This is a genomic window from Streptomyces sp. NPDC001568, assembly GCF_042893755.1.
Classification (GTDB): domain Bacteria; phylum Actinomycetota; class Actinomycetes; order Streptomycetales; family Streptomycetaceae; genus Streptomyces.
Map to the genome: position 1 here is coordinate 1 of NZ_JBIAVF010000017.1, position 57,671 is coordinate 57,671.

Genomic DNA, 57,671 nt, shown 5'->3' on the forward strand with positions numbered 1-57,671 from the left:
CCACCCCACCCGGATAACGGCAACCCACCCCCACGATCACCACCGGATCACCCACATCAACCACCGAAACCACCCCGGCCCCCACACCGACCGGATCAACACCCCCACCCACACCCAACAACCCACACACAAATTCCGCCAACACACCCACCGACGGATAATCGAAAACCACCGTCGCCGAAAGCCGCACCCCGAACAACACACCCAACCGATTCCGCAACTCAACCGCAGTCAGCGAATCAAAACCCATCTCCCGAAACGCCAAACCCACCGGCACATCCACCACAGAACCAAAACCAAGAACCGACGCCACCTCCCCGCGTACCGCCTCTGCCACGGCTTTGGCCCTCTGGGCCTCCGAGAGACCGGCCAGCCGTTCCAGCAGGCCGTGGGCGGCCGGGGGGCGGGAGCGGGTCGTCCCGCGTCCACCGCCCAGCAGTCCGCGCAGCATCGCCGGAACGATCTCGGCGTCGCGCCAGACCCTCATGTCCCAGCGCGCCGCCACGAGCAGGGCATCGGGCAGCTGCCACGCGGTCCCCAGGAGCCCGAGTCCTTCGGAGGCGGACAGTCCGGTCATTCCGCCGCGGGACATCCGGGCCACGTCGCGCTCGCTCAGTCCGCCGGCCAGGCCCTCGGTCACGTCCCACAGGCCCCAGGCCACCGACTGGCCGACCAGTCCGCGCGCCCGTCGCGCCTGCATCAGCGCGTCGACGAAGCCGTTCGCCGCCGCGTAGTTCGCCTGCCCCGCGGAACCCAGGACACCTGCCACCGACGAGAACGTCACGAAGAACGACAAGTCGGCTTGCTGCGTCAGTGTGTGCAGCCACCAGGCGCCGCCCGCCTTGCCACCCATCACCGCACCCACCTGCTCGGACGACAGCGACCCCACCACACCGTCGTCCACGACCCCCGCCGCGTGCACCACACCCGTCAACGGATGCTCCACCCCAACCGCCGCAAGAGCCTCCTCCACACCGGCCCGCGACGACACATCCGCCGCCACCACCCGAACCTCGGCACCCAGCCCACGCAACCGCCCCACCAGCTCCACCGCGGAACCCGAACCCGCGACACCACGACGCCCCACCAACACCAGATGCCGCACACCACACGCCGACACCAACCACTCCGCCACCAACCCACCCAGCACACCCGTACCACCGGTCACCAACACCGACCCCTCCGGATCGATCGGGCGCTCCTCGGCGGGGACGACCGGGGCGGGGGCGAGGGAGGGGGTGTGCAGGGAGCCGCCCCGGATGGCGAGTTCGTCGTCGTCGGTGGCGAGGGCCGCGCGCAGCAGCGCGGGGGCCACCTCGGTGTCATCGACGTCCAACAGCATGAACCGGGACGGGTGTTCGGACTGGGCGGACCGCACCAGGCCCCACATCGCGGCACGGGTCAGGTCGGTGACGCCCTCGCCCGGCAGCACCTCGACGGCGCCACGGGTGACCAGGACCAGCCGGGATCGCGCGAGCCGCTCGTCGGCGATCCAGTCCTGGAGCAGGCGCAGCGTGCGGACGACCGCGGCGCGGGCCGCCTCCGCGGCGTCACCGCCCGGGTCCGTCGGCTCCGTGACGCACGGCAGGACGACGTCCGCCGGCGCGGGGTCGGGCAGCGTGTCCCAGGGGGATCGCTGTTCCTCGGGACCGGGGAGCGGGGGCAGCCGGTCGGTGGTGGGCCAGCCGGTGAGGTCGTCGCCGAGTACGACCGCTCGGCCGTGCGGGGGGTGATCCGACGGTCGGGGGCGTACGGACCATTCGACCCGGCACAGCATTCCTCCGGAGGTACGGGGGGAGGTGGCGGTGCGGATGAGTTCCGGCGTGACGGGGCGCAGTGCCAGGGAGCCGACCGTCAGGACCGGCGTGTCGGTCGCGTCGGTGGCGTGCAGGGCGATGGTGTTCGTCCCTTCGGCCGGGGAGATCCGCACGCGCAGCCGGTCCGTGCCCGGCCGGTGCAGTTGGACGTCGTTCCAGGAGAACGGCAGCAAGCCGCCGTTGTCCGTTCCGTCCGTGAGGGAGCCGAGGCCGAGGGTGTGCAGGGCGCTGTCGAGCAGCGCGGGGTGCAGGCCGAACCGGTCGGCCTCCGTCTCGTGCTCGGCGGGCAACCGCACCTCGGCGAAGAGGTCCTGGCCGTGCCGCCATGCGGCGGTGAGCCCGCGGAAGGCCTCGCCGTAGTGGAAGTCGGCTTCTGCCAGGCGTGCGTAGAGGTCGTCGATGGGGAGGGGGGTGGCCCCCGGCGGCGGCCAGGCGCTGGGGGCCGCGAGGGCCGCGGGCGCGTCGGTACCGGTGGTGGTGCCGGTGCCGGCGCCGGTGGTGAGGAGACCGCGGGCATGGCGCTGCCAGGGCGCGTCGTCCGGGGCGTCCCCGGCGCGGGAGTGGACGGTCACCGGGTGTCCACCGCCGTCGTCCGGCCGATGCACCAGGACCTGTACCTCGACCGCTCCTTCGTCGGGGACGATCAGCGGCGATTCGAGAGTGAGTTCGGTGACGTCGCCCGCGCCGGTGAGTCGGGCGGCGTGGGTCGCCACCTCCAGCAGGGCTGTTCCCGGTACCAGTACCGCGCCGTGGATGCGGTGGTCGGCCAGCCAGGGGTGCGAGTCCAGGGCGAGTCGCCCGGTCAGGAGCAGTCCGTCGGCGGCGGCTACGGTCACGGCCGCGCCCAGCAGCGGGTGCTCGGCGCTGTGCAGTCCCGCGGCGGTCAGGCCGTGGCCGGCGCCCGGTGTCGAGGTGAGCCAGTGGCGTCGGCGCTCGAAGGGGTAGGTCGGCAGCTCGACGCGGGCGCCGTCGGCTCCCGGCAGGGCGGCCCAGTCCACCGGCACGCCGTGCGCGTGGGCCTCCGCCAGGCTGGTGAGGAACCGGCGCCGGCCGCCGTCGTCGCGGCGCAGCGATCCGACGGCGGCGGCGGGCACCTCGGCCGCGGCGGCCGTGTCGGCCACCGCGGCGAGCAGGGCCGGGTGCGGGCTGCACTCGACGAACTGGCGGTGATCGTGGTCGAGGAGCAGGCGGACGGTCTCGTCGAAGCGGACGGTCTGCCGCAGGTTCCGGTACCAGTAGGCCGCGTCCAGTGCGGCGGTGTCGATCACCTCGGCGGTGACCGTGGAGTAGAACGGGATGGTGCCCGGGCGGGCGGTGACGTCGGCGAGGGTGTCGAGGAGATCCTGGTGGATCTCCTCGATCTGCGCGGAGTGGGAGGCGTAGTCGACGGGAAGGCGGCGGGTCTGGAAGCCCTCCGCGCCGGCCCGGTCGAGGAAGCTGTCGACGGCGTCGGGGGTCCCGGCGACGACTGTGGCGGCGGGTCCGTTGACGGCCGCGACGGACAGGTTGCCGTCGCTGCCGTCGATGCGTCGGACCGCTTCGTCAACGGGCATGGAGACGACGGCCATCGCGCCCCGACCGGACAGGGCGCGCAGCGCCCGGCTGCGCAGCGCGACGATGCGTGCGGCGTCGTCCAGGGAGAGGGCCCCCGCGACGTACGCCGCGGCGATCTCGCCCTGGCTGTGGCCGATGACGGCGGCCGGCTGCACGCCCAGGGAGCGCCACAGGTGCGCCAGCGACACCATCACGGCGAAGAGGGCGGGCTGGACGACGTCGACGCGGTCCAGCGGGGGTGCGTCGGGTTCGCCGCGCAGCACCGGCAGCAGTGACCAGTCCACGTACGGGTCCAGCGCTTCTGCGCACGCCCGCAGGTGTTCGGCGAAGGCGGGGTGGCTCTCGTACAGGTCGAGGCCCATGCCGATCCACTGGGAGCCCTGGCCGGGGAAGACGAAGACGGCGTCGCCGCGGACGGCGCGTCCGGTCACCACGTGCGGGGAGCGCTCGTCGTGCGCGAGGGCGGCCAGCGCGCGTGCCCGCGTTTCGCGGTCGTCGCCGGTGATCACGGCGCGGTGGTCGAAGGGGGTTCGGCCGGTGCGCAGGGAGAGTTCGATGTCGGCGTCGCGCAGTGCGGGGCGGGCGGAGAGGAGGTCGTGGAGCCGCTGGGCCTGTCCGCGCAGTGCGGCAGGGGTTCGGGCGGCCAGCAGCCAGGGGCGGGGCGTCCCGGCTGACGTCACGGTCCCGCCGGAGCCGGCTGCGTCGGTGGACGAGGTTCCGTCGGTGGACGAGGTTCCGTCGTGGGTGTCCGGGGCTTCGATGATGATGTGCGCGTTGGTGCCGCTGACCCCGAATGAGGAGACGGCGGCGCGGGCCGGCCGGTCGCGGGCAGGCCAGGGCAGTTGCTCGGTGAGCAGGGCCATGGCGTCCGGGGACCAGTCGATCGCGGTGGTGGCCGTCTCGGCGTGCAGGGTGCGCGGTAAGGTCCGGTGCCGCATCGCCATGATCATTTTGATCATGCCGCCGACCCCGGCCGCCGCCTGGGTGTGCCCGACGTTCGACTTGAGCGAACCGATCCGTACGGGGTCGCCCGCCGGTCGGCCCGTTCCGTAGGTGGCCAGCAGCGACTGTGCCTCGATGAGGTCGCCGAGTCGGGTGCCGGTCCCGTGCGCCTCCACCGCGTCCACGTCGGCGGCGGTGAGCCCGGCCGCCGTCAACGCCTGACGGATCACCGCCTCCTGGGCGGGGCCGCTGGGCGCGGTCAGTCCGTTGCTGGCGCCGTCCTGGTTGACCGCGCTACCCCGGATCACGGCCAGGACGGGGTGCCCGTCGCGTCGCGCGTCCGACAGCTTCTGCAGCAGCAGGACCCCGGACCCCTCGCCCCAGCCCGTGCCGTCCGCGTCGGCCGAGAACGCCTTGCAGCGACCGTCCGGGGCCAGGCCGCGCTGGCGCGAGAACTCCACGAAGGTGTCCGGGGTGGACATCACGGTGACCCCGCCGGCCAGCGCCATGGAACACTCCCCGCGGCGCAGGGCGTGCGCGGCCAGGTGCACGGCCACCAGCGAGGAGGAGCAGGCGGTGTCGATGGTGATCGCGGGACCTTCGAGGCCGAGCGCGTAGGCGACCCGTCCGGAGGCGACGCTCGCGGTGTTGCCCGTGCCGAGGTAGCCCTCGACCTCCGGCGGGACGTCCGACAGGCGCCAGGCGTACCCCTGGCCCATCAGTCCGGAGAAGACGCCTACCTTGCCCCCGCGCAGCGATGCCGGGTCGATGCCCGCGCCCTCGACGGCCTCCCAGCTGCTCTCGAGGAGCAGCCGCTGCTGGGGGTCCATCGCCAGCGCCTCGCGCGGGCTGATGCCGAAGAACTCGGCGTCGAAGTCCGCGGCGTCGTGCAGGAATCCGCCGTGCTGGACGTAGGAGGTGCCTGCCTCGTCGGCGTCGGCGCCGCGCAGCTCGTCGAGGCTCCAGCCGCGGTCGCGGGGGAACGGGGTGATCGCGTCGCCGCCCCGCCCGACCAGCTGCCACAGCTCCGCCGGTGAGGTCACGCCGCCGGGGTAGCGGCACGCCATGCCGACGACGGCGATCGGTTCGCGCGCGGTCGTGGCCAGCTCGCGGTGTTCCCGCCGGAGCCGGTCGTTGTCCTTCAGCGCCGCGCGCAGCGCCTGGACGAGCTGGTCGGCCGAGGATTGCATGGTCGTCACTCCTGGAGGCGTCAGTCTTCGAACGTGTCGAGGGCGATGCGGACCAAATCGTCCGCATCCATGGCGTCGATCTCATCGGGCCGTTCCTCCGGCCCGGCCGACGGATCGCCGTCGCCGCGGGCGAGCCGCAGCAGCGGGCCGGTGAGACCGGCCTCGCGGAGGGTCCGGAACGGGATGGTGGCCAGCATCCGGCGGAAGTCGGCCTCGGTGAGGTCGTCCTCGGACGCTTCGGCGCCGCCGCCGGTGGTGGCCGGTGCCACGGTCCCGGCGGTGACCTGCCGGTCGAGGTGCTCGGCGAGCAGTTGCGGTGTCGGGTGGTCGAACACGAGGGTGGGCCGCAGTGAAACCCCGGTGGCGGCATTCAGCCGGTTGCGCAGCTCGATGCCGGTCAACGAGTCGAACCCCAGGTCCTTGAAGGCGCGTCCGTCCTCCACCGTCACGACGGAGGGAAGGCCCAGGGCCGCGGCGGCATGCTCGCGGACCAGACCGAGGAGCACTCGGCGCCGCTCGCCCGCCGGCAGCGTGGCCAGCCGCTCGCGGGCTTCGGTCTGCCCGACGGCGCCCGCCTCGCGCGCCCGCGGGGCGGGCCCGGGCGCGGCCGGATCGACCAGCAGCGGATGGGTGCGGCGGTGGCGCGGGTTCAGCTGGAGCAGCACCAGGTGGGGCCGGTCCGTCCGTTCCCCTGCCCGATCCCACAGGCGCAGGCCGGTCTCGCTGTCCAGCGGCACCATCCCGGAGGCGGTGATGCGCGCCAGGTCACTCTCGGTGAGGTGCCCGCTGATCCCGCTGCGCTGCGCCCACAGGCCCCACGAGTGCGATTGCGCGGGCAGACCACGGGCCCGGCGGTGTTCGGCGAGCGCGTCGAGGAAGGTGTTCGCCGCCGCGTAGTTGCCCTGGCCCGCCGCGCCGAGAACGCCCGCGGCCGAGGAGAGCAGGGTGAACATCGCCAGGTCGGCCCCACGGGTCAGTTCGTGCAGGTGCCAGGCCGAGTCGGCCTTGGCGGCGAGCACGGCGCCGAGCCGCTGAGGGGTGAGCGACCCCACGACCGCGTCGTCGACGACCCCGGCGGCGTGCAGTACGCCGGTCAGCGGGTGGTCGGGGTCAACACCCTTGAGGAGAGCGGCGACCTCGTCCCGGCGGGACACGTCACAAGCCACGACGTGCGCCTCGGCGCCCAACTGAGCCAGTTCCGCGACTAGTTCGGCGGCACCTGGTGCCGCCGGCCCCTGCCGGCCGGCCAGCAGCAGGTGTCGCACGCCGTACTCGGCGACCAGGTGCCGGCTGAGCAGAGCACCGAGGGTACCGGTGCCACCCGTGACGAGCACGGTGCCCGCGGGGTCAAGCGGTGCGGGCACCGTCAGGACCAGCTTGCCGGTGTGCTTGGCCTGTCCGAGGTGGCGGAACGCGGCCGGCGCCTGCCGGACGTCCCAGGTCGTGATCGGCAACAGGTCCAGCGCCCCCCGCCGGAGCAGGCCGAGCACCTCGGACAGCATGGCTCCGATCCGCTCGGGCTCCGGGTCGGCGAGGTCGAACGTCCGGTACGTCACACCGGCCGGGACCTCGTCCTCGGTACGGACGTCGGTCTTGCCCATTTCGACGAACCGTCCGCCGTGCGGCAGCAGTTGCAGCGAGGCGTCCACGAACTCACCGGCCAGCGAGTTCAGTACGACGTCGACGCCGTGCCCCTCGGTCACCGCGGCGAACCGGGCCCGGAAGTCGAGGTCACGGGAGGAGGCCATGTGGTCGGCGGCCACGCCGAGTGCCCGCAGGGTTCCCCACTTGGCGGGATGGGCCGTGGCGAACACCTCGGCGCCGAGATGGCGCGCGAGCTGGATCGCCGCCATGCCCACGCCACCCGCACCCGCGTGGATCAGAACCCGCTCACCGGGGCGCAGATCCGCAAGGTCGCGCAGCGCGTACCAGGCCGTCAGGAACACGATCGGCACGGACGCGGCCTCCGTGAACGACCAGTCATCCGGTACTGCGGCGAGCGTGCGGGCGTCGGCCACCGCACTCGGTCCGAAACACTCCGGCATGAGGCCGAACACCCTGTCCCCGACGGCCGTTCCGGTCACTCCCGGGCCCACCTCGGTCACCACTCCGGCGCCCTCCGCGCCCAGTGCGGCGCGTCCCGGGTACATGCCGAGAGCGACCATCACGTCACGGAAGTTCAGTCCGGCGGCGCGCACAGCCACCCGAACCTGCCCCGGCGCAAGTGCTTGCGGAGCGGACGGATCGGCGACCAGGGCCAGGCCGTCGAGCGTCTGCCCACCGGGGACCAGCCGCCGGCCGGGCCCGTCCGGGACGGCGAGCGCGTCATCCTCCAGCTCCACCAGCCTCGGGGCGAGCAACGCGTTCTTTCGGAGCGCCACTTGCTCACGGCCCGCTGCGTGGACCGCGGCCAGCAGATCCCCGAGAGGCACTTGGCCAGTCCCGGTGTCGGTGTCGGTGTCGGTGTCGGTCTCGGTGTCGGTGTCGAGCAGATGAATCCGGCCCGGGTTCTCCGCGCCGGCCGACCGCGCCAGGCCCCAGACCGCGGCGACGGCCGGGTCCACGTCCGCATCGCCAGGACCGGTGATGACCGCTCCCGTGGTACGGATCATCATCCGCGCATCCGCGAGCGCGGGCGCGGCCAGGAACTCCTGCACCTGGAGCAGCACCCACTCCGTCGCGGCGCGGGCCCGCTCCGGCACCGGCCCGTCGGCGCCGCACGGCAGGTCCAGGACCACCCAGGCGGGGGCGGCCGAGCCGTCGTCCACGGCACGCGTCACGTCCGCCACGCCGATGTGGTGGCCCGCCGACACCAGGGCGAAGTCCCCGGGAGCGAACGCCGGCCCGTCAGGGACGACGGCGACCTGATCCCAGCGGATCCGCAGCGGGATGTCCTGCGCCGAACGAAGTGACGCTTCACTGACCGGCCGGAAGGCGAGGGCCTCGACGGTGACGACGGGCCGTCCGGTCGGGTCGAAGGCCTCGACGGCGACACCATCAGCACCCCGACGCAGCCGGGCCCGCAGAACCCTTGCTCCGGTGCGATGAACGGTGACACCACTGAACGCGAACGGAAGCCCGCCGTCACCAACGCCAACGCCAACGCCCGAAGTCGCGGCGAGGGCGTGGAGCGCGGCGTCCAGCAAGGCCGGGTGAAGCGCGAAGCCGGTCGGATCGTCGGGCAGCACGACCTCCGCGTAGACGTCCTCACCGTCCCGCCAGACCTGCCTCAGCCCCCGGAACACCGGCCCGTAATCGAACCCCGCCTCCGACAGACCGGCATGGATGTCCTCCGCCGGGACCCGGACTCCCGCAGGGGGCCAGGTCCAAGCCGTATCGGGAGTTTCGAGCGCCTCCGCGAGAACACCGGTGCCGTGCCGGGTCCACTCGCCGGCTTCGGTGTCGGGGCGGGAGTGGATGTCGACCGTCCGCTGTCCGTGCTCGTCGGGGGCGGCGACCACGACCTGGACCGTCACCCCGGGCCCGCCCTCGGGCACCAGCAGTGGCGCCTGAAGAGTCAACTCCCGCACCTGACGGCACCCCATCTGCTGGCCCGCGTACGCCATGAAGTCGACGAACGCGGTCCCGGGCAGCAGGACCACGCCTGTCACGGCGTGATCCGCCAGCCAGGGTTGCGTGGAGGTCGACAGCCGCCCCGTGAACACAGCGCCACCATCGGCCAGCGACACCCGTGCGCCCAACAGCCGATGACCCGCGACCGCCAACCCCACCCCGGAGAGCGACCCCCCAGCCACCCCCGAAGACCCCGCGACCCAATACCGAGAACGCTGGAAGGCATACGTCGGCAACTCCACAGACTGCCCCGCACCGGAAACCCACCGGTCCCACTCCACGCCAACCCCATGGACGTGGAGCCGGGCCAAGCCCATCAGCAGGCTGGTGGCCTGGTCACGATCACGCCGCATGAAACTCGCGACCGCCTCACCCCCACGCTCCTCCATCACAGTGGACAGAGCAGGCTGCGGACCGACCTCCGCCCAGACCCGAACCCCCAACTCACGAGCCTTCGCGACTGCCTCGGCGAACCGAACAGGCTGTCGCACGTGCTCCACCCAATAGGCAGGGCTACCGAAGTCGGCGCCCGTAAGCTCCCCACTCACTGTCGACACGACCGGAATCTCGGCAGGCCCGAAGGACAGATCCGCGATCACGGCGGCGAAATCCTCCAACATCGGAGCCATCAGCGGCGTGTGGAAGGCATGACTCGCCGACAGCCACCGGGTCCGCAACCCCTCGGCGTCCAGCTTCTCGACCACACCCCGTACCGCATCCCCCTCACCGGCCAACACGACCGAATCCGGCGCGTTCACCGCAGCCACCCACACCCCGGCCAGCCCCGCGATCCGATCCGCGATCTCCGCCGCAGGCCCGGCAACCGAGACCATCACGCCACCGGCGTCCATCCCCTGCATCAACCGGCCACGCACACACACCAACCGCACCGCATCAGACAGGCTCAGCACACCCGCGGCGACCGCCGCGCCGATCTCACCGACCGAATGCCCCACCAACACATCCGCCCGAACACCACACTCCACCAGGACACGCCACAGCCCCACCTCCAACGCAAGCAGCCCCACCTGCGCAAACACCGTCTCATCGATCAGGTCACCACGACCACCCTCACCGAAGAGCACCGGACGCAACGGCCCCGGCAACAACCCATCCGCCACCGAACACACTTCATCCACCACGCCGGCGAACACCTCGAACCGCTCGTACAACCGCGCACCCATCCCCGCGAACTGCGAGCCCTGCCCCGTGAACAACACCGCCGTCTTCCCCACCAACGGCGAACCCGTCACCAGCGCATCAAAAGATCCGCCCTCAGCCAATGCGTCCAGCCCCGCAAGCAATTCCTCGACAGAGGAACCCACCACAACAGACCGGTCCTCCAACACCGCACGGTTCCTCAACCCCGCAGCCACACCGACAACGTCGACAACCCCGGTGTCCCGGACGAACTCGGCCAACCCGGCCGCCTGACCCCGCAGACCCCCATCACCCCGACCCGACACCACCCACGGCACCGGACCCGACGGCTCCGCCGATGAGGGTGCAGCCACAGCCACCCCAGGCACCTCCATCGCGGGCGGCTCCTCAAGAACCACATGCGCGTTCGTGCCACTCACACCGAACGAGGACACCCCCGCCCGCCGCACCCGCCCCTCCCCGGACCACAGAACCGGCTCGGTCAGCAGACGCACCTCACCCGCCGACCAATCCACATGCGGCGACGGCTCGTCCACGTGCAGCGTCTCGGGCAGGTGCCCGTGACGCATCGCCATCACCATCTTGATCACACCAGCCACACCCGCAGCCGCCTGCGTATGACCGATGTTCGACTTCACCGAACCCAGCCACAGAGGACGACCCTCCGACCGGTCCTGCCCGTACGTCGCCAGCAACGCCTGCGCCTCGATCGGATCACCCAGTGTCGTACCGGTGCCGTGCGCCTCCACCACATCCACATCACCGGCGGACAGACCCGCGTTCGCCAGCGCCTGCCGGATCACCCGCTGCTGCGACGGACCGTTCGGCGCCGTCAGACCATTCGACGCACCATCCTGATTGACGGCCGAACCCCGCAGCACCGCCAGCACCCGATGGCCGTGGCGACGTGCGTCGGACAGCCGCTCCAAGAGCACGACGCCGACGCCCTCCGCCCAGCCCGTACCGTCCGCGCCCGCCGCGAACGGCTTGCACCGGCCATCGGGGGACAGACCGCGCTGGCGACTGAACTCCACGAACGCACCCGGCGTCGACATCACCGTCACACCGCCCGCCAGAGCCAGAGAACACTCACCGGAACGCAACGCCTGCGCCGCCAAGTGCATCGCCACCAACGACGACGAACACGCCGTGTCCACCGTCACCGCCGGACCCTCAAGACCGAACACGTACGCCAGCCGCCCCGACACCACGCTCGCCGCGTTCCCGGTCAGGAAGTAGCCCTCGCTGCTCGGGTCGCCAGGCAGGGACATGTAGTCCTGGCCGCTGGTGCCGACGAAGACGCCGGTCGGGCTGGTGCGCAGTGAGTCCGGAGCGATGTGCGCGCGTTCCAGCGCCTCCCAGGTCACCTCCAGCAGCAGCCGCTGCTGCGGATCCATCGCCAGCGCCTCACGCGGGTTGATCCCGAAGAAGCCGGCGTCGAACTCGCCCGCGTCGTGCAGGAATCCGCCCTCGCGGGCGTAGGACGTGCCGCTGCGCTCGGGGTCCGGGTCGTACAGCGCGTCCAGATCCCACCCCCGGTCCGTCGGGAAGTCCGAGATGGCGTCGCCGCCGGCGGCGACCAGGTCCCACAGCGCCTCCGGGGACGCCACGCGGCCGGGGAAGCGGCAGCTCATCCCGACGATGACGACCGGGTCGTCGTCGGCAGCGGATCGCACCGGGCTGTCCTGCACCCGTTCCGGCCGCAGCCCGAGCAGCGTGTCGCGCAGGTGCCCGGCGAGGGCGAGGGGGCTGGGGTGGTCGAATACGAGGGTGGCGGGCAGCGTCGATCCGATCGCGACGGCCAGCCGGTCCCGCAACTGGATCGAGGAGAGCGAGTCGAAGCCGTGGCTGCGGAAGGCGCGGCCCGGGTCGACCTCGTCCGGGTCGGCATGTCCGAGGACCGCAGCGGCTTCGGCGCGTACGAGATCCAGCAGCAGTTGGATGCCGTCGGCCTCCGACAGGGAGGCCATCCGGTGGCCGAGGTCGCCCGGCTCGGACGCGGGGTCGCCGCCCGAGTCCACCAACTGGTCTTCGGCTTGCTGGAGTTCCGCGAGGAGCGGACTCGGGCGGGCGCCGGTGAAGAGGGGGACGAACCGGTCCCAGTCCACGTCGGCGACGGTGACGTGCGGCTCGTCCTCGGCGATGGCCTGGCTCAGGGCGACGAAGGCGCGGTCCGGGTCCATCACGTTGATCCCGCGCTGCCGGAGTTGCTCGGCCGCGTCGCCGACCGTGGCCATGCCGATGCCCGCCCAGGCGCCCCAGGCCACGGAGGTGGCCGGGAGTCCCTGGGTGCGGCGGTGTTCGGCGAGGGCGTCCAGGTAGGCGTTGGCCGCCGCGTACGCCGCCTGGCCGCCGCTGCCCCAGATGCCCGCGATGGACGAGAAGAGCACGAACGCGTCCAGTTCCGTGTCGGCGAACACCTCGTGCAGTACTGCGGCGCCGGCGGTCTTCGCGCGGAGGGTGTCCGCGATCTCGTCCGGCGTGGTGTCCACGAGGGACGCGTGGCGGCTGATGCCGGCGGCGTGCAGCACGGCGCGGATCGGGTGGCCGTCGGCGGACATGCGGGCGACGAGGTCGGCCACCGCGTGACGGTCGGTGACGTCGCAGGCGACGATGGTCACCCGCGTTCCCAACTCGGCCGAAAGCGCTGCCGCTTCGGGGCTGTTCGCTCCGGAACGACTCAGCAGCACCAGGTGGTTCGCACCGCCGCGGGCCAACCGGCGGGCCACGTGCGCGCCGATCCCCCCGGTGCCACCGGTGATGAGGACCGTCCCGCGGGGCTGCCAGCCGCGGGCGGTCGAGGCGGCGGCCCGGGTCAGCCTGCGCACGAGGATGCCGGCGGGCCTGATCGCGACCTGGTCCTCCTCGCCCCCGCCGCCGGTGACGATGGCGCAGAGCCGGTCGTACGCCGTTTCGTCGGGCTCGGCGGGCAGGTCGGCGAGCCCGCCCCACTGCCTCGGGTGTTCCAGGGCCGCGACCCGGCCGAGGCCCCAGACCTGGGCCTGGGCGGGGTCGATGACGGTCGCGTCACGGTCGACGGCGACCGCGCCGCGCGTAACGCACCACAGCCTGGCCCCGCTCTTCGCCTCCGCCTCCGACTCGGCCTCGGTGAGCGCCTGGATCAGCCGCACGGTTCCGACCAGGCCCGCGGTCAGTTCGGGATGGTGGGGGTGTGGTCGCCGGTCGAGGGCGAGCAGGGACAGGACGCCGACCGGCGGGGCGTCCGCCGCGCCGAACGCGTCACGCAGTGCCGTACCGAAGTCGGTGTCGCCGTCCGGGTCGACGGTGAGCAGCTGGGCCCGTGCGCCGCAGCGGGCCAGCGCGGCGAGCACGCCGGTCGTTTCCACCGCGGCCTCCGGCGCCGAGGGCGGGACGACGATCCACGTGCCGGTGGGGCGGGACACGGGCATGGTGGTCGGTCGACGCCAGCGGATCCGGTATCGCCAGTCCTGGACGGCGGATTCGGTGTGGCGGCGCTCGCGCCACGCGGTCAGCGCGGGCAGCAGCTCGGGTAGCGCCGCCGTCTCGGAAACGCCCAGCTCACCTGTCAGCGAAGCGATGTCGTGCCGTTCCACCGCGGTCCAGAAGCGGGCGTCCACCGGATCTGCCGCGGCCACGGCGACCGGGATCGGGGCGGCCTCCGGCCAGTGGCGTCGCCGCCGGAACGGGTAGGTGGGCAGGGGCACGGGCCGTCCGCCCCAACCCGCCGCGATGGCCGGCCAGTCCAACGGGATTCCACGGGTGTGCAGTTCACCCAGTGCGGCGGTGACGGCGCGCGGCTCGGGCCAGGAGCGGCGCAGCGTCGGGACGAACGTCACGTCGTCCACGGCGTCGGGGAGGCATCCGGCGCCCATCGCGGACAGGGCTCCGTCCGGACCGAGTTCGACGAAGACGGTGACACCGCGGGAGTGCAGCCAGCGGATGCCGTCGTGGAAGCGAACGGTCTCCCGGACGTGTCGTACCCAGTAGTCCGGCGTGGTGGCCTCGTCGGCGGTGAGGGCGACGCCGGTCACGTTGGAGACGATCGGGATCCGTGCGGGAGCGAGGTCCAGCTCGTTCACCAGGTCACCGAAGGCGGTGAGCATGCCGTCCATGTGACCGGAGTGGAAGGCGTGGCTGACGTTCAACCGCCGCTGCTTGATGCCCTGTTCGCCGCACAGACGGGCGATGGCCCGGACCGCGTCCTCATCACCGGAGAGCACGGTGGAGGCGGGTCCGTTCACCGCCGCGACATCGATGCGGTGCTGGTACCCGTCGAGCAGCGGCGCCAGGTCCTCGGGGGCCACGGCCACGGCGATCATCGCGCCGCCGTCCGGCAACGCCTCCATGAGGCGGCCGCGGGCCGCGACGAGCCTCGCGGCCTCGGGCATGGTGAGCACCCCGGCGACGTGCGCCGCGACCAGCTCGCCGATGGAGTGGCCGAGCAGGTAGTCGGGGCGCAGGCCCCACCCTTCCAGCAGGCGGTAGAGCGCCACTTCAACGGCGAACAGGGCGGGTTGGGTGTAGCGGGTCCTGTCCAGCAGGTCGGCCTCGGTGGTGCCGGGCTCGGCGTGCAGTACGTCGAGCAGGGGCCGCTCCAGTTCCGGGGCGAACGCCGCGCACACCTCGTCCAGGCAGGCGGCGAAGGTGGGGTACCTGCCGTACAGCGCGCGTCCCATGCCGATGCTCTGGCTGCCCTGGCCGGGGAAGAGCACGGCGATCCGGCCCTCGTCCGCCACGCCGCGCAGGACTGCGGGTGCCGGGGCGCCATCCGCCATCGCGGTGAGCGTGCCGAGCAGTTCGTCCCGGTCCTGGGCCAGGACCACGGCCCGGTGTTCCAGGGCGGCGCGGGAGGTGGCCAGCGCGTGAGCGACGTCGGGCAGCGTCAGGGTCGGGTGGGCCGTGAGGTGCTCGCGCAGCCGGGCGGCCTGGGCCGCCACGGTGGCGTCATCACGGGCGGACAGCAGGAACGGCAGCGCCTCCCGCGGCAGCGCCTGACCCGGCTGCGTCTTCCCCGCCCGCACTTCCCGGGGCACGTCCTCGGGTTCCGTTGTCCCGGGGTGCGGCTCGGAGGCGGCGGCTTGGGGGGCCTCCTCGATGATGACGTGCGCGTTGGTGCCGCTCACACCGAACGAGGAGACGCCGGCCCGGCGCGGGCGGTCGTCACGGTCCCACGGCACCGCCTCGGTCAGCAGCGACACCTCACCGGCTGACCAGTCGACGTACGCGGACGCCTCTTGCGCGTGCAGGGTCCGCGGCAGCAGCCCGTGCTGCAGTGCGAGCACCATCTTGATCACACCGGCGGCGCCCGCGGCGGCCTGGGTGTGCCCGATGTTCGACTTGATCGAACCGATCCTCAGCGGACGGTCGGCGGGCCGGTCTCCGTACGCGGCGATCAGGGCCTGTGCCTCGATCGGGTCGCCCAGCACGGTGCCCGTGCCGTGGGCCTCGACCGCGTCGACGTCCGCCGGCGTCAGCGCGCCGTCGGCGAGCGCCGACCGGATCACCCGCTGCTGCGAGGGACCGTTCGGCGCCGTCAACCCGTTCGACGCGCCGTCCTGGTTGACCGCCGAGCCGCGGACCACGGCGAGGACGGGATGGCCGTGCCGACGCGCGTCGGAGAGCCGTTCCAGCAGCAGGACGGCCACGCCCTCGCCCCACGCGGTGCCGTCGGCCCGCGCCGAGAACGGCTTGCAACGGCCGTCCGGTGCCAGACCGCGCTGGCGGCTGAAGCTGACGAACGCGTTGGGCGTGCTCATCACGGTGACGCCGCCCGCCAGGGCGAGCGAGCACTCCTGGCGCCGCAGCGCCTGACCGGCCAGGTGGATGCCGACCAGCGAGGCGGAGCAGGCGGTGTCCACGGTCACGGCGGGGCCTTCCAGCCCCAGTGCGTACGCCACCCGCCCGGACAGGACGCTCGCGGCGTTGCCGGTGGCAGCGAAGTCCTCGGCGTCCGGCACATCGGTGAGCAGGCCCGCGTAGTCCTGGCCGTTGGTTCCGGCGAACACACCGGTGCGGCTGCCGCGCAGTGACGTGGGGTCGATCCCCGCGCGTTCGAGGACCTCCCACGACGTTTCGAGGAGCAGCCGCTGCTGCGGGTCCATCGTCAGGGCTTCGCGCGGGCCGATCCCGAAGAAGCCGGCGTCGAACTCGGCCGCGCCGGACAGGAATCCGCCGTGCCGGACGTACGAGGTGCCCGGCCCGTCCGTCTCGGGGGCGGACAGCCGGGAGAGGTCCCAACCGCGGTCGGTGGGGAACTCGCTGATCGCGTCGACACCGTCCGCCAACAGCGTCCACAGGTCCTCGGGCGAGCGCACCCCTCCGGGCAGCCGGCAGGCGACGGCCACGATCGCGATCGGCTCGTCGGCATCCGCTGCGGGAGCCGCCGGCACGGGCCCGTCCGCCCGCGCCGGGGGCGCGTCGGCGGCCCCGCCCAGTTCGGCGTCGAGACGTGCGGTCAGTTGGCCGACCGTGGGGTGGTCGAAGACCAGCGTGGCCGGCAGCGTCAGTCCGGTGCCCGCGGTGAGCCGGTTGCGCAGGTCGAGGCCGGTCAGCGAGTCGAAGCCCAGGTCCCGGAAGAGGCGTTCGGATCCGACGGCGCTCGGATCGGCGTGCCCCAGGACCGCGGCGACCTGGTCGCGTACGAGGTCGAGCACTGCCGCACGCCGTTCGGTGCCGGTCAGGGCGGCCAGCCGGCGGGCCGTCTCCTGCACGGCGGGACTCGTGCGGTCGGCGGTGTGGGCGCCGTCCGGGACGAGGGCGCCGCGCGCGTCGGGCAGGTCGGCCAGCAGCATGCTGGGGCGCACGGCGGTGAACGCGGGCGTGAACCGGGACCAGTCGACGTCTGCCACCATGACGTTCGTCCCGCCGGTCCCCAGCGCTCCTACCATGGCGGCGAGGGCGAGTTCGGGCGCCATCGGCCGGGCACCGGTACGCCGCAGCCGCAGCACGGTGGCCGCGGACCGTGCGGCCATGCCGTCACCCGCCCAGGCACCCCAGGCGATCGCGGTGGCCGGCAATCCGGCGGCCCGGCGCTGCTCGGCCAGCGCGTCCAGGACGGCGTTGGCCGCGGCGTAGTTGCCCTGCCCGGCGCTGCCGAGCACCCCGCCGAACGCGGAGAACAGCACGAAGGAGGTGGGCGGCAGGTCACGCGTCAACTCGTCCAGGTGCCGGGCGGAGGTCGCCTTGGCGTCCAGTACGGCGGACAGCCGCTCGGGGGTCAGCGCCGAAAGCGGGGCGTCGTCCAGTACGGCAGCGGCGTGCACCACCGTGGTGAGGGGGTACGTGGCAGGCACGGCGGCGATGGCCTCGGCCAGCTCGGCGCGCCGGCTGATGTCGCAGGCACGAAGGGTGACCCGCGTTCCGAGTGCCTCCAGCTCCCGACGGAGGTCGTCGGCTCCGGGGGCGTCCGGGCCCTGTCGGCTGAGCAGCACGATGTGCTCGGCTCCGCGCTCGGCCAGCCGGCGGGCGACGTGGCCGCCGAGGGCACCGGTGCCGCCGGTGATCAGGGCACTGCCGCCCGGTGACCACTCCGGCTCGCCGTGCGTGGGGGTCGTGTCGCGGCGCAGCCGGCAGCCGAGGATCCTCGTCGCGCGGACGGCGACCTGGTCCTCACCGGTGGCACCGGTCAGCACGAGCCCCAGGCGCTGGTACGCCACCGCGTCCGGGTCGGCGGGCAGGTCGATCAGTCCGCCCCAACGCTCGGGGTGTTCCAGGGCCGCGACCCGGCCCAGACCCCATATCGCGGCGGCCTCGGGAGCACGCACCGGCTCATCGCCGTCCGTGCCGACCGCGCCACTGGTGAGGGCCCACAGCGGCGCGGTCACCCCGGCGTCGCCCAGCGCCTGTACGAGCGCCAGGCTGTCGCCCGCCGCACCCCACTCGCCGACGGCGGCGCCGCCCGGGAGGGCGAGGGCGGACAGCACTCCCGAAGGGGCCGCGGCGTTCCCGGACACCGCGCGCAGCCGGTCGGCGAGCGCGGCCCGACCGGTGCCGGGCGCCACGGTCAGGAGTTCCGCCTGAGCCCCACAGGTGTCGAGCATCGCGGCCAGCGGCGCCAGCGTGCCCTCGTCCTGTCCGACGACCAGCCAGGTGCCGGTCAGGGTGGTGGGCGTGACGGGTTCCGGTACGGGCTTCCACGCGACCCGGTAGCGCCAGTCGGCAAGCGTCCGCCGCTCCTGATGACCCTGCCGCCACGCCGTCAGAGCCGGAAGCACGGCAGCGGACGGCGTGTCTTCGCCCAACCCCAGCGCTTCCAGATCGTTGCGCTCGACCGCTGCCCAGAACTCCTCCGTCACAGAGTCGACGGACGGTCCTGACACGGAAGAGGCCGACGCCTCCAGCCAATACCGGCGACGCTGGAAGGCATACGTCGGCAACTCCACAGACTGCCCCGCACCGGAAACCCACCGGTCCCACTCCACGCCAACCCCATGCACGTGCAGGCGGGCCAAGCCCATCAGCAGGCTGGTGGCCTGATCACGATCACGCCGCATGAAACTCGCGACCGCCTCACCCCCACGCTCCTCCATCACAGCGGACAGAGCAGGCTGCGGACCGACCTCCGCCCAGACCCGAACCCCCAACTCGCGTGCCTTCTCGACTGCTTCGGCGAACCGGACGGGCTGACGCACATGCCCCACCCAATAGGCAGGGCTACCGAAGTCGGTGCCGGCCAGATCCCCGGACACCGTCGAGACAATCGGAATCTCAGGCGCCGCGAACTCCACATCGGCGATCGCAGCGGCAAAATCCTCCAACATCGGAGCCATCAAAGGCGTATGGAAGGCATGCCCAACCGGCAGCCACCGAGTCCGCAACCCCTCGGCCTCCAGCTCCGCGACCACACCCCGTACCGCATCCCCCTCACCGGCCAACACGACCGACTCCGACGCGTTCACCGCAGCCACCCACACCCCGGGGACCGCACGGACTCGTTCCCGCATCACCTCGCCCGGAGCGGCGACCGAGACCATCACGCCACCGGCGTCCATCCCCTGCATCAACCGGCCACGCACACAAGCCAACCGAGCCGCATCACTCAAACTCAACACACCCGCGGCGACCGCCGCGCCGATCTCACCGACCGAATGCCCCACCAACACATCTGCCCGAACACCACACTCCACCAGGACACGCCACAGCCCCACCTCCAACGCAAGCAGCCCCACCTGCGCAAACACCGTCTCATCGATCAGGTCACCACGACCACCCTCACCGAAGAGCACCGGACGCAACGGCCCCGGCAACAACCCATCCGCCACGGCGCAGACTTCGTCCACCGCGCCGGCGAACGATTCGAACCGCTCGTACAACCGGGCACCCATCCCCGCGAACTGCGAGCCCTGCCCCGTGAACAACACCGCCGTCTTCCCCACCAACGGCGAACCCGTCACCAGCGCATCAATCGAAGCGCCCCCGGCCAAAGCCTCGAGCCCCTCAACCAGATCAGCCACATCGGCACCCACCACCACCGCACGGTCCTCCAACACCGCACGGTTGCTCAACGCCGCAGCCACACCGGCAACGTCGACATCTCCGTGGTCCCGGACGAACTCGGCCAACCCGGCCGCCTGACCCCGCAGACCCGCATCACCCCGACCCGACACCACCCACGGCACCGGACCCGACGGCTCCGCCGATGAGGGTGCAGCCACAGCCACCCCAGGCACCTCCATCGCGGGCGGCTCCTCAAGAACCACATGCGCGTTCGTGCCACTCACACCGAACGAGGACACCCCCGCCCGCCGCACCCGCCCCTCCCCGGACCACAGGACCGGCTCGGTCAGCAGACGCACCTCACCCGCCGACCAATCCACGTGCGGTGACGGCTCGTCCACGTGCAGCGTCTCGGGCAGGTGCCCGTGCCGCATCGCCATCACCATCTTGATCACACCAGCCACACCCGCCGCCGCCTGCGTATGACCAATGTTCGACTTCACCGAACCCAGCCACAGAGGACGACCCTCCGACCGGTCCTGCCCATACGTCGCCAGCAACGCCTGCGCCTCGATCGGATCACCCAGCGTCGTACCCGTGCCGTGCGCCTCCACCACATCCACATCACCGGCGGACAGACCCGCGTTCGCCAGCGCCTGCCGGATCACCCGCTGCTGCGACGGACCGTTCGGCGCCGTCAGACCATTCGACGCACCATCCTGATTCACCGCGGAGCCCCGCAGCACCGCCAACACCCGATGGCCGTTCGCCAGCGCGTCCGACAACCGCTCCAGCAGCACCAGACCGACACCCTCACCCCAGCCCGTACCATCCGCACCCGCCGCGAACGCCTTGCACCGGCCATCGGGGGACAGACCGCGCTGCCGGCTGAACTCCACGAACGTCCGCGGCGTCGACATCACGGAGACACCACCGGCCAGCGCCATGGAGCACTCGCCGGAACGCAATGCCTGCGCCGCGAGGTGCATCGCGACCAGCGACGACGAACACGCCGTGTCCACCGTCACCGCCGGACCCTCAAGGCCGAACACGTAGGACACCCGGCCCGACGCCACACTCGCCGCGTTCCCGGTCAGGTGGTGACCCTCCGCCGCCTCCGGGACCAGGGGGGACCGGTGTGCGTAGTCCTGACCGTTCGTGCCGACGAACACGCCGACCCGGCTGCCGGCCAGACCGTGCGGATCGAGGCCCGCGCGCTCGAACAGCTGCCACGACGTCTCCAGCAGCAGCCGCTGCTGCGGGTCCATGCTCAGCGCCTCACGTGGGCTGATGCCGAACAGCTCGGCGTCGAACTCACCCGCGTCGGGGAGGAATCCGCCCTCGCGGACGTAGGACGTGCCGCTGCGCTCGGGGTCCGGGTCGTACAGCGCGTCCAGGTCCCACCCCCGGTCCGTCGGGAAGTCCGAGATCGCGTCGCCGCCGGCGGCGACCAGGTCCCACAAGTCCTCGGGCGACTCGACACCGCCGGGGAAGCGGCAGCTCATGGCCACGATCGCCAGCGGCTCACGCCCGCGCCCCTCGGCCTCACGCAACTGCCGTCGCGTCTGGCGCAGTTCCGCTGTGGTGCGCTTGAGGTAGTCAAGGAGCTTCGCGTCCTCGGTCACCGTGCACTACCTTCCTGCGGCCCGGAGGGTGCCTCCGAGTCGTCGAATTCCTGATCGAGAATCGCGAACATCTCGTCCGCGGTGGCGGCCTCGATGTCGCTGTCGTCGCCGGTTTCCGGCTCCGGTTGCCGGTCTCGCTCCGGTTGCCGGTCTTGGTGCGCCGCGCTGTCGGTCAGCACGGCCACCAGCCCTTGGAGCCGGGTGATCAATCTGTCGCGGACCGCTTCGTCCGTCTCCAGGGACGACAGGGTGGTGTGCAGTTCGGCCACGCGTGCGAACACCGGATCCGTGATGACCGAGCCGAGCAGTTCGGTGCGCAGGTGCGCGGCAAGGGCCCGCGGAGTGGGGAAGTCGAAGACCAGCGACGGCGACAGCCTGCGCTCGATGGCGGCGGCCAGCCGGTTCCTCAGTTGCACCGCGGTCAGCGAGTCGAAGCCGAGTTCCTTGAACGCGCGGTCCGGGTCGACGCGTTCGGCGTCGGCATGCGTGAGAACGTCGGCCACCGTACGCCGGACCAGGGTGAGGACGGTTTCCTCCCGCTCCCGCTCCGGCGAACGGGCCAGTCGCTGGGCGAACGGCTCGGATTCCGGGGTCTCTCCGGGGGCCGTTCGCCGCGCGGCGGCGTTCTGCTCCCACAGCACGGGAGGCAGGTCCGCGCCCGCCCGGCGGGTCGTGTCGACGCCTGCCACCGTGAAGGGCAGGTCGGAGGCGAGGGCGGCGTCGAACAGTGCGAGGCCCTCCGCGCTGGACATCTCGGCGGCCCCCTCGCGGAGAATGCGGTGTACGTGGTCATCACCCAAGTGCCGTGTCATGTCGCTGCGTTCCGCCCACAGGCCCCAGGCGATCGAGGTGGCGGGAAGGCCCTCGGCACGGCGCCGATGGGCCAGCCCGTCGAGGAACGCGTTCGCGGCGGCGTAGTTGCCCTGGCCGGCGGAGCCGAGCGTGGACGCCGCCGAGGAGAACAGCACGAAGGTCCGCAGCGCGGACTGGTCGCGGGTCAGCTCGTGCAGGTGCCAGGCGGCGTCGACCTTGGGGCGGAATACGCCGGTGATCCTGTCGCCGGTCAACGAGGTGACCATCCCGTCGTCGAGCACTCCGGCGGTGTGGATCACCGCGGTGAGCGGATGCCGAGCGGGCACCGTGCCGAGCACCGCGGCCAGTGCGTCCCGGTCACCGACGTCGCAGCTCTCCACGGTCACGTCCGCCCCGGCCCCGGTCAGTTCGGCGACCAGCTCGGTCATGCCGGGGGCGGTGGCGCCCCGGCGGCCGACGAGCAGCAGCCGGCGGACCCCGTGCTCACGGACCAGATGGCGCGCCACGAGGCCACCGAGGGTGCCGGTGGCGCCGGTGACGAGCACGGTTCCGCAGTGGTCCGGCAGCGGGGCCGCGTCGGTCCCGCGGCGCGGTACGGGTCGCAGCCGGGGTACGAAGAGCGCACCGAGCCGAAGTGCCGCCTGCGGCTGACCGGTGGCGAGCACGGCGGGCAGTGCGCGCAGCGACTCGTCCCGGTCGTCCATGTCCACCAGGACCAGTCGGCCCGGGTGCTCGGCCTGCACCGATCGGGCCAGGCCCCAGACGGCGGCTCCGGCGAGGTCCGCCACGTCACCGCCGTCGGTGGCCACCGCGGACCGGGTCACCAGCACCAGGCGGCCGTTCGCGAAGCGTTCGTCCGCCAGCCATGCCCGGACGGTCGGTAGGAGGCCGGCCACCGCCGCGTGTGCCTGGCCGGGCGCGGGCGCACCGACCGGTCCGGCGGGTCCGATCGGGACGAGTACGGTGTCCGCGCCGGTCGCCTCGGCCGGCTCCGCGTACGGGCGGACGTCGACGCCCTGGCGCCTCAGCCCGTCGAAGAGCTGGTCCCCTGCCCCGCCCAGCACGGCGTAGCGACCGGGTACGGACGGCTGGGACGGCGCGTTGAGCGCTTCCCAGACCAGGCGGTGCAGGGGTCGGAGCGTCCCCCGTCGCCAGGCACGCGCCTGTGCGGTGGTCGGAGGCCGCAGAGTCAGCTCGCCGACGTCGGCCACCGGCGCGCCGTCGGTGGCCGTCAGGCGCAGCGAAAGCGTGTCGGGCCCGGTCGAGGTCACTCGTGCACGGAGGTCTCCGGTGAAACCGGGAACCGCCGTGACATCGCGCCAGCGGGTGGCCAGCCGTGGTTCGGGGCCGGCTTCCATCGTCAACGCGGCGACGGCTTGCAGCAGCGCGTGTGTGAACCGCTCGGCGGCGAACTCCTCGCCCGCCGCTGTCCGCCCTTCGGCCAGCACCCCGTCACCGGTCCGCCAGAGCCGACCCAGTCGGGCGAGGACGTGCTCGGTGTCGTGTCCCCCCTCGGTGAGGGCCCGGCGTACGGTGTCTTCGGCGATCGGCTGTGCGTCGGCCGGGGGCCAGGGCGTGAGCGCGGGTGCCGGTTCGGCCGCCGGGTGAACGGCGAGCAGTCCGGTGGCGTGGCGGCGCCAGTCGGCCTCGGTGTCGTCGGCCGGGCGGGAGTAGAGGTCCACCTGTCGGTTTCCGTCGTCGTCCGGCCCGCCGACGATGAGCTGGACCTGGACCGCCTCGTCCGCCGGGAACGCCGGCGGTTCGGCGATCGTGAGGTCTATGAGCCGTGGGCAGCGCACACTCCGACCGGCGTGCAGGACCATCTCCACGATGACGGCGGACGGTACGACCACGGATCCGGACGTCGTGTACTGCCGCATCCACCCGTGGGTGTGCGGGGCGAGCCGGCCGACGAACAGCCGGGCGTCGTCCCCGGGCAGGACGGCCACCGCGCTCAGCAGGGGATGGTCCGTCGGTGTCAGACCGGCCGGGGCGACATCGGCCGCCGGGGCGGGCGCGTCCAACCAGTAGCGCCGCCGCTGGAAGGCGTAGGTGGGCAGCGTCACCGGCTGTGCGGGGGGCAGCAGTCGCCGCCACGTGACCGGCAGCCCGGCAGCCCAGGCGGCGCCCAGGCTGGTCATCAGCTGCGCCGTCTCCGGCCGGTCACGGCGCAGCGTGTACAACACCTGCCCGTCGGTGACCGTTCCCTGCAGTGCCAACGACAGCACCGGATGCGGACCGATCTCCACGTACGACCGGGATCCAGATTCCTCCAGGTGCCGCACCACATCGGCGAACAGCACCGGCTCACGCAGGTTCCGGTACCAGTAGTCGGCATCCAGTTCCCCGGCGGCGACGGGCTCGCCGGTGACGGTGGACCACATGGTCACCTTGCCTTCGCGCGGCGTCAACCCGGCCAGTCCGGTGCGCAGTTCCTCGCCGATCTGCTCGACCTGCGCGTGGTGTGAGGCGTAGTCGACCTCGATGCGGCGCGCTCGCACCCCCTGCTCGTCCAGGTGGGCGCACAGCGCGGCGATCTCCGCGGGCGGACCGCTCACCACGGTCTGCCCGGGGGCGTTGACCGCCGCCACGGTGACGCCCGGCGGCAGGTGGGGCTCCGCCTTCTCCGGGTCGAGTGCGATCGACGCCATCGCGCCCTGACCGGCCAGCTGCCGCAGCGCGCGCGACCGGAGCGCGACGACCCGGGCGCCGTCCTCCACGCTCAGGTGGCCGGCGACCACCGCGGCGGCGATCTCACCCTGGGAATGCCCCACGACGACATCGGGCTCGACCCCGGCCGAACGCCAGACCTCGGCCAGCGACACCATGACCGCCCACAGCACGGGCTGGACCACATCCACCCGGACCGGCCACGTCTCGTCCGACCCCGTCAGGACCTCACGCAACGACCAGTCGACGAAGGGCGCCAACGCCCGCTCGCACTCTGCCATCCGCTCCGCGAACACCGGCCACGATCCCAACAGCTCACGGCCCATGCCCAGCCACTGTCCGCCCTGACCGGGGAAGACGAACACGGCGCCGGAGTCCGTCCGTGAGGGCGTCGGCTGCTCGCCGGCGGCCAGCTCTTCGAGGCCCGCCAGCAAGTCCTCGGCATCCGTGCCCACCACGACGGCCCGCTGCTCCAGCGCGGCCCGTCGGGCCAATCCCGCCGCGACGCCCCCGATCCATTCCGGGTCGGCCGGGCCCACGGCCCGCTTGGCCCGCACGTGCTCGGCCAGCCGTGCCGCTTGGCCGCGTACGCCCGCCGCGTCGCGGCCCGACACCAGCCACGGCACCGGGCCTGACAGGTCCACCGCGGGATCGGGCGCGACCGCAGGCGCCTCCTCCAGGATCAGGTGGGCGTTGGTGCCGCTCACGCCGAACGAGGACACGCCCGCGCGCCGCGCCCGCCCGTCGGTCTGCCACGGAACCGACTCCGTGAGCAGCCGCACGTCACCGGCCGCCCAGTCCACGTGCGGTGACGGCTCGTCCACGTGCAACGTCGCAGGCAGACGCCCGTGACGCATCGCCATCACCATCTTGATCACACCGGCCACACCCGCAGCCGCCTGCGTATGACCGATGTTCGACTTGACGGATCCGAGCCACAGGGGGCGGCCCTCCGGTCGGTCCTGCCCGTACGTCGCCAGTAGTGCCTGCGCCTCGATCGGGTCACCCAGCGTGGTACCGGTGCCGTGCGCCTCGACCACATCCACATCACCGGTACCGAGTCCGGCGTTGGACAACGCCTGCCGGATGACCCGCTGCTGCGACGGACCGTTCGGCGCCGTCAACCCGTTCGACGCACCGTCCTGGTTCACCGCCGAACCCCGCACGACGGCAAGCACCCGGTGACCGTTCGCCACCGCGTCCGACAACCGCTCCAGCAGCACCAGGCCCACGCCTTCGGCGGGACCGAATCCGTCCGCCGCGGCCGCGAACGCCTTGCACCGCCCGTCGGCCGACAGGCCCCGCTGCCTACTGAACTCCACGAAGGTCTGCGGCGTCGACATCACGGACACCCCGCCGGCCAGCGCCATGGAGCATTCGCCGGAACGCAGCGCCTGCGCCGCCAGGTGCATCGCCACCAACGATGACGAGCAGGCGGTGTCGACCGTCACCGCCGGGCCCTCGAAGCCGAAGGTGTACGCCACCCGGCCGGAGGCCACGCTGCCCGCGCTGCCGTTGCCGAGATGGCCCTCGAATTCCGATGGCTCCGCGCTCAGTCGCGCCCCGTAGTCGTGGTACATCAGCCCGGCGAACACGCCCGTGCGGCTTCCCCTGAGCTCCGCCGGGTCCACCCCGGCGTTCTCCAACGTCTCCCACGCCACTTCCAGCAACAACCTCTGTTGCGGGTCCGTCGCCAGTGCCTCGCGCGGACTGATCCCGAAGAAGTCGGCGTCGAACTCGGCGGCGTCGTGCAGGAATCCGCCCTCGCGCACGTAGCTGTGGCCGGGGCGTTCCGCGTCGGCGTCGTAGAGCCGGTCGAAGTCCCATCCACGGTCGGCGGGGAAGGGCCCCACTCCGTCGACGCCGTCGGCCACCATGCGCCAGAGGTCGTCGGGGGAACTCACGCCGCCCGGGAAGCGGCAGCCGATCCCGACGAGGGCGATCGGCTCGACGGCCGCGGTCTCGGCCGGGGGCGACGCGCCGGCTGCGTGCTGCCCGTCGGCCGGGCCCAGCAGCTCGTGCAGCAGGCGGGCGACGGCGGCCGGGGTGGGGTGGTCGAACAGCAGCGTCACCGGCAGCCGCAGTCCGGTGGCCGCGGCGAGACGGTTGCGCAGTTCGACGGAGGTGAGGGAGTCGAACCCGGCGTCCATGAACGACTGGTCGGTGTCGACGTGTGCCGGCGAGGCATGGCCGAGAACGACCGCGGTGTGGCCGCGGACCAGGTCGAGCAGCAGGGTGGTGCGCTCGGTGCCGGAGAGTACCTCCAGCCTCCCCCGGAGGTCGGTGCCCGACGGTTTCGTCGTGCCCGGCGGGGCGGTCGCGGCGGTGCGCCGGGAAGGCGCGGCGGCCAGGCCGCGCAGCATGCCGGTCGCGGGCGTCAGGGCCGGGTCGATCTTCACCGGTAGGACGTGGGCGTCCTCACCGGCGAGTGCGGCGTCCAGCAGGAGAAGCGCTTCCTCCGTGGGTAGCGGACGCAGTCCGGCTCGGCGCAGCCGGGCCAGGTCGGCGCGGCCGAGGTGCCCGGTCATCCCGCTGGCCTGCGCCCACGGGCCCCAGCCCAGGGAGAGGGCGGGCAGGCCTTCGGCGCGGCGATGCTGCGCGAGGGCGTCGAGGTAGGCGTTGGCCGCCGCGTAGTTGGCTTGTCCCGGTCCGCCGAGTGTGGCCATCACCGAGGAGAACAGGACGAAGGCGGTGAGGTCGAGGTGTCGGGTCAGGTCGTGCAGGTGCCAGGCGGCGTCCACCTTCGGGCGGAGGACCGCGTGGACACGGTCCTGGTCGAGCGAGGGGAGCGTGGCGTCGGCGAGTACCCCGGCGGCGTGGAACACCGCGGTCAGCGGGTGCTCGGCCGGGATGTCGGCGAGCAGCGCGCTGAGCGCGTCGCGGTCGGCGGTGTCGCAGGCGACGAGACTCACCTCGGTGCCCAGAGCGGCGAGTTCGGCGCGCAGGCTCTCGGCCTCCGGCGCGTCGGGACCCTGGCGGCCGGTCAGCAGGAGCCGGTCCACGCCGTGCCGGGTGACGAGGCGCTGGGCGAGCAACCGACCGAGGGTGCCGGTACCGCCGGTGATCAGTACGGTGCCGCCCGGTGCGGGGCGGATGGGCGTCCCGCCTTCGGTGCCGGTCCGGCGTACGAGTCGGGGCGTACGTATCTCGCCCGCGCGAAGGGCCAGTTGGGTCTCTCCGGTGGCGAGCGCGGTGGCGAGGGCGTCGGAGATCGGGGCGGAGTCGGAGTCGGTGTCGGAGTCGGTGTCGGTGTCGGTGTCCAGCAACAGGAATCGACCGGGAAACTCCGACTGCGCCGAGCGGAGCAGGCCCCAGACCGCAGCCGTCGCCGGGTCGACGGGGCCGTCGGCGGGGCCCGTGCGGACCGCGGAGCGGGTGATCACCGCAAGGGGAACGTCCGCGAACCGCTCGTCGGCCAGCCACTCCTGGAGGAAGCCGAGGGTCTCGGTGACCAGGGCGTGTGTCGCGGCTGGTTGCGCCGGGCCCCCTGCCGGTCCGTCGCCGGTCCACCTCGGGTAGTAGGAGACCAGCGACGGAACCGGCGCGCCGCCGTCCACCGCACGGGCCGACTCGGCCGGCCCGGGGTGGGTATCGGCGCCCCGGGGGTGGGCGCCGAGCGGCGACGGGTCGACGACCGCGCCGTCGCGGGTCGGCCGGGGAAGGTCCGGCGCCGCGAGGGTGGTCCAGTCGACCAGGTACAGGTCGTGCGGGGCGGCCGGGGCGGCGAGTTGCCCGCCGTCGACCGGACGCAGCGTCAGCGCGTCCACGTCGATCACCGGCCCGCCGAGGGGGTCGGTCGCGGTCAGGCCGGTCCCGCCGTCGGGTCGGCGCCGCAGATGCACCCGCAGCGCGGTCGCGGAACTCGCCCGCAGCCGTACCCCGGTCCATGAGAAGGGAAGCGAGACACGGTCGTCGTCCCACACCAGCGGGTGCAGGGCGGCGTCGAGCAGGGCGGGGTGCAGTCCGTACGCGGCGGCGTCGGGGGTGAGCGCGCCGTCCAGCTCGACGTCGCAGAACAGGTCGTCGCCCGATCGCCAGAGCCGGCGCAGCCCGCGGAACGCGGGTCCGTAGCCGAAGCCCAGTTCGGCGAGGTGCGCGTAGGCGTCGTCCACGGCCACCGGCTGGGCCCCGGCCGGTGGCCATGGCCCCACCGGCTGCGGATGTGGCTCGTCGGCGGCCGGCGCGAGGGTGCCGCGGGCGTGGCAGGTCCACTCGGACTGCTCGCCGCTGCCGGCGGTGTGGATGGCGATCGTCCGCCGGCCGTCCGCGTCCGGGGCGCCGACGACCACTTGGGAGCGGACGGTTCCGACGGCGGGCAGCACGAGGGGGGCCTGGAGCACCAGTTCCTCGATGTCCGGGCAACCCGTCCGGTCGCCGGCCTGGACGGCCAGTTCGACGAAGGCCGTGGCGGGCAGCAGGACGGTGCCGAGCACGGTGTGGTCGGCCAGCCACGGCAGGGTCCGGAGCGACAGGGTGCCGGTCAGTACGGCGCCGCTCGTGTCGGCCAGCGGTACGGCGGCGGGGAGCAGCGGGTGCGCGGTGGTGTCCAGGCCGGCCGCTGACACGTCCGGCCCGACGCCCTGGGGTGTCAGCCAGTGGCGCTGTCGCCGGAAGGGGTAGGTGGGCAGCTCGACGGGGTGCGCGGGGGTGCTCTCGCCCGGTGCGGTCCAGCGGACGTGCGTACCGGTCACGTGCAGGCTCGCGAGGGAGGTCAGGAAGTTCGCGAGGCCGCCGTCGTCGCGGTGCAGGGTGCCGGTGACGTTCGCGGTCGTGCCGGCGTCGCCGTGGTGTTCGAAGGTGTTCTGGAGGGCGAGGGTGAGCACCGGGTGCGGGCTGATCTCGACGAAGTTCCGGTGTCCGGCGGCGAGCAGTTCGCCGGTGGCGTCGGCGAAGCGGACGGTCCGGCGGAGGTTGCGGAACCAGTAGTCGGCGTCCAGTGTCCGGGTGTCGGTGATCTCGCCGCCGGTGACGGTGGAGTGGAAGGGGATGTCTCCGCGCCGCGGCTCGATCCCGGCCAGCGCTGCGGCCAGCCGTTCCCGGACGGGTTCCACCTGCGCGGAGTGCGAGGCGTAGTCGACGGCGATGCGGCGTGCGGACACCTGCCGTTCGGCGCAGGCGGTGAGCAGTTCGGTCAGCGCCTGCGAGTCTCCGGCGACGACGACGGACCTGGGTCCGTTGACGGCCGCCACCTCCAGGCGGTCGCCCCAGCGGCGGATCAGCTCGGTGACCTCGGGCAGCGGAAGCGGTAGGGACACCATGCCGCCGCGCCCGGCGAGCACCGCGAGGGCTTGGCTGCGCTTGCACACGATCCGGGCGGCGTCGTCCAACGACAGCGCGCCCGCGAGGTGCGCGGCGGCGATCTCGCCCTGGGAATGCCCGACGACCGCGTCGGGCCGTACGCCGAACGACTCCCAGCTGCGGGCCAGGGAGACCATCACCGCGAACAGCACCGGCTGGACGACATCGACCCGGTCGAGGGTGGGCGCGTCCGGCTCGCCGCGCAGCACGGCCAACGGCGAGAAGTCCAGGTACGGCTGGAGCGCTTCGGCGCAGTGGGTCACGTGCTCACGGAAGACAGGTGACTCCTCCATCAGCCGCAGACCCATCCCGGCCCACTGGGAGCCCTGGCCGGGGAAGACGAAGACGGTCCTGCGGTCGGCGGCGGCGGTGCCCTGGATCAGGTGGCGAGCGGTCGTGCCGTCGGCCAGCGCACGCAGGCCGGTCAGGAACGCGTCCCGGTCGCCGCCGACCACCACGGCCCGGTGGGTGAGACCGGCCCGTCCGGCGCCGAGGGTGTGCGCCACGCCGGTGGGAGGGGCGTCGGGGTGATCGCGCAGCCAGTCGTGCAGCAGTTCGGCCTGGTCGCGCAGCGCGCGCGGGTCACGTGCCGACAGCGGCCACGGGACGGCCGCCGGGACGGGGCCGGAGTCCTCGGGCTCGGACTCCGGCTCCGGCGGCGCCTCTTCCAGGATGACGTGTGCGTTGGTGCCGCTGATTCCGAACGACGACACCCCGGCACGGCGTGGCCGGTCCACCTGCGGCCAGGGGGTGGGCTCCGGGAGCAGCGCGGCGGTGCCCGCGTCCCAGTCGACGTGCGAGGACGGGCGGTCCATGTGCAGGGTGCGCGGCAGCATGCCGTGCCGCATCGCCATGACCATCTTGATCACACCGGCGACCCCGGCGGCGGCCTGGGTGTGCCCGATGTTCGACTTGACCGAACCGAGCAGTACCGGCCGGCCGGCCGGGCGGTCCTGGCCGTAGGTGGCGAGGACGGCCTGCGCTTCGATCGGATCGCCCAGTGTCGTGCCGGTGCCGTGTGCCTCGACCGCGTCCACGTCGGCCGCCGCGAGTCCGGCCGTGTCCAACGCCTGCCTGATGACGCGACGCTGGGCACCTCCGTTGGGTGCGGTCAGGCCGTTGCTGGCACCGTCCTGGTTCACCGCGGACCCGCGCAGAACGGCCAGCACCCGGTGCCCCTGGCGCGTCGCGTCGGACAGCCGCTCCAGCAGGAGGACGCCCACGCCCTCGCTCCAGGCGGTGCCGTCGGCGGCCTCGGCGAAGGGCTTGCAGCGCCCGTCCGGCGCCAGTCCGCGCTGCCTGCTGAACTCGGCGAACATGCCGGGCGTCGCCATCACGGTCACCCCGCCGGCCAGTGCCATGGAGCACTCGCCGCTCAGCAACGCCCGGCGCGCCAGGTGCAGTGCCACGAGCGAGGAGGAACACGCCGTGTCGACGGTGAGCGCCGGTCCTTCCAGGCCGAGGGTGTACGCCACTCGGCCGGACGCCACGCTGGAGGTGCTGCCGGTCAGCACGTAGCCCTCGTAGCCGGCGGGCGCGTCGGCCAGACGCGATCCGTAGTCCTGCGAGGTCGCGCCGAGGAACACACCGGTGTTGCTGCCGTGCAGCCCGGTGGGGTCGATCCCGGCGCGCTCCAGCGCCTCCCACGAGGTCTCCAGCAGCAACCGCTGCTGCGGGTCCATGGCGTCGGCCTCGCGCGGGCTGATGCCGAAGAAGGCCGCGTCGAACCGGGCCGCGTCGTGCAGGAAGCCGCCGTGCCGGACGTAGCTGCGCGCGCCGCTCTCCGGGTCCGGGTCGAACAGTTCGTCGAGCCGCCAGCCGCGGTCCTCGGGGAACTCCGTGATGGCGTCGGTGCCTTCGACCAGCAGCCGCCACAGGTCCTCGGGGGACCGGACGTCGCCGGGGAAGCGGCAGCCGATGCCGACGATCACGACCGGCTCGTCGTCGGGGGCCGGGCCGGGGGCGGCCTGCGTCGCGGGCGCCGTCGGCAGGAGTTCGCTCCACAGGTGGCGGGCCAGCCGGGCCGGGGTCGGGTGCTCGAACAGGACGGTTGCGGGCAGGTGCAGGCCGGTGGCGGCGTTCACCCGCTGCCGCAGCTCGACCGCCATCATCGAGTCGAGGCCGAGCTCCCGGAACGACCGGTCCGCGTCGATGCCCTCCGCGCCACCGTGCTCCAGCACCAGCGCCGTCCGGTCCCGGACCAGGTCGAGCATCATCCGGTCGCGGTCCACCTCGCGGAGCCCCGCGAGCCGGTCCACCAGGGACGGTCGACCGGCTGCCGTGGTGGACGGCTCCTCGCCCTCGTCGGCCCCGGGGGCCGGGATCCGCGGGGAGGACGGTTGCGGGGCGACGGGCGCCGACGGCGTGCCGGAGGGCGCTTCCCACCAGTGGCGCTCCCGCTGGAAGGCGTAGGTGGGCAACGGCACGCGCCGGCCGTCCGGGTCGGCGAGGACAGCCGACCAGTCCACGGGCGCGCCGTGGGTGTGGGCCTCGGCCAGGCTGGTCAGGAACCGCCGCCGGCCGCCGTCACCGCGACGCAGCGAGCCCGCGGTGGCAGCGGGCATCCCGGCAGCGGCGGCCGTGTCGGCCACTGCGGCGAGCAGGGCCGGGTGCGGGCCGCACTCCACGAACTGCCGGTGCCCGTCGGCCAGCAGCAGCCGGACGGTCTCCTCGAACCGGACCGTCCGCCGCAGGTTCCGGAACCAGTAGTCGGCGTCCAGGCCGGCCGTGTCCATCACCTCACCGGTGACCGTCGAATAGAACGGGATCTCCCCCGAACGCGCGGACACGCCGGCCAGCGACCGGACGAGGTCCTCGCCGATCTCCTCCGTCCGCGCCGAGTGGGAGGCGTAGTCGACCGGCAGACGGTGCGCCTGGAACCCCTCCGCGGCCACCTGCTCCACGAAGCCGTCCACCGCGTCGGGCTCGCCGGAGACCACCGTCGACACCGGCCCGTTCACGGCCGCGACCGACAGAGCACCGCCGGCGCCCCCGATCCGCCGCGCGACCTCGTCCGCGGGCATCGACACCACGGCCATGGCGCCCCGGCCCGACAGGTTCCGCAGCGCCCGGCTCCGCAGTGCGACCACGCGCGCCGCGTCCTCCAGGGACAGCGCCCCCGCCACATGGGCGGCGGCGATCTCGCCCTGGCTGTGACCCACCACGGCCGCCGGACGCACGCCCAGCGAAGCCCACAGCCGCGCCAGCGACGTCATCACCGCGAACAGAGCCGGCTGCACCACGTCGACCCGGTCCAGCGACGGGGCACCGGGCTCCCCCCGCAGGACCGACAGCAGCGACCACCCGACGTACGGCTCCAACGCGTGGGCGCACGCCCGCAGATGCTCCGCGAAGACCGGGAACTCCTCGTACAGCTCCAGCCCCATGCCGGCCCACTGGGAGCCCTGACCGGGAAAGACGAACACGACGTCACCCCGGACGGCCTGCCCCGTCACCACGTCCGGGCAGGACCGGGCACCGGCCAGCGCGGCGAGCGCGCTCACCCGCGCCGAACGGTCGTCACCGATCACCACGGCACGGTGCTCGAACAGCGTGCGGTGTTCGAGCAGGGTGTGGCCGATGTCGGCGGGCCTCAGGTCCGGTTCGGACTCGACGCGGGCCAGCAGTCGGTCCGCCTGGTCACGCAGCGCGGCTGCGGAGCGGCCCGAGAGCACCCACGGCACCGTGCCCGGTGGGTTGCCGTCCCCCGCGCCGTCGCGGTCACCGCCGCCGGTCCCGCCGCCGGTCCCCTCCGGTGCCGGGGCGGCGGCCAGAACGACGTGGCAGTTGGTGCCCCCCATGCCGAAGGAACTCACACCGGCGACGGCCGGGCCCGTGCTGTCGGGCCAGGGGGTGGTCTCGCGGACGACGTCCAGCCGCAGCTCGTCCAGAGGGATGTCCGGGTTGGCCCGGGCGAAGTTCAGGCTGGGCGGGATCCGGCGATGGGCCAGCGACAGGACCGTCTTGACCAGACCGGCGATGCCCGCGGCGCCCTCCAGGTGGCCGATGTTCGTCTTCACCGATCCGACCAGGAGCGGCCGGTCGACCGTCCGGCCGGCGGAGAGCGCGGCGCCCAGCGCGCCCGCCTCGACGGGGTCGCCGACGCGCGTACCGGTGCCGTGCAGTTCCACGTACCCCACGTGCTCCGGGGTCACTCCGGCGCGCCGGTACGCCGCCCGCAGCACCTCCGTCTGCGCCCGCACGGCGGGACTGGTCAGACTCGCGCCGCCTCCGTCGTTGTTGACCGCGCTGCCCCGGATCACGCAGTGGACGACGTCGCCGTCGGCCCGTGCCCGGTCCAGGGGCTTGAGCACGACCATCGCCCCGCCCTCGCCGCGCACGAATCCGTCGGCGCGCTCGTCGAAGGTGTGGCTGCGGCCCGTGGGCGAGAGCGCGCCGAACCGGGCGGCGGCCACGGCACTCTCGGGAACGAGATTGAGGTGCACGCCACCGACGAGCGCGATCTCCGACTCTCCCCGGCGCAGGCTCTCCGCCGCCAGGTGCACGGCGACCAGGGACGAGGACTGTCCGGTGTCGACGGTGAGGCTCGGCCCGTTGAGGCCCAGGTGGTAGGAGATCCGGTTGGCGATGAGACTGCGGTGCAGGCCGGTGATGCTGTGCGCGCCGATCGTCGACATGCCCTGGCGGTGCAGCAGGCGGGCGTAGTCGTCCGCGATCGCGCCGACGAACACACCTGCCGGCCGGCCGCGCAGCGTCTCCGGGACGATGCCGGCATCCTCGAGGGCTTCCCAGCACAGTTCCAGCGTCAGCCGCTGCTGCGGATCCATGGTGCGCGCCTCGCGCGGCGATATGTCGAAGAACGCCGCGTCGAACCGGTCCACCTCGTCCAGGAAGGCGCCCCAGCGGGCCGCCTGCTCGGGCGGCTCCTCCTGCCATCGGCCCGCCGGCACTTGGCCGACGGCGCTGCGTCCCTCGGTCAGCAGACGCCAGAACTCCTCTGGCGTGCCGGCCCCGGGGAGCCGGCAGGACACCCCGACCACGGCGATCGGCTCGCTGCCGTTACCGCCGCCTGTGTCGGTCGCCGATTCCGGCATGGCCGACTTCACCTCCTGGTCATGAGCGAACGAACGGGGACGGACCCGGGTCTTGGACGCGCGGCGGATCGACCGCGGTGCCGCACGCGTGCGGCTGACGTCGGTACGGGGACGGGAAGGGCGAGGAGGGGATCGGAGCGGGGCGCGGGAACCATCGGTCCCCGGTCCTTCCACGCATGCCGTGTCCGGCGGGGCGCTCTCCGGACGGCTCCTGCGGCTCAGGCGTCAGGCCACACGCCTCGGGTCCTGGAAGGCGGCCAGGCGGTCGGCTACCGCCGATGCCACGGCGGCCTGCTGCGCGTTCAGATAGAAGTGCCCTCCGGGGAAGGTCCGCATCGAGAAACCGGCGTGCGTGAGCCGCTCCCAGGCGCGGGCGTCCTCGGCGCTCACCCGGGGGTCACTGTCGCCGACCAGCACGCCGATCGGAGCGTGGAGCCGATCGCCCTCCCGGTAGCGGTAGGTCTCGGCCGCCCGGTAGTCGGCCCGCAGCGCCGGCAGGGCCGCGCGCAGCAGTTCGTCGTCGGCCAGCACGCTCGGATCGGTACCGCTGAGCGCACGGATCTCCGCGATGATCTCGTCGTCGCCCCGCAGGTGAACGTTCTCGTCGCGGTGGATCACCGGAGCGCGACGCCCCGACGCGATCAGCCCGAGCAGCGCGCCCGGGGCGCGGCGCTCGACCAGCAGCCCCAGTTCGAACCCGACGATGGCGCCCATGCTGTGCCCCATGATGACGAGCCGTCGCTCCGGGGTGGGTGCCAGCAGATCGCACAGCCGGTCCGCCAGTGTGCGCACGTCGTCGATCGGTGTCTCCCGCCGTCGGTCCTGACGGCCCGGATACTGCACGCAGATGACGTCCACGGCCGGTGCCAGTCGGCGGGCCAGGGAAAGGAACTGCGGCGCCGAACCGCCCGCGTGCGGCAGACAGAGCAGTTGGACCGCGCCCGGCGACGCAGGTTCGTATCTGCGGAACCAGTGGTCCCGATCCGCGGCTACGGTCATCGGCAAGAACCCCGTCCCAGCGGTCAGCCGGCGCATCCGCCACCTGACATGCCTCAAAGTCATCGGTGATCGATCTGGCCTCAACGTAACCGGCGACCCGAGGGCGGTGCCGGTGATCACCCCCCCTAACCCCACCCCTGTCGTGTGGCCGCACCGCCCCGACCCGCCGCCCGCGACCGCCCCGCACGCTGCGCGGAGCGGCCCGGACGCCCGGCCTGCCGGCCGGGCGTCCGGAGCGGCCCGCCGTCCGACCCGGCGGAGGGATTCAGTGGTCCGCCGGGCCCACCAGGCGCAACTCCACCGGCAGTCCGAGGCGACTCCTCACCCCGAGTTTTCGGTAGATCTTGGTGAGGTGCTGCTCCACCGTGCTCATCGTGATGAACAGGGCGCTGCCTATCTCGCGGTTGCTCCGCCCCTGCACCGCGAGAGCCGCGACCTTGCGCTCCGATTCACTGAGCGAGGCAAACCTGCGGATGTCCGTCTGCAAGGTCGGCGTTTCACCGGTTCCCTCTGCGCCATCGGAATATTGCAGCCTCCAGTACAGCGGGGCGGCCTCACATATCTTGGCCAGACGCTTTGCCTGATGTGCACTGAGTTTGAATTCGGCGAGACGACCGCACTCGAGCTCGGCTTCACTCGAATCGGCGAGCGCAATGGCCAGTTCAAGCCGGTCCTCGGTTTCCAGAAGGACCTGCACCGCCTCTCTCAGCAGGGAGGCGCGGGCCGGATTCTTCAGCGTCGCGGCCATGATCCTCAGGGAGCGACCGCGCACGCGCCTGTCATCGACGTCCGCCAGCGTCAGCTGTTCCTCCAGGAGAGCTTTGGCGCTGGACGAATCATCGAGACGCAACCACGTCTCCGCCAGGTCGCTCCGCCAGGGAACAAAATTCGGTCGGTCGAGAGCACTGCCGACGAGAAGGCGACCGCACGCCTGGAAGTCCGCCAAGGCCGCGTACGGACGGTTGCTTTCGAGGTAAAAGCGTCCACGTGCCCGCAAGAAGTGCAGCCACAAAGGATTTCGGTGCGCCTCAGGAAGCGCCTCCTTGATGAGCGTCTCCGCTTCTTCCATCTCACCCATGGCCGTGGTGGCGTGGACGAGGCACGACAGCGGTAGCCCGAGGGCCGCGCCCCAGTTGTGCGGAGGCATCACCGTCAGGGCTCGGCGAGAGTGCCGCTCGGCATCGAACAGGTCACCCCTGCGTACCGCCACCAGCCCCTGGACGGCGGCGAGTACGGCCACCCACGCCACGGCCCGATGCGCTTCGGCCTCCGGCATGAGCGTTTCGCACCAGCGTTGGGCGTCGTCCAATCTGTCGTCGAAGGTGAGGACGAGCAAGGCGGACAGCGCGGCGACCGGTAGCGCGTCGGCGATCCGGCAGCACTGCAGGACCTGTTCGGCACTCTTGATGAGGTCGCTCCACGACTCGCACTCGACCGTCTCCTCGGCGCGATGCGCCGTGGCGGCCCCATCGGCGCCGTCGGCTCCCTTGAGGGGCGCCACCCATCGGATCCACTGACGCGCGAGCATCAGGGCGGCGGCCCCGGTCGAGTCGACCTCGTCCTCCTGGGCGCCGATCTGCCCGAGCACCTTGGCCGCCTCGTCGGTTCGGCCCTGCCAGGCGAGGAAGGTGCCGAGTGCCACGATGTCGGGATCGGCCAGGCTCCCGTCCTCGAGAAGGGAGTGCAGCGGCACCAGCAGCGGGGTCACCGCGGTCGGCTTCGCCAGCCACAGGACCCTCGCCAGCGCCCCCATGACCTCGGCCCGCTCCCGAGCGTCACCACAGGCTTGATGGGCGACCTCGAGGAACTCGGCCGCGCGGCTCGGGTTCCCCTCCCTCAGCGCTTGCCAGGCCGCGTTGCGCAGGACGTCCACGGACCACTTCTCCGTGATGCTCCCCGCGGCAACCAGCCGTTCGGCGACCTCGGACGGCATCGCCCCGTCGGAGTGCAGCAGCAGCGCGGTGCGCTCGTACAGCGCCGCGAGCGCCTCGCCATCGAGCCCGCTCAACGCGGCCGTCCCGGCTGCCGGGTGACAGAACCATCCGGAGCGCAGCAGTCCCGTTCCGGCGAGGGCGTTCAAGGCCTCCACCACGGTCCGCTGCTCACTCCCCAGCAACCGCACCAACACGGCATCCGACGCCGGAGCGCCGTGGACGGCCAAGCCGCGGGCCACATCGAGCAAATGAGGATCCCAGCGGTAGAGGGAAGCCTCGACGGCGACCTTGAAGTGAGCCCCTACGCACACTTCGTCCACCGCGGAAACCGACTCGATGTCTTGGGGATCGCACTCATCGAACCCGTGGCACTGGTCCTGGAGCAGCGCTTGCAGCAGCAGTGGACTGCCACCGGTCACCGCCAGGAAGGAGGGGGCGAGCCGATCGGCGGTCGTCTCGCACAGTCGTCGCTGCCGCAGCCAATCGGTCACGCCGGCAAGGGAGAGCGGCTCCAGGCTCAGGAGGTGAAAATGTGGCTGCTTCATGAACTCGGCCAACACCAGCGGGGGTTCGGCGCTCGATATCCGCCACTCGCCGAATACGGCGACCACAGGACTCGAGGCGAGTCGACGCAGTATCAGGAGCAGAGCTTGCATGCTCGCCGGATCCGCGTGCTGCGTGTCGTCGACGGTCAGCACCAAAGGACGCCCACCGGCAGCTTCGAGGAGAATTGCAGCCAGCTCGTCCACCGCGCAAGCAATCAGCGATGGTTCCCGGGAATCCGTTTCCCGTAAAGCAAGGAGGCCTTCGATCCGCTCCCCCACCTCAACGCCCGGCTCCATGGAGCGGAGCAACTGTGCCAGCACTCCCGAGCTGTGGAATTTCTCGGTACGGGACCCCGAGGCGCTCAACACCAGGGCGCCCGTTTCTTTTGCGTACCCGGAGAAGCTTGCTAAGAGCGCTGTTTTCCCTACTCCACCCGGGCCTGCCACGAGGGCAACCGTTCTGCCGTTCATCGTGCACTCGCCCAGCATGTGCTTCAAACTTTGAAGCTCGACACCCTTCTCCACCATGATCATGCAACATCCCCCGATTTGCTTTGCAGTTGCTTTACCACTTAACTGTATCTTCAACGTAACTTCCCCCCCGGCGAGCAGTCAAGATCCCCTCACGGGATCTTTGCGCGAAATCCGTCGATTGCACAGCAAAGCCGAAATCCACCCCATCGGGGATTTTTCGCGCCATCGGAGAAATAGTTTCATAACAGAACATTTCAGGCCAATCGCTTCATTCCACTGCCCTCGCGCAAGCGCCGACCTGCCCCGAAATGCAGGAATCGCGCGGGGTCGACGGGTCGAGAGGGCCTGCCGGTGGGAGGCGTCGGGCCGAAGGGGAACGTGCGACAGGGGTACGGCCCGGCCGTGACGGGTCCCGGTGTGCCGCCGCCGGACCGACCCGGTGACGGCACACCGACTGCGATGTCAGTCCGCTGACGTATCCTTCCGGCCACCGCACACCGACTTGAAGGAAAAAAGAAGTGACCGGCCTGCCGCCCTCTTTCCCGCTGCCCTTTCAGACCGCACGTTCCATAGCGTTCGCCGCGCCCCGAACGCTGCGGGAAATCGAAATGATGCAGTGCAGTGCTCACATTCGGGCGAAGCCGCAGTGGTTCGACAAGATGAACGATGCAGACATCGTGGCCAGGTGGACGAGAGAAGCGCTCACCCAGGGGCTCACCGAGTCGCAAGTTCGTTACGTGCTGGCCGAACTCACGCATTACGCCGCGCTGCGGGACGGGCGAACCGGCATCGAGGTGTCCGCCGTCGACGGGGTGTGGCAGTCGGACACGTTGATCGACGAGAAGCTCGGGTCCCGGTTGCGCGAGGCGGTTCAGGTTCTGGAACAGGTTCCCGAAGCGGAGAAGGACTGGCATCCCGGATCCGACGGCCAAGTGCTGGATCTCGTCCACCCCTCACTGTTCTGCCTGGTGAGAGAGGCGAGCGGGGCGCCCGAGCAGGCTTGGCGGAACCCGACGGACCGCTATGCGAAGTACGAATTCTCGGAGAAGTTCCAATGGCTGCCCACCGACGTCGACGTCAGTGCGGACGGCGACGTCACCTTCCGTTCGTACGTGAACAACGTGCACCCCGAGAAGCACCGCGAACTGAATTCCCTCCTGCCGGACTTGTTCGCGCGCATGCGTCCGCTGTGGGAGAACGTGCTCACCGATCTGCGTCATCCGCGGCCCCTGCGGATCGACGCGGATCCTTATGGGTGGTACGACTCAGAGCCGGAACGTCCGAACAAATCCTCCTACGTCGATGACGCGGCCTACGCGGAAGCCCGTCGCGCCTGGGAACAGGCCCAGGACGACTGGTGGGAGAACCGCCGCCCCGTCGTCCCGGACGCACCGGCCTTCACCCCGCCCGCGTTGCCCGACGCCTCCGCCCGGGTCGACCTGCGCGGCCGCCGCCTCCAGGTCATCGTCAAGCTCGCCACCATCCAGCTCACCCCGGACAAGCCCGAATACGCCGGTGGTTCCTGGCACGTCGAGGGGATGTTGAACGAGCGGATCGTGTCGACCGGCATCTACTACTGGGACAGCGAGAACACCACCGAGAGCCGGCTGGGTTTCCGGGCCGCGCTCGACGACCCGCACTACGAACAGAACGACGACAACGGTCTGCGCGAGGTCTACGGGCTGGAGGACGAGGACGAGCTGAACCAGTTGCTGGGATCGGCGTCGACCCCGGCGGGCCGCTGCCTGGCGTTCCCCAACATCCTGCAGCACCGCGTCAGCCCGTTCCGCCTCGCGGACCCCACCCGCCCGGGCCATCGAAAGATCCTCGCGTTCTTCCTGGTCGACCCGTCGGAAACGATCGTCTCGACCTCCGACGTGCCGCCACAACAGCCCTGGGCCGACACCTCGACCATGACGCTCGACCAGGCACGGGACTACCGCGAACAACTCATGCGGGAACGCAAGTTCTTCGTCGACGAACACAACGAGCAGCTCTACGAGCGGGAATTCTCCCTCTGCGAACACTGAACCCCGCCCCTCCGAAGGGGGGCGATCCGGCCGGAGCGGAACAGCCGAGCTCCATGACCGGCGCCCGGCCACTTCCCGATACCCGTGCGAGGGCACCTGAGCTGGGCTTTTGCCCGTCAGGCGCCCTCGGCTCGGCTCGCTGGACGCGAGAAGTCGGGATGCGCCTTCGCATCCCCCGCCCCATAGTGGAGATCGGCCGGCCGGCCAGGGCCGGGCTCCGCAGGGGTGGAGGGATCACCGCCATGGACGAACGGTGCATCGGCTTCGTCGAGTGGTACGACAGGGCCACCGGCACGGGTTGGATCGTCCCCGTGGGACGCGAGGCCCCCGTCCGCGTGTACCGCGACGACATCGAGGGTGATTGCCGCAGCCTGTCGGTGGACCAGCAGGTGTCCTTCACCCTCGAGCTCGGCGAGGGACGGTTCGTGGCCCGTCACATACGCCCTTGAGCCGAGGCCCCAGGGCCGACCCGGGCCAGCAGATCGTCGGCCCCCGCGTTCAGGTGGAGCTGGAGCAGGCGGTGCGGGAAGAAGTACCCGCTGTCCGTACGGAAGAGCAGCACCCGTTCCTCCGCGCTCCGCAGGAACCGCAGGTAGCGGTACGGCGTACGGCCCCGGTGGGCGAGGATCACACGGATCGTCCAGTGCCGCAGCACGGCCAGACCGCCGTAGCGGAACGCCCGCACCACCGCGAACAGAACGCCCAGCAGGGCGGCGACGAAGCCGGCCCGGCGCAGGTCGTGTTCCGGCGCGGCCAGGCCGATCAGCACCATCAGGGCCACGACGGCCACGGCCAGGCCGGCGAAGCCGTGGACGACGGAGAACCGGAACGTACGGCGGATCCCCTCGTTGGGGCGGGGGCGACGGTCCTGGAGCGAGGGCTCGAACTGGTTGCCGATGATGTAGGCGAAGCCGAGCAGTGCGGCGGCGGCCGCCCCGATCCACCACGGATCGGGGCACAGCAGGTGGACGACGTAGCCGAGCAGGGCCTCGATGGTCACCCACATGAACAGGCTGTACGCACCCCGCACGAGGTGGAACTTGACCTTGGAGTAGGGACTCCGTTCGCGAAGCCGCCAGGTCCAACGCATCTGCTCCACCGGCTGGAAGACGTCCGTGAAGGAGCCTTCCATCTGCGTGGCCGTGACCCAGAAGTACGCGAGCGCCACCACCACCGGTCCCGGCGCCGTGAGGTCCACGTGCGCCACCTGGACGATCAGGATCACCATGAAGAACATCAGGGGGATGTTGATGGCGACGGGTACGACGACGGCTCCCCGGTTGGGGTTCCGTTTCTCCCTGCCGTTCCGGCCCCGACCCCGGCCCCCGTCCGCCGCGTCGCCCCCGCCCTCCCGCTCCGCTTGCTCGATCTTGAGGAACCGCGCCTCCGAGTGGTAGGACGTCACCACGCACGTGACCGCCATGACGGAGGCGAGCATCGCGGCGCCGGTGACGCTCGCCTCCAGCACCCCTGCGTGCACCGCAGCGGCCACCCACAGGACGGGCACTCCCAGCGCGCAGAGCGACATGGCCAGATTCGGGAGGAACCTCGGGCCCCTCTGCTCCTCGCGGGGCAACCAGCCGAGGTCGAGCCGGTCCAGGTAGAGCACGTGCTCCTGCCGCTCGGTGAGGGTCCGCGCGAGCCAGGTCAGCCAGGCCAGCGTCCGCTCCGCGGACTCGTCCGGTCCGGGGCGCTCGCGCAACAGGCACTCGCGCAGGTACGCGTCGAAGATCCGGCCGCGGCGCTCGGCCGGGCTGCCCGGGCGGCGTAGATCGTCGGCCGACCTGTTGCGGTACGTGACCCGGATGAAGCCGAGCATCATCGGGGACCGGAGCAACTGCCAGAGGTCCGGGTCCTCCTCCAGGGCGACGTGGACGTCCTGGAGGGCGTGCCGGTCCGCGGCCAGGAACTCCTGGACGTCCTGCCGGCTCGGCGGCTGGATCTCCACGTAGCGCAACGCCTCGAGGTCGAAGGCGAGGCGTCGCAGATCGGCCTCGTCCGTACGGCAGCCGACGGCCATGCCGGGGCAGACCCGGCGCAGGCGCCGCAGTTCCGCGACGCACTTGGCCCGGTCCGCCTCCGGTACCTCGTCCAGGCCGTCCAGTACGGGAAGCAGCCGGTGCTCGCTCAGCCAGGTCCGTACCAGGACCCCGGAGACTCCCGTGTACTGCCGTCCCATCGCGGTGACCAGCCACTCCTCGATGGGCTCACCGCGGTACGTGTCCAACCGCAGGTGGACGGGGACGTGGAGGGGCTCCGCCTCGGCGGGCCCCTCCAGCGCCTCGACGGCCAGTCGGTGGGCGAGCCGGGCGAGTTGGGTGGTCTTGCCCATGCCGGGCCGGCCCAGCAGCACCAGGTCGTCGGTGTCCTCGAAGAGCTTGCGGATGTTCGTCACCGGCGTCGGGGCGGCCACCGGCTCGGCCCGGCGGACCCTCCTCCCCCTGCGGCCGCGCGCGTGCCCGGCGCCCCGGTCCGCGGTGAGGATCGTGAACCTCGGCTGGAGATAGAGGTGGGTCTCGGCACGCCCCCACTCGACGGCCGTGCGGTCGCGGACCTGTTTGACCAGGCGGTGGCGCAGGCGTATCGCGGCGCTGTCCCGGCGGGCCCTACGGGGCCAGGTGAACGCGAGGAGAACCCCGGCCAGGAGGGCCCGCACGAACCGACGGACCGGGTAGCGGCGCAGGCGACCGTCGGCCCCCGGCGGGTGTGGGTGGTCCGCCGCACCGGGCTCCGGGGGCGGAGGCAGCCGTACCGGGGCCTCCTCCACAACCGCCTCCCCGGCCACCTCCACGCCCCCTCCCGCGATCCGCGGGCCGCCCGCGAGCCCGTCCGCGAGCCCGTCCGCGGGCCCGTCCGCGGACGCCTCCGCGACGCCGGGCAGGAGGGGAACCGGCTCCGGCGGATCCCCGGCGGCCACCGACGCCTGTTCGCCCGCCGCCCGGTGCCACCGGGGTTCCCATTCGGTCGGGTCCCCGCGCAGCGCCGTGACCATGGAGAGGAACGGGGCCAGTTGCGGACGCCGCTTGCCGGAGAAGGCCTCCGAGACGTACGACCGGCTGAGGTGGGCCGCGTCGGCGAGCGCCGTCACGGTGGGCCGGTCGGCCGGGTCGAGCCCCTCGTACAGCTCGTCGTGGACCCGGCCCATGAGCGTCACCCAGGGCCGTAACTCCGGCGGAGCCGCTGCCGGATCCGGACGCTGGGGGCCCCGTGGCCGAAACCCGGCAGACGATGTCATCCGTTCTCCTCGTTCGCGGGCCGTTCATCGGCGTTCACTCGTTCACGGCTGTCGAATGTCCCTGGTCGGACGGGGTGCGGCGGGCGTAGAACCGTACTCGTCGGCGCCGCCGGCCTCGTGCGCCGCAGTCGGCGACGGGGCCGGCAGGCCCGTCCCGAGCATTCATCTTGGCCATCGGGACAGCGCGTGTACGGCCAACTGCCAGGTTCACAGGATTTGTTGGCGGATCAGCCGAACCCGTACGTCCGTGGGCCACCATCCGCGCCATGTCGCAGGAGGAGTTCTCATGACGTCCCCCTCACGCCTTCTCGCCCCCTTCGGCGGGCTGTTGACGGCATCGCTGGGCGTAATGGCCCGCGCCCCCTGGTGGGTGGTCGCCGGCCTGGCCTTCGCCGGCCTGCTGGTCCTGCGGGCCGAGGCTCTGGTGAACGCGCGCAACGAGGCCCGGCGCGGGCACCACGAGCACCGTCTCCTGGGCCAGGTGCCCCGGAGGCAGGCCCTCGCGTACCTGCGGGAGGTCAGGCGCGACCGCGTCGCGGCGGACCCGGAACCGGCATCGGAGACCGGGACGGATGCGGACCGGGGCGGGGATCCGGATGCGAGGTGACGGGCCTTCCGGTGGACCGCAGGTGGCGGGGCCCTCCGGTCCACCGCACTGGTGTCCGTCGGGCCGCCCGTGCGCGCGCGAAGGTCCGGGCGGGCGGGAATTGCGTTGCCGATCGTGCGGCGGGTGCGAAGAATGCCGTCACATGGGACATGTTGAGGCGGGACACCTCCAGTACTACCTGCCGGACGGACGGGTGCTGCTCGGCGACGTGTCCTTCCGCGTCGGCGAGGGCGCCGTGGTCGCCCTGGTCGGCGCCAACGGCGCCGGCAAGACGACGTTGCTGCGGCTGATCGCCGGCGAACTCCAGCCGCACGGCGGCACGGTCGTCGTCAGCGGCGGGCTCGGAGTGATGCGGCAGTTCGTGGGATCCGTACGGGACGAGCGGACCGTGCGCGACCTGCTCGTCTCCGTCGCGCAACCGCGCATCAGGGAGGCGGCGGCCCGCGTGGACGCGGCCGAGCACCTGATCATGACGGTCGACGACGAGAACGCGCAGATGAGGTACGCGCAGGCACTCAGCGACTGGGCGGAGGCGCGCGGGTACGAGGCGGAGACCGTCTGGGACATGTGCACCACGGCGGCGCTGGGCGTGCCGTACGAGAAGGCCCGGTTCCGGCAGGTGCGGACCCTGTCCGGCGGCGAGCAGAAGCGGCTCGTCCTGGAGGCGCTGCTGCGCGGCCCCGACGAGGTGCTGCTGCTCGACGAGCCGGACAACTACCTCGACGTGCCCGGTAAGCGCTGGCTGGAGGAGAAGCTCAAGGAGACCCGCAAGACAGTCCTGTTCGTCTCGCACGACCGGGAGTTGCTCGCCCGGGTCGCTCAGAAGATCGTCGCGGTGGAGCCGGGCCCCGCGGGCTCGGACGTGTGGGTGCACGGTGGCGGCTTCGTCACCTTCCACGAGGGGCGCCGCGAACGCTTCGCCCGATTCGAGGAGTTGAGGCGCCGCTGGGACGAGAAGCACGTCCAGCTGAAGAAGCTCGTGGCGGACATGCAGCAGTACGCGTCGCGCAGCGACGTGATGGCCTCCCGCTATCACGCGGCCCAGACGCGGCTGCGGAAGTTCGAGGAGGCCGGGCCGCCGCCGGAGCCCCCGCGCGAACAGGAGATCACGATGCGGCTGCGCGGCGGGCGTACCGGCGTACGGGCGGTGACCTGTGAGGACGTCGAGCTGACCGGGCTGATGAAGCCGTTCTCGCTGGAGGTCTTCTACGGCGAGAGGGTCGCGATCCTCGGATCGAACGGTTCCGGCAAGTCCCACTTCCTGCGGCTGCTCGCGGGGGATCCGTCGGTGGCGCACTCCGGACGGTGGAAGCTGGGCGCCCGGGTCGCGCCGGGCCACTTCGCGCAGACCCACGCCCACCCCGAACTGCTCGGGCGCACCCTCGTCGACATCCTGTGGACGGAGCACGCCAGGGACAGGGGCGGTGCCATGTCGGTACTGCGCCGGTACGAGCTGGAACGCCAGGGCGACCAGCCCTTCGAGAGGCTCTCCGGCGGCCAGCAGGCGCGCTTCCAGATCCTGCTCCTGGAGCTGGCCGGTACGACCGCCCTCCTGCTGGACGAGCCGACCGACAACCTCGACCTGGAGTCGGCGCAGGCCCTCCAGGAGGGCCTGGACACCTACGAGGGCACGGTCCTCGCGGTCACGCACGACCGCTGGTTCGCGCGGAGCTTCGACCGGTACCTGGTCTTCGGTTCGGACGGCGTGGTCCGGGAAACCGCGGAGCCGGTGTGGGACGAACGTCGGGTGGCCCGGCCCCGGTGAGCCCTTCCCCGTGGGGCACGTCGGGCTCACAGGTTGGGCGTCGGGCCGTCGGAATCGGGCGCGTCGATCCCCCTCGGGATCAGTAGCCCCAGCGCTGGCCGACGCTGTCGTCGTCGCGGCAGTGGATCCTGCGGCCGTTCCCGGCGATGCCGGAGGATCCGATGTCGGCCTTGCGGCAGATCTGCCCGGCGTTGTAGCAGTTGCCGGCATTGGACTTCGGGTGGCAGCCCGCGGGCACCGGCGCGGGGGGCGTGGTCCGGGGCGCCTTCGTCACCGGCGGGGCGGGGGCGGACTTGGTGGGAGCCGGCGGGGCCGCGGCCGGAGCCTTGGTGGTGGGCGCGAGGGTCGGCTTCGCCGTGGTGGGCTTCGCGCTCGGAGTCGGGGCGGCCGACGGAACGGCCGACGGGGTCGCCGGCGGGGTGGAGCCGAGGGTGGGCTCGGGCGTGGAGGCGGCGGTGTCGACGGAGGTGGGGCTCACGCTCGCGGTGACGCGGGGGGTGCTGCTCGCGGTGGTGGAGGTGGAGGCACCGGGTTCGCAGGCCGCGAGCGCCAGGACGGCGGCGGCTATGACGGTGAGGACGCCGGTGCGACGCTTCTTGATGCGCGGGGTGGCCATGAGCGCCTTTCCTGAGGCATGGGAAAGGCCCCGCCGAAACGGGGGCCTGAGCATGCGGATGCGGGGCGGGGACACGCACCACGGCTTCGGGATGGTGAACGCCGGGGCGGTCGATATCATGACATGACCCCGACCAAAGTTTCACGCTTTCCTTACAAGTGGGTCGACTGCGGCGTCAACATGGACGAGTAAGGCCGATATGGCCCGTTCTGTCGCTGAGGTGGCTCGCTGTCGTCCTTGGCCCTCGGTACGACTGACGTCATCGCCTCGGATCCGTGCGCCCGCACACGACCACCTAGGACGATCGATCACGATGAAGCGCACGGCCGGGTCAACCGCGAGCACCGCCCTCGTCACTGCCGTCGCGGTCGCCGCGTGCCTGCCACGCGATCCGGATCACCGTGCCGCGCTCGGACCGGAGTTGCCTCTGGCCCGCCCGGCACCAGGCGGGCGCCGCGGCGGACACGCCCTTGCCTCCCATGGGGTTGCGGCTGCGGCTCAAGGGCTCGGTGGACACCTGGAAGATGGGCCCCCGGGCCAAGGCGGTGGCCGAGGCCCTCAAGACGTACGGCGCCGTCGTCGCGGACAACGGCTCGCCTTGGTTCATCACCGGTGAGGAGCACGCCGGCTGGAACAACTCCGAGCTTGACGCGCTGAAGGACATCAAGGGATCGGACTTCGAGGCGGTCGACGCGTCCGGGCTCCAGCGATCGCCCGACTCGGGAGCCGTGGCACCCCGGTAGTACGGCGTCCCCGGCCGGGTCGGGGGACGGCTCTCCCCTCCTCGCCCCGGCTCGCCCGCATCCTCCGTACCCGACACGGCCCGGTCGGCGCCGGGCCGCGGCGGCGGTGGCGTACGGTCCCCGGGGTGAGCGCGATCAGGCGGGTCCTGGGCGGGGCCCTCTTCCACGTACCGCATCCGTACCCGGCACCGGCACCCCTGCGGGACGTCGGGCCGGACGGCCGTGGCAGGGCCGCCGCACCCGCCGCACCCCGCGCCCGTCCCGCCGCGGTGACCGCGGTGTCCTGCGCGGCCCTGTTCCTGCTGGGCGTGAACACCACCGGCATCAACACCGCGTTGCGGGCGATGGCCGCGGACCTGGGCGTGGGCACCGCCTCCCTCGGTTGGGCCGTCGGCGCCTACATGTTGGCCGTCGCCGCGGTCGTCGTACCGGGCGGCCGGCTCGGCGACATGGTGGGGCAGCGGGTCACCGTCGTGACGGGGAGCCTGGTCTTCGCCGCCGGTTCGGCGGTCGTCGCCGCGAGCGGCAGCGAGGGCGTGTTGCTCGCCGGCCGGGTCCTGCAGGGCGTCGGGGCTGCCGCGCTGATGCCGTCGACCATGGCGGTGCTGCGGCTGGCCTGGCCTCGGGAGCGGCAGGGCGCGGCGCTGGGGCTGTGGGGCGCCGTCGCCGGGCTGGCCTTCGCCGTCGGACCGCTGATCGGCGGGGTGTTCACCGACGGCCCGTCGTGGCGGTGGCTGTGGTGGAGCAGCACCGGGTGGGCGCTGTTGGTGGCCCTCGCCGCGGTGTTCGCGCTGCGGTCGCTGCCGCGCGGCACGGGTGAGCGCGGCCTCGACGTGCCCGGTGTCCTGCTGCTGTCGGTGGGGCTGACCGGCCTGCTGGTCGCGTTGCAACAGATCCCCTCGTGGGGTGCGGCGTCCCCGGCCACCGTCAGCTGCTTCGTGGTGGCGGCCCTGGGCCTGGGCGCGCTCGCACGGGTCGAGTCGCGGCGGGCCGCCCCCCTGCTGCACCTGGGGCTGCTCCGCGAACCGCCGCTGGTGGCCGCGTGCATCGGGACGGCCGTGAACACGCTGTTCCTCATCGGGTTCCTGTACTTCTTCAACCTGTACGCGCTGTCCCCGGACACCCTGGGCTACTCGGCGGTGATGGCGAGCCTGGCCCTGCTGCCGTACGGGGCGTGCGTGTTCGCGGTGTCGATGGGTGTCGGGCCGCTGTGTGACCGGGTGGGCTACCGGTGGCCCGTCGCGGCGGGGATCGCGCTGAGCGGTGCGGGGGCCCTGTGGCTGTCGGGCGTGAGCGGCGACAGCGGGTACGGGGCGGTCCTGCCGGGCTCGCTGGTCCTGGGGGCCGGCGTGGGCATCACCCTGTCCGCGCCGTCCGCGGCGGGGCTGCGGGCGCTGGACGGCGGCCGGGCCGGCGAGGCCGCGGGCATCATCAACGTGGTCCGGTACGTGACGGCCGCGCTGGCCGTCTCCGCGGGCACCCTCGTGTTCCTCACGCGGGGCACCGCCCGACTGACCGGGGTCCTGAGGGACGCGGGCGTCCCGGGGCCGGGCGCCGCGGGCGCGGACCGCCTGCTGTCGGGCGCGGCCCTGCCCTCCGGGCAGCCGGTGGGGCCGGCGGTCCGCGAGGTCTTCCACCGGGCCACGGCCGCCGGCCTCGCCGAGGGCTTCGCCTCGGTGATGTTCTGGCTGGGCCTGCTCGCGCTGGCCGCGATCCCGCTGTGGCTGCTGCTGATGCCGACGTCCCGCCCCGCGGGGACCACCGCCCCCTGACGTCTTGCGGTGACGGCGCCGACGGTCGTGCTCGGCGCGCCCGGTCGCACGCTGCGTGATCGGTCGGCGCCGCACGGCGCAAACGCATGACACGCATTGCCTCGATGTCATCGTGTGTTCGCTCAGCAGATCCTCAGATCCGGATAACGATCACGTGACCACACAAGGGCCTTTCGGCCTGATCACAGCCCAATGGGCGTTATGCCGGTGATGTACACCACGGTTTTCGGCCGAGCACCGTGGTACATCTTCACGACCGTCTGCCGGACCACCCACGTCCGCGCAGAGGCGCTGGAGCCGGCCGACCGCCGGCAGCAACTCCATCACCATCCGGGGGATCGGAATCCGATCCGCAGCCGAGGACGGCGCGGTTCGGCATGGAGCGGAAAGGCGCACCACAGCATGACCTCGACGCAGGTTGAACAGCACCGCGGAGACGACGACGCGACCCCGGGCAGTACGCCCGAGGAGGGCTACGAGCGAGGACTCGGCAGCCGCCAGGTCCAGATGATCGCCATCGGCGGCGCCATCGGCGTCGGCCTCTTCCTCGGAGCCGGCGCGAACATCGCCAAGGCCGGCCCCAGTCTCATCCTCATGTACGCCCTCGCCGGCGTCATCGTCTTCTTCATCATGAGGGCACTGGGCGAACTGCTCCTGTACCGGCCCGTCTCGGGTTCGTTCGCGGAGTACGCCCGTGAGTTCCTCGGTCCGTTCTTCGGGTTCGTGACCGGCTGGACGTACTGGCTCATGTGGGTGGTCACCGGCATGGCCGAGCTGACGGCCGCGGCGATATACGTGCACTACTGGTTCCCGGACGTCCCGCAATGGGTGACGGCCCTGGTCTTCCTGGTGGTCCTGTACATCGCCAACCTGATCTCGGTGAAGATCTTCGGCGAAATCGAGTTCTGGTTCTCGATGGTCAAGGTCACCGCTCTGATCGGCATGATCGTGATCGGCATCGGCGTCGTGACCTTCGGGTTCAGCGCCGCAGGTGACACCGCCGCCGTGTCCAACCTCTGGGCGTTCGACGGCATCTTCCCCAAGGGCGTCGGCTCCAGCCTGATGACCCTGCAGGGCGTCATGTTCGCCTACCTGGCCGTCGAGCTCGTCGGCGTCACCGCGGGCGAGTCCGAGAACCCGGAGAAGACGCTCCCCAAGGCGATCAACACCCTGCCGTGGCGCATCATCGTCTTCTACGTCGGCGCGCTCAGCGTGATCCTGATGGTCGTGAAGTGGACCGAATTCGAGCCGGGGGTCAGCCCCTTCGTGGCGGCCTTCGCGAAGATCGGCATTCCCGCCGGCGCGGCGATCGTCAACTTCGTGGTCCTGACCGCGGCCCTGTCGTCCTGCAACTCCGGCATGTACTCCACCGGCCGCATGCTGCGCGACCTCGCCGCCAACTCCGAGGCCCCCAAGCTGCTCGGCCGGCTGAGCTCCACCAAAACCCCGGCCGTCGCGATCACCCTCTCCGCCGCCCTCATGGGCATCGGCGTGGTCCTGAACTACGTGGTTCCGGAGAAGGCGTTCGGGTACGTGATGTCGGTCGCGACCGCGGCGGGCATCTGGACCTGGATGATGATCCTGGTCAGCCACATCCGCTACCGCCGCGAGGTGGTCGCCGGCCGGCTGCCCGCCTCCTCCTTCCCCGCGCCGGGCGGCACGCTGTGCAGCTGGATCGCCGTGGCCTTCCTGCTGATGGTCACCGTGCTGATCGCCATCGACCCCGACAGCCGCGTCTCCCTGTACGTGGGCGCCGGCTGGGCGCTCTGCCTGTCGATCGGCTGGGCGGTGCTCAAGTCCCGCAACCCGCAGGTCGCGGCGCGGGCGAACCTCCCGACCCAGCGTGAGGCGGAGCGCACCCGCTCCTGACCCCCGCGCACGGCGACGGGTGCGTACCGGCCCATCCGGCCGGTACGCACCCGTTCGTGTTCGCTCCCCCCGGCCGGCCGGGGGCCCCTACTCCCAGTCGTCCCAGGGCGGGTCGATCTCCTCGGGGTCGAAGGGCGGTTCGTCCGCGGAGGACGGCGGTTCCTCCGTCGCGAGGAACGCGGCGGGGGCAGCGGCGCCCGCCACCCCCGCGGCGGCCGGGGCCGGGGACTTGGCGGGGGCGGCCGGGGCCGCACCGCCGCCGCCGCCGGCGACTTCCGCCAGGGTGTCGAGGACGCCCTGGGCGTACTTGGTGAGCTTGGCCTCACCGACGCCGCCGATGGTGCCGAGTTCCTCCACCGTGCCGGGGAGCCGCGTCGCGATCTCCCGCAGCGTCGCGTCGTGGAAGACGACGTACGCGGGTACGCCCTGCTCACGGGCCGTCTCGGCGCGCCAGGCGCGCAGGGCCAGGAAGATCGGCTCGGCCTCGGCCGGCAGGTCGACCGGCACCCGGGCGCCCTTGCCCGAGCGCGAGCCGGACTGCTTGCGGGACGGTGCGGTGGCCGCCTTCTCCTTGCGCATCGAGACGCTGCGGCGCCCGCCGAGGACCTCGCCGCTCTCGTCCGTCAGCACGAGCGTGCCGTAGTCGCCCTCCACCGCGAGCAGCCGCTGCGCCAACAGCTGGCGGACGACGCCCCGCCACTCGGCGGTGCCCAGGTCGGAGCCGACGCCGAAGACGGAGAGCCCGTCGTGGTCGAACTGGATGACCTTGGCCGTCTTCTTGCCCTGAAGGATGTCGATGATCTGGCCCGCGCCGAACTTCTGACGGCGTTCCTTCGCCAGCCTCCACACCGTCGACAGCAGCTTCTGCGCGGCGACCGTCCCGTCCCAGGACTCGGCCGGCGTCAGGCACGTGTCGCAGTTGCCGCACGCCTCGCCCGACTGCCCGAAGTACGCGAGCAGCCGCGTCCGGCGGCAGTCGACGGTCTCGCACAGCGCGAGCATCGCGTCGAGGTGCATGCCCAGCGAGCGGCGGTGCGCCTCGTCGCCCTCGGAGCCCTCGATGAGCTTGCGCTGCTGGACCACGTCCTGGAGGCCGTACGCCAGCCACGCCGTCGCCGGCTCGCCGTCGCGACCCGCGCGGCCGGTCTCCTGGTAGTAGCCCTCGACGGATTTCGGCAGGTCGAGGTGGGCCACGAAGCGTACGTCCGGCTTGTCGATGCCCATGCCGAAGGCGATGGTGGCCACCACCACGACGCCCTCGTCCCGCAGGAAGCGCGCCTGGTTCTCCGCACGCGTGCGGGAGTCCATGCCCGCGTGGTACGCCACGGCGTCGATGCCCTGCTCCACCAGGAAGGCGGCGGTCTTCTCGACCGAGGCGCGCGAGAGGCAGTAGACGACTCCGGCATCCCCGTCGTGCTCGGTCCGGATCAGCTCCAGCAGTTGCTTGAGCGGGTTGTCCTTGCCGACGATGCGGTATTGGATGTTCGGCCGGTCGAAGCTGGCGACGAAGTGCCGGGCCTCCTCCAGCCCCAGCCGCGCCACGATCTCGGCGTGCGTGGCCTCCGTGGCCGTCGCGGTCAGCGCGATCCGCGGCACCTTGGGCCAGCGGGCGTGCAGCATGGACAGCGCGAGGTAGTCGGGCCGGAAGTCGTGGCCCCACTGGGCCACGCAGTGGGCCTCGTCGATCGCGAAGAGCGACACCTTGCCCCGGTCCAGGAGCCGCTGCGTACCCTCGGAGCGCAGCCGCTCCGGAGCCAGGTAGAGCAGGTCCAGCTCGTCGGCGAGGAAGGCGCGCTCGACGGCTTGGCGCTCGTACGGGTCCTGCGTGGAGTTCAGGAAGCCGGCCCGGACCCCGAGGGCGGTGAGCGCGTTCACCTGGTCCTGCATCAGCGCGATGAGCGGCGAGATCACGACGCCCGTACCGTCTCTGACCAGTGCGGGGATCTGGTAGCAGAGCGACTTGCCGCCACCGGTCGGCATGAGCACGAGGGCGTCGCCACCGCCGACGACCTGGTCGATGATCTCCTGCTGTTCGCCGCGGAAGGAGCTGTATCCGAAGACGCGGTGCAGTACCTGCAGGGCGTCCGAGGTCTCGGGGGAAGGGTCCGAAGGGGCCATCCGAGAAGCCTATCGGCACCCGCCGACACCCCGCTCCACTCCCCCGCGGCCTGTGGAAAACCCTGTTCCGCCGGTCGGTGTCCGTCGGGTGTGAAGCGTTGCCTTCATACCTCCGGGTGAGGTCGGCGCCCTTCGGCGGGAACGGGCGGCGGGATTCCCTACGCTGGGCCCCGGGTGGTGGGCAGCCGCCCGACCAGCACGTCTCACGCTCCGGGAGTCCGCGTGACGCAGCAGCACACGACGCCACTGCGCCGGTGGTTCCGGTACCGGTTCGACAATCTGGTCGCGGGGGGTACGGCCCGGCTCATCGGCTGGTTCGCCCTGGCCTGTCTCGCCGTCGTCCTCCCCGCCAGCGCGGTCCTCGTGTGGTCCGACCGCACTCCCCCGGACGGCCTGTCCGACCGGCTCACGGCCGTGTGGGTCAGCGTCGGGCAGACGCTGAAGATCGGCGGCGCCGTCGGCTCCCCGGTGTACGTGCTGGCATCCATCACGCTCGCGCTGGTCGCGCTGCTCTTCGTGTCGACCCTGGTCAGTCTGATCACCACGGGCATCAACGAACGGCTGCTGGCGCTGCGCCGCGGCCACTCCACCGTGCTGGAGCACGGGCACACCGTCCTGTTGGGCTGGTCGGACCAGGTGTTCCCGGTGATCGAGGAGCTGGTGACCGCCAACGCCAACCAGCGCCGTTCCGCCGTCGCCCTCCTCGCCCCGAAGGACAAGGTGGAAATGGAGGACGAGATCACCACCCGGGTCACGCACCGCGGCCGGACCCGGATCATCTGCCGCAACGGCAGCACCACGGACCCCACGGAGCTGTGCCGGGTGAGTCCGGGGACGGCGAAGGCGGTCCTGGTGCTGCCGTCCGGCGGGGAGGAGGGCGACTCGCACGTGGTGAAGACGCTCCTCGCGCTGGGCGCCGCCGTCCCCGATCCGGGCGGGGCCGTGGTCGTCGCCGCGGTGCGCGACACCCGCAACCACGTGACGGCCGGGCTGGCGGCGGGCCCCGGCGGGCACGTGCTGTGCGTCGACGACATCATCGCCCGGCTCCTCGTCCAGACCGCCCGCCGGCCCGGGCTGTCCCTCGTCTATCAGGAGCTCCTCGACTTCGCGGGCGACGAGTTCTACACCGTCCCCGCCGGGAATTTCGTGGGGCGCCCCTTCGGCGAGGTGCTGCTGGGGTTCGCGACGTCCTCGGTGGTCGGCCTGCTGCGGGCGGACGGACGGGTGCTGCTCAATCCGGAGTGCGAGCAGCCGGTCGGGGCCGGCGACCTGATCATCGTCGTCACGGGCGACGACGACACGGCGGTGGAGTCGGACGTGTCGGCGTACGTCGACGGGGACGCCATCGCTTTGGCGCGGCGCGCCCCGCAGGCCACCGAGCGGCTGCTCCTGCTCGGCTGGAACCGCCGGGCCGCCCTGGTCGTGGACCAGCTCGACCAGTACGTGGCCGCCGGGACCACCCTGGACGTGGTGGCCCTCGGCGAGGACCCCACGGCGGCCGGCGCCCTCGGTGTGACGGCGCTCCGTCGGCGCCTCGACGTCACCTTCCACCGCGGGGACATCACCGATCCGCTGGTCCTGGCCAAGTTGGACGTGACCGCGTACGACAGCGTGATCGTCGTCGGCGAGGTGGGGGTGCAGGATCCCGCCCGGTCCCCGCACGCGCCGGAGGACCCGGCCGGCGCGGATTCCCGTACGGACGACCGGACGCTGGTCACGCTGCTGCACCTGCGGGCCATCGCGGAGGCCTCGGGCCGGGAGCTCGCCCTGACGACGGAGATGTCCGACGACGGGAACAGGCTCCTGGCGCCCGCGCGGGAGGGCGCCGACTTCATCGTGAGCGGCCGGCTGATCAGTCTGCTGATGACGCAGATCTCGGAGAACCGTCACCTCGCGGGGGTCTTCGAGGAACTCTTCGAAGCCGAGGGGAACGAGCTGTATCTGAAGCCGGTCGCGGACTACGTCCGGACCGGTCGTGAGGTCCCCTTCGCCACCGTCGTCGAGGCGGCCCGGCGTCGGGGCGAGTGCGCGATCGGGTACCGGCTGCGGGCGCGGGCGGTGACCGCCCCCGACCACGGGGTGCGGATCAACCCCGACAAGCGGGAGCCGGTCCGGTTCGCGGAGGGGGACTGGGTCATCGTGCTCGCCGAGAGCTGACGGGACGGGCCGCGCGGGGCCGGGTCGCTCGCGGCGGTGGTTCCGCTCGCCCGGTCAGGGGGTCGAGTGGACCTCCAGGGCGGTCCGTACGGCCGATTCCATGGCGCCCTCGATCCACGCGGGCTTGATGGAGGTGTGGCACCCGGCGAAGTGGAGGTTGCCTTCCGCGCTGCGGACGTGCGGGAAGAGCTCGGTGTGCTGGCCGGGCAGCAGGACGGACGCCTCGCCGTACGCGTACGGGTCGCGCATCCAGGACTGGGTGCGGCCGACCCCGGTGTAGAACACCTCGATCCGCTGCCCGAAGACCTCCTGGACGCCGGCGAGTGCGCGCGGGTAGCGCTCCGCGTCGTCCAGGGAGTCCCACTTCAGGGCGTCGTCCGACCAGCTGTAGGAGGCGAGGATCACGCCGCCGGGGCTGCCCTCGACGGGGTAGGACGGCTGGAACATGAACCGGTTCGGGTTGTCCGTGGCCGAGCCGCCGCCGATCACGCCGGCCGCCTCGGGCTGGTCGCGGCCGGTGGAGCGGCAGGCGGCGTAGTGGGCGCGCTGGGCGTCGGAGATGCGCCCCTTGGGCACGGAGGGGTGGGCTCCGAGCAGGGCGCCGTCCTCGGGGGTCCGGGCGATCTGGTAGTTCCGGTACAGGCCCGGCCTGATGGCCTCCAGTTCGCGCTTCCAGTCCGCTTCGTCGAACTCCCACCAGCGACGGCTGAATTCGAGGAGCACCTTGGTGGCGGCGTCGTAGTGCAGTTCGGTGACCGCGCGCCGCTTGCCGTACGAGAGGGCGGGGGCGACGGGAATGTGCCGGAGCCCGGAGAAGGGAACGGTGATGATCGCGGTGTCGCCGGTGAAGGTCTCGCGCCGTACGGGGCCGTCGCGTCCCTCGGACACGGTGTCGATGCTGACCTCGCGCTCGCCGTGCCGGATCCGGGTCGCGCGGCGGTCGAGCCGTACGAGGTCCTTGACCCGGCCGTAGAGCGCGTCGACCAACGTGGAGGTCCCGCCGGGCAGTTCGAAGAACGCGGTGTCCGGGCTGATGAGGGAGGCGCCGATGAAGCTGTGCACGAAGGCGAGGTGCAGCCGGGAGGTGAGGTTCTCGACGGTGCCGATGAGGTCGATGGTCCGCTCGTCGAGCTTCGCCTCCTCGGTCAGGTAGCGGTACATCGACATGTGGCCGTAGCGCTGGAAGACGCGGGCCCAGCCTTCGACGAGGGCCTTGTCCTGCTTGCCCTCGATCTCCTTGCGCACGGGCGCGAACGCGGCCCGGACGATCTGGGCGGCGGGCTGCGACTCGTGGGCGGCGGGCACCCCGAAGGAGCGGTTGAGCGTCTGCGGGGCGCGCGCGTAGTCCGCACGGCGGACACGGATGCCGTTGACGTGGATCCAGGTGCGGTAGGCGGGGCGGCCCGATCCGTCGACGTCGACGAGGTGGAAGCGGCGCCGCTTCAGTCCGAGGCTGTCGATGAGTCCGGTGACCAGCGGGTGGCTGTCGGGGATGCGCATCGCGCCGGCCTCGGCGTACTGCTTCGGATCGGCGAACGCCGCGGGCGCGTTCTCGTGCCCGCCGGTGCGGAAGGTCTTGATCCGGCCGCCCACCCGGTTCCCGTTCGCCTCGATGACGGTGACCTGGTGGCCGGCCTGGCGCAGCAGGTGCGCGGCGGTGAGTCCGGCGGGGCCGGCGCCGACGACCAGGACC

General features: G+C 72.2%; 17 protein-coding genes (1 of these 17 running past the window's edge). 8 read left to right on the forward strand and 9 right to left on the reverse strand.

The features are described from left to right. The 5 genes from ACFY0I_RS28335 to ACFY0I_RS28355 all read right to left on the reverse strand — a co-directional run. Nucleotides 1–5,503 (reverse strand): type I polyketide synthase (locus ACFY0I_RS28335; protein ID WP_388901129.1); only part of this gene is annotated, 5,503 nt, incomplete at its 3' end. A 20-nt stretch (nucleotides 5,504–5,523) separates the two neighbouring features. Next, nucleotides 5,524–21,279: a type I polyketide synthase gene (locus ACFY0I_RS28340; RefSeq protein WP_388901131.1), complete on the reverse strand. Its 15,756-nt coding sequence runs from the start codon at nucleotides 21,277–21,279 to the stop codon at nucleotides 5,524–5,526. Further along, nucleotides 21,276–35,114 carry a type I polyketide synthase gene (locus tag ACFY0I_RS28345; RefSeq protein WP_388901133.1) on the reverse strand — a complete coding sequence of 4,613 codons (13,839 nt, stop codon included), beginning with the start codon at nucleotides 35,112–35,114 and terminating at the stop codon, nucleotides 21,276–21,278. Before ACFY0I_RS28345 ends, ACFY0I_RS28340 begins: the two co-directional genes overlap by 4 nt. Nucleotides 35,115–35,339: 225 nt before the next feature. Then, entirely contained in the window at nucleotides 35,340–36,113 is a 774-nt protein-coding gene (locus ACFY0I_RS28350) for a thioesterase II family protein (protein ID WP_388901135.1), read from the reverse strand. A gap of 265 nt (nucleotides 36,114–36,378) precedes the next feature. Beyond that, nucleotides 36,379–39,126, reverse strand: a complete 2,748-nt coding sequence (locus ACFY0I_RS28355; protein ID WP_388901137.1) for an AAA family ATPase — start codon at nucleotides 39,124–39,126, stop codon at nucleotides 36,379–36,381. A 458-nt stretch (nucleotides 39,127–39,584) separates the two neighbouring features. Between ACFY0I_RS28355 and ACFY0I_RS28360 the strand changes: the two genes are divergently transcribed. Then, nucleotides 39,585–41,096: a DUF4246 domain-containing protein gene (locus ACFY0I_RS28360; protein ID WP_388901139.1), complete on the forward strand. Its 1,512-nt coding sequence runs from the start codon at nucleotides 39,585–39,587 to the stop codon at nucleotides 41,094–41,096. Nucleotides 41,097–41,338: 242 nt separating this feature from the next. Beyond that, nucleotides 41,339–41,545, forward strand: coding sequence for a cold shock domain-containing protein (locus tag ACFY0I_RS28365; RefSeq protein ID WP_388901141.1), 207 nt, complete (start codon nucleotides 41,339–41,341; stop codon nucleotides 41,543–41,545). Here ACFY0I_RS28365 and ACFY0I_RS28370 read toward each other — a convergent pair. Continuing rightward, the gene (locus ACFY0I_RS28370) at nucleotides 41,530–44,241 is read right to left on the reverse strand and encodes an NACHT domain-containing protein (protein WP_388901406.1); all 2,712 of its coding nucleotides are present in this window, start codon (nucleotides 44,239–44,241) and stop codon (nucleotides 41,530–41,532) included. The two genes, ACFY0I_RS28365 and ACFY0I_RS28370, sit on opposite strands and share 16 nt — an antisense overlap. A gap of 376 nt (nucleotides 44,242–44,617) precedes the next feature. Here ACFY0I_RS28370 and ACFY0I_RS28375 point away from each other — a divergent pair, with 376 nt between their 5' ends. Together ACFY0I_RS28375 and ACFY0I_RS28380 are read left to right on the forward strand one after the other, a co-directional pair. Beyond that, a complete protein-coding gene (locus tag ACFY0I_RS28375) occupies nucleotides 44,618–44,938 on the forward strand; it encodes a hypothetical protein (protein ID WP_388901142.1) in 321 nt (106 codons plus the stop codon). A gap of 142 nt (nucleotides 44,939–45,080) precedes the next feature. After that, complete coding sequence (locus ACFY0I_RS28380) at nucleotides 45,081–46,703, forward strand: ABC-F family ATP-binding cassette domain-containing protein (RefSeq protein ID WP_388901144.1); 1,623 nt, start codon at nucleotides 45,081–45,083, stop codon at nucleotides 46,701–46,703. A gap of 79 nt (nucleotides 46,704–46,782) precedes the next feature. Here ACFY0I_RS28380 and ACFY0I_RS28385 read toward each other — a convergent pair whose 3' ends face one another. Beyond that, entirely contained in the window at nucleotides 46,783–47,319 is a 537-nt protein-coding gene (locus ACFY0I_RS28385; protein WP_388901146.1) for a hypothetical protein, read from the reverse strand. A gap of 470 nt (nucleotides 47,320–47,789) precedes the next feature. On the opposite strand from ACFY0I_RS28385, the gene ACFY0I_RS28390 reads away from it, so the two are divergent. The 3 genes from ACFY0I_RS28390 to ACFY0I_RS28400 all read left to right on the forward strand — a co-directional run bounded on the left by ACFY0I_RS28390 (nucleotide 47,790) and on the right by ACFY0I_RS28400 (nucleotide 51,703). Further along, nucleotides 47,790–48,062 (forward strand): hypothetical protein, encoded by a 273-nt coding sequence (locus ACFY0I_RS28390; protein WP_388901147.1) that lies wholly within the window; start codon nucleotides 47,790–47,792, stop codon nucleotides 48,060–48,062. A 125-nt stretch (nucleotides 48,063–48,187) separates the two neighbouring features. Then, nucleotides 48,188–49,834, forward strand: coding sequence for an MFS transporter (locus ACFY0I_RS28395; RefSeq protein WP_388901149.1), 1,647 nt, complete (start codon nucleotides 48,188–48,190; stop codon nucleotides 49,832–49,834). A gap of 402 nt (nucleotides 49,835–50,236) precedes the next feature. Next, nucleotides 50,237–51,703 (forward strand): amino acid permease, encoded by a 1,467-nt coding sequence (locus ACFY0I_RS28400; RefSeq protein WP_388901151.1) that lies wholly within the window; start codon nucleotides 50,237–50,239, stop codon nucleotides 51,701–51,703. 87 nt (nucleotides 51,704–51,790) lie between these two features. Here the strand turns inward: ACFY0I_RS28400 and recQ are convergent, their stop codons facing one another. Further along, the gene (recQ, locus tag ACFY0I_RS28405) at nucleotides 51,791–53,821 is read right to left on the reverse strand and encodes a DNA helicase RecQ (protein WP_388901152.1); all 2,031 of its coding nucleotides are present in this window, start codon (nucleotides 53,819–53,821) and stop codon (nucleotides 51,791–51,793) included. A 222-nt stretch (nucleotides 53,822–54,043) separates the two neighbouring features. Here recQ and ACFY0I_RS28410 point away from each other — a divergent pair, with 222 nt between their 5' ends. Beyond that, nucleotides 54,044–55,978, forward strand: a complete 1,935-nt coding sequence (locus ACFY0I_RS28410) for an NAD-binding lipoprotein (RefSeq protein ID WP_388901154.1) — start codon at nucleotides 54,044–54,046, stop codon at nucleotides 55,976–55,978. A gap of 54 nt (nucleotides 55,979–56,032) precedes the next feature. Here the strand turns inward: ACFY0I_RS28410 and ACFY0I_RS28415 are convergent, their stop codons facing one another. Continuing rightward, nucleotides 56,033–57,671: the 3' portion of a flavin monoamine oxidase family protein gene (locus ACFY0I_RS28415; RefSeq protein WP_388901156.1), read on the reverse strand. Its footprint extends 308 nt past the window's final position; the window shows 1,639 of its 1,947 coding nt (coding positions 309–1,947); the start codon falls outside the window, past its right edge — the gene reads right to left on this strand; the stop codon is at nucleotides 56,033–56,035.

Bases quoted from the DNA above. Each gene is read 5' to 3' on its own strand.
- ACFY0I_RS28345 (WP_388901133.1), bottom strand. From the start codon at position 35,114: ATGCCGGAATCGGCGACCGACACAGGCGGCGGTAACGGCAGCGAGCCG.
- ACFY0I_RS28350 (WP_388901135.1), bottom strand. From the start codon at position 36,113: ATGACCGTAGCCGCGGATCGGGACCACTGGTTCCGCAGATACGAACCT.
- ACFY0I_RS28355 (WP_388901137.1), bottom strand. From the start codon at position 39,126: ATGATCATGGTGGAGAAGGGTGTCGAGCTTCAAAGTTTGAAGCACATG.
- ACFY0I_RS28365 (WP_388901141.1), top strand. From the start codon at position 41,339: ATGGACGAACGGTGCATCGGCTTCGTCGAGTGGTACGACAGGGCCACC.
- ACFY0I_RS28370 (WP_388901406.1), bottom strand. From the start codon at position 44,241: ATGGGCCGGGTCCACGACGAGCTGTACGAGGGGCTCGACCCGGCCGAC.
- ACFY0I_RS28375 (WP_388901142.1), top strand. From the start codon at position 44,618: ATGACGTCCCCCTCACGCCTTCTCGCCCCCTTCGGCGGGCTGTTGACG.
- ACFY0I_RS28380 (WP_388901144.1), top strand. From the start codon at position 45,081: ATGGGACATGTTGAGGCGGGACACCTCCAGTACTACCTGCCGGACGGA.
- ACFY0I_RS28385 (WP_388901146.1), bottom strand. From the start codon at position 47,319: ATGGCCACCCCGCGCATCAAGAAGCGTCGCACCGGCGTCCTCACCGTC.
- ACFY0I_RS28400 (WP_388901151.1), top strand. From the start codon at position 50,237: ATGACCTCGACGCAGGTTGAACAGCACCGCGGAGACGACGACGCGACC.
- recQ (WP_388901152.1), bottom strand. From the start codon at position 53,821: ATGGCCCCTTCGGACCCTTCCCCCGAGACCTCGGACGCCCTGCAGGTA.